We start from the raw sequence: 53,757 nt of genomic DNA, 5'->3' as shown, positions 1-53,757 counted from the left end.
AAAAAGGTTCTATAATAAATGTTGGGGTCCCCCTAGACTCCAACATTTATTTTTTGCCATAAAAAATGCACTTATCTCTTTTTTCCTTTACAATAAAGTTACCACAACAAAATGAAAGGGTGAGATAAGTGCAAAACTATACTAACACAAATCTATTGAATTTAAAAGGTGTCTCTATTGACGAGGTGGTCTCTTTTGATGATCACATTGATGTAAAACTCCATTCTTTATACAAGGAGGGACTTTGTCCTGTTTGTGGGCATAAGACCTCTCGCATCCATGATTATCGTCTGCAAAGGATCCAACATACGCCCATTGGCTTGCGGAAGGTCTTTCTTTTTCTTCGGAAGAAGCGCTTTGTTTGTCCTCATTGTCAGAAGCGTTTTTATGAGTCTTTGGATTTCTTAGCTCCTTATTCTAGACGGACTAAGGATCTCCACTTCTTTATCCAAGACCAATTAAAACAGGTCCGGTCTTTATCTTCTATTGCCAAGGACTTGGGTTTATCTTCCTCTTGTCTCACAAGCTATCTAAAGTTGGCTCCAAGGAGGCGGCCAAATCTTCCTCGGGTCTTAAGTATGGATGAGTTTAAGGGAAATGCTGGTGGGGATAAATACCAATGTATTTTAGTGGATCCAATCCATCACCAGGTACTGGATATTTTACCCTCTCGACGAAAGAAGGCTTTAATGGACTACTTTTCTTCTTTTCCCAAGGAAGAACGAAGAAGGGTGAAGTATGTGGTTATGGATATGAGTCATCTTTTCTACGCCGTCTTAAAGGAATTCTTCCCTCAGGCAACCTTCATTGCGGATAAGTTTCATTTTGCCAGACAAGTCTTTTGGGCCTTAGAGAATGTCCGCAAGACACGACAAAAGACAAGGGATGCAAAGTATCGTCTCTACTTTAAACGGTCCAAGTCCATCCTACGGAAAAAAGGCAGTCGGCTAAGCCCCGAAGAAAAAGAAAAGCTGGAACTAATGCTTTGGCAAGACAAGGAAATCAAAGAAGCTTATCTTTTAAAAGAACGCTTTTATGACGTCTTAGATGCCTCCAGCAAAGAAGAAGCAAGACAGGCCTTAGACAAGTGGCTGTGGGTTGCTAAAGAAAGTGGATTAAAGGAATTTAAAGCCAGTATTCGGGCCTATGAAAACTGGAAAGAAGAAATCCTAAACGCCTTTTCCACAGGCATCACCAATGGACAAACAGAAGGCTTTAACAACAAAATCAAAGTGATTAAACGGGTTTCCTATGGGTATCGGAATTTTGAGAACTTTAAGAGTCGCATTTTAATGGTCTTTCGGGCATAAAGAAGGGGCGAGAATAGATCTCACCCCAATATTTGACAAAGAACCAGGAAAAAGCCAGTCTAAGACTGGCTTTTTCTTATGCATAAGCATTTAAATAAATTTTAATTACATCTTCCATCTTGACTTTCACTGGGTTACCTGGTGTACAACCATCATTTAGGGCTGTCACAACTAGGCTGGAAAGTTGACTTCTAAAGGTTTCCTTGTCCACTCCGGCTTGGGAAATGGTCTTGGGAATGCCCATTTCTTCATTGTATTGTTCAATGGTGGAAATGAGGCCCCTAACCTTATCTTGGTCACTGCCGTCCATGTAGCCAAAGAGTTCTGCAATTTCTGCATACTTCCGAATAACCTCTGGATCTTCTGTTGCAAAGCCTGAGAATCCTGCATTGAATTTAACAATGTAGGGAAGGAGTATCGCATTGCAACGTCCATGGGCCAGGTGGAAGTGGGCTCCAAGTGAATGGGCCATTCCATGGTTGAGTCCCAAGGAGGACTTTTCAAAGGCCAGACCTCCCAGGCAAGATGCCAAATGCATCTTTTCCCTGTGCAAGTCTACGGACGCATCATGGAACATTTTTTTCAGATGGTCTCGCACCAAGATAATGGATTCTCGAGCCATAGCCCGGCTAAAGGCTGTTCCCTTGGGGGACACATAGGCTTCCATGGCATGGGTCAAGACGTCCATTCCTGAGTCTGCAATGACTTTTGGCGGAAGTGTCTTGGTAAAGCCCGCATCTAAAATTGCATAGTCCGGTACCATAATGGTGTCCATTAGGGGGATCTTACGGTTGTTTTTCCGGTCTGTAATAACGGAATAGCAAGTAACTTCAGACCCTGTTCCGGAGGTTGTTGGGATGGCGATGAGGGTCTTCTTTTGTAGGTTCCCATCTCCCAAAATTTTTGCTTGCATCTTTAAGTCAAAATAGACCATGGCTTTAGCGGAATCAATGGAGGAGCCCCCTCCTAGAGCAATCAGGGTGTCTGGCTTGTAGTCAATGACTTGGGCCATTCCTTCTAATACGATATCTAGGCTGGGATCCGGTAGGACCTTGTCAAAAATTTGAAAGGGAATCTTTCTTTTTTCCAAGGCCTTTTCAATTGGCCTGGTTAGGCCAAATTTTACCATGGACGCATCGGTAACCAGAATAACTTTTTTCATCCCAATGGTGTCTAATTGTTCAATGGCATCTTGGCCAAATAAAATTTTTGTTTCAATATCAAAAAGTTGATTCATATGCTCACCTTATTGCCAATCTGCTGGATAGGTTACATAGACAAAACGAACCTTTTCACCTTCCGGGCAATTAAAGACAATATTGGATCCCTTGGGAATAAACAAGGTGTCTCCTGCACTGCCTCGAACGGTCCCTTGGTCGGATTGAATTTCTAATGTCCCATCTAAAATAATGTCAAATTCATCATAGGAAAGGCTCCATTTGAAGGGTTTTCCATTGATGATTTCCATATATCCAGCACCCATATTTGGGCTTTCTTTTAAGTCTACAACGTCTTTTAAGTTGACTTGGTCTGTTGGGTTGCCGGTATCAAATTTTTCACATTTGACGCTTTTGCCCTTAACAGAAATCAAGCCATTGTTTAATTTAACCCGGTCCATTCCAGAAGAGCTGCCACCGGCTAATTCTTCTTCAATTAATTGGCGGATTAATTTTTCTAATTGATCTCTTTCTAGGCCCATAACGATTAACCCTCTACTTTTTCACGTTTCAAGATAAACATAGCCATTAAAATACCGGTAATACCACCAACTAATTTTCCTACAATCATGGGTGTAATCATGCTGGTTTCGTTAACACCGGCAACAAATCCTAAGTGGTCTCCGAAAACAAAGGCGGCACTTACACAGAAGGCTACGTTAATAACTTTTCCGCGAACGTCCATGTCTTTCATCATACCGAACATAGGAATGTTGTTGGCTAGGGTTGCAATTAAACCTGCTGCTGCCACTTCATTCATACCTAATTTTTCTCCAACCTTCATAAGAGGTTTGCTGAAGAATTTAGTAATGAAGAAGACCAGTACATAGGCTCCAGCCAATACAATAGCGATGTTTCCTACAGTTGAAAATCCTTCTTCTAAGGAACCCATACCCGGAATTAGCACAAGGCCAGTTAGGGTTTGAACGATTCCTGCAGCTAAACCAATGGTAATAACTGCTGTAACTAATTTTCCGAACCAGTCAAACAGCTTGATCATGGTTTCTGGAGCAAATAAAAGTCCCACTGCCAGGATAATGGAGAAGATGATGATTGGAATTAGGTTTCTGATAACCATCATGGGTTCAAAACCTGCAACAAGTCCACCAACTAAACATCCTACAGGAATGGTAACCATACCGGCTAGAATTCCCTTGGCCAGGTAAGGATGGTCTTCCTTGCTGATAATACCCAAGGCAACAGGGATGGAGAATACGATGGTTGGTCCCATCATAGATCCAATAATAACACCGGAAAATTGAGCTGCTTCCGGAGTTTCTGCCAATACTTTTGCCAATGGGTAACCACCCATGTCTAGGGCTAATAGGGATGTTGCAAACACAGATGGGTCTGCTCCCAAAGCCTTAAATACAGGTCCAACGATGGGTAGAAGTACATTGGCTAAAACGGGTGCCAAGGCAATAATCCCAACCATGGACAGGGCCAAAGACCCCATGGCAATAATTCCTTCTTCAAATTGTTCCCCAATTTTAAATTTGTTTCCAATGACACGGTCTAATGCTCCCAGTACCATGAAAAAAGTCATAATATAAATAATAATCTCATTTATACCCATATCTTCCTCCTAAGCCTTTTCTTCTAATATTCTTAAGACAACCCGGGCTATACTTTGAACTTGATCTTCTCGTACAACACCAAATTCCTTACGAATAAGTTGTTTTACTAAATGGTCTAATGGAAGACTTGAATCCACCTTTTGGTCTTGCTTGGGACTGGATTCTATGACTTGATTCTTACTTTCTTCCTTATTTTGACGATTAAAACTTGCATCTGTTGTGATTTGAATCCTATGTTTGCGACAATAGTCTTGTGCCAAGGGTGTAATAATCATGTCATTGGTTTGACATAAGACACAACCGCTGGCATCAAGGAAGTCTTTAATATTACTTACTGTCACGAGTGTTTTAGACAACAAGCTCACCTCCCCTTGATTTTCATTTATTCACTTTCTTCATAAATCTCAAGTGTATCTATGATGCCTACAACAGTGGCATCTGTTGGTGCATGTTGGTTAGCAGCAAACCTTGCCGTAGACCCACCAACGATTAAAACCATTTCTCCGGGACCTGCCCCTACAGCATCCACGGCCACAATGGTCTTATCATGTTCTTTTGTTCTTGGGTTGATTTGGTCAATCACAAGTAGTTTAAAGCCCTCTAGGCCCTCATCTTTCTTGGTTGCCCAAACATTCCCGATAACCTTACCTACTCGCATCCTCTGTCTCGCTTTCTCTTTTTATTTCAATCCTATTTTCCTTACAAAAGTCTACAGCCAGAGGTGTAATGGTGGCCTTTTTCGGTATCACCAGGGTGACACTTCTTCCCTTTAAGTGGGCAATTGCCCCTTGGCTAATAAGCTTTTTGTTGAGATAGACAAGTTGACTTGAGTCTTCTTGTTTAGTTGCCTTACCGGCAGGAATTGTTTCCGGGTTGAAAACAAATCCCATGGCTTGAAGGCGTTGACTATAGTCTTCCCACATGGAAGCCAGGGCTTCCGGAACTGGATGTTTGGATTGAAAGGTCTTGTGTTCACTGGAAAAGACCAAAACTTTTTTCCCTTTAGCGGCTTCTTGTACAAGATTGCCAACTGTTGAACGCAAGCCTAAAGCGCTTTGGGATAGATCTTGGATGGACAAACGTCCAATCCAAATTTCATCATAATCTTGACTCATTTGCAGGACAGAAGAAAAATGAAAGTCATAGTTTGGATACTTTTCTTCCACTTCTTTTTCCTGTTTTTGTGAGAAATTTAGGCATAGGATGGATTTTTCATAGAGTAAGCCTTGGTCTTTTAATTTTTGTAAAACTTTTTTTGTAATTCTATCAATGAATTCTTTATCCACGACTCTCACCTATATCACTTTTTGCAATTCCAATGGGTGTTACTAGGAGTGGATTGTCGGGCTTGACCACCTTGATCCCCAGTCTTTTTTCAAAGACATCTTCTACTCCGGGCATCATACAGGTCCCCCCTACTAAATAGACAATATCCACATCCCGGCCTTGAATTTCTTTTTCCACGATGGTTGCCATCTTGTCAAAAACAGGCCGAACAATTGGAAATAGTTCTTTTGCTTTCTTTGGATCCTTTTTGATCTGTTCAGCTTCTTCAAATGGAATCCCATAGTTGCCGGCTAAAACCAGGCTGAGATGGGTTCCTCCTGAAGGTTCATCCGCCACATGGACCACTTCCCCAGCTTTGAAAATAGATACGCCCGTTGTACCTCCTCCAATATCTACCACAGCCCCATCTTGAATTTGCAAGACTTCATTGGCTGCTGTCGGTTCATCTGAAATCGAGGTCACTTCCATATTGGCTCCCTCTATCACATAAGCATGGGTCATAGAATCGGCCTTAGAAGTCCCCGGAGGAACAGCAATGGCTGCATGAGTCAAGGAAGTATGCAGGGATTTTTCAGCTTTTTCTTTTAGCCGGGCAACAATTTCCTTGGCCCCTAAAAAATCCACCACCAAGCCATCTCGAATGACTTGGGCAAATTCCATCTTGCAGGCCAGGGGTCTAAAGTCCTCGCCTAAAACCGTTAAAACGGTATAGGCCGTTCCTAAATCCACCCCTACATGGAGCTTTTCATTGGCTCTAACTTTTCTCGTCCGCCGGATGGTCTTTTCTACTTCTGCAATTTCTTTATTGACTCGTTTAATATCCATTTCTCAGGGTCACTCTCCTTGCTCACTTAAATACATTAAATAGTGAACAGCACTACTTAAGCGATTTAAGGCTTTTAACAGGTCTGGTCTTTCCTGACCTGGAATACGACTAAAGGGGTCAACAGCAGAAACTTCTATTTCCCGAATCCTTGCCCTTAGACAATTCATCTTCAGAGTTTCTATTTTTTCATCCCCCTCTAGAATTAGGTGGCCTTGGTTAAAATACTTCTCTGGATGGCGGGTGATTTCTTTGATTTCATCCGAATCCTTACCTAGTAAAAAAAGGTCTTGAATTAAGTCTCCCGTTTCTTCTGATCTTAGAAGTTGCCGAGTATATTGGTAAATTTCTTTTAACCCCTGGATCACTTGTTCAGAGGCTGTTGTTTTCAATTCTCCTATGGTTAAAAGTAGCCTTGCCTCCAAGGAATCTATTTGTCCCCGAAAGCGAATTCTAGGATGGTCCTTGTCCACTAAATCTTGACCAAGCAAGATTGTCATGAACTCAGGTTTTTCTTTTAACCTGGCTTCTGTTCCATATAGCCGGTAGGGGTAGGATTCCACAACAGTTTGAACAGTCTTTTGATCTTGGATTTCTTTGGCTTGGGGTCCCATATCCTCTTCATCTTTTGGATCCAGACCTTCCTGGACCACAACTAGAGCTTGATCATTGATGTACTCTCTTGCAGATGGGGTTAGGACGGTTGCCGAATCAATATAGATCGTTTTCGATTTATTTTCACGAACAAGCTTTCTAAGCATTTGTTCTGTTAAAACTGCCATATCGTCACTTCCCTTCCAAGATTAGATAAATAATGGAGAAAGAGAAGTCTCTTTCTCCATTTTTATTTATCATTATTCAGCAGCGTTGATTGTGGGAAGAATACCTTCTACTTCTGCATGTGGTCTTGGAATTACATGAACACTTACAAGTTCGCCAACTTTTTCTGCAGCAGCGGCTCCGGCATCAGTAGCAGCTTTAACAGCTCCAACGTCTCCACGAACCATAACAGTTACAAGTCCGCCACCAACGTGTTCTTTACCAACTAATGTTACATTTGCAGCCTTTACCATAGCATCTGCTGCTTCAATAGAACCTACTAAACCTTTAGTTTCGATCATTCCTAATGCGTTTTGATTTGTCATTTTAAATTCCTCCTAAAAAATATACTTAAAAATTACTATTTGCGACTTCTTTTAAGATTTGACGCAATACTTTTTCAACAACTTCTTCTGTAGCACCATTGTCGCTGGAATTATCTTGTCCAGTGATATTATAGTTGCTATTTGTTTCAAAGGCAACTCTCTTGATGTTAATCAAGTTCATTGGAGTTACATTATCACTTGTTGCAGATCCACCCACAGCTCCGCATCCTAGGGTGAAGGCTGGTGCTAGATCTGTACTTAAACCAACTCCGCCTAGGGTTGTTGGTGTGTTGACTAACATTCTGGAAACGGGTTTCTTTAAGGCAAACTCACGGATGATGTTTTTATCTTTTGTGTGAATACCAATAGAGTGGCCAAGTCCGTCATAGTTTAAGATTTCTATACATTTTTCGCAACCTTCCTTCCAGTCTTCAACGACATAGAAGCCTAGGGTTGTGTTTAGCTTTTCTCTTGAGAATGGATGTTTTGGACCAACTTCTGTTTCGCAACCTAAAATAATCTTGGTTCCTTCAGGAATTTTTACCCCTGCAAGGTCTGCCAATTGTTGAGGTGTACGACCTACAGCCTTGGCATTAACAGCTCCTCGACTATTGGAAAGAATTGCGGCAATTTTGTCCTTGTCTTCCCCGGTTACAAAGTAGCAGTTGTTGCGTTCAAATTCAGCCTTTACTTCATCTGCGATGCAACGTTCTACAACGACAGATTCTTCTGAAGCACAAATTAATCCGTTATCGAACAACTTACCAATCATGATCTTGCGAACGGCATCCTTAATGTCTGCTGTTCTTTCAATGAAGACTGGTACGTTTCCAGGACCTACCCCAAGGGCTGGAGTTCCTGAACTGTAAGCTGCCTTAACCATGGCACTACCACCTGTTGCTAAAACAAGTTTAGTGTCTTTGTTTTTCATCAGCTCATCTGTTGCTTGCATAGTGACAATTGGCAATACAGATACTAGGTCAGGGCTGTATCCTTGGTCTGCGACAACTTCGCGAACCAGGTTAACAGTTTTTGTAATACATTTTGTACAGGTAGGATGTGGACTAAATACAATGGCATTTCCTGCTTTTAAAGCAATCATGGAATTGTAAATAACGGTTGAAGTTGGGTTGGTTGAAGGAACCAAACCAGCAATAACTCCTACAGGAGCAGCCACTTCAATCATGCGATCTGTTTCTTTAAGAATTCCGCGTGTTTTCATGTCCTTGATGTATTCATAGACATATCGACTGGCTAGAATATTCTTTGTATATTTGTCTTTTGCATTCCCGTAGCCAACTTCTTCTGCAGCCATGCGTCCTAATTCTTTAGCATGGGCTTCACCCATTTTGGCAATTGCCTTTGTCAGTTCATCAACTTGTTCTTGACTTGCATTCGCATAGTCTGCTTGGGCAATTTTTGCCTTATGGATTAAATCTCTGGCTTCTTGAATGGATTGTAAATCTTTATCCATTAATCTCCTCCTTGCTCTTTATAATATTCCAATAAAGCAGTAACTAATTCTTTTTTATTGGCAAATTTAATTTCCGAGCGTGAGATACTTGTTTCCACTTCTCTAGCTAAACTTCGGAGGTCAACAACTCTCATTTCTTTTAGTTCTTTTTCTTTTTCTTCTAAGAAAGTTAAATTTGTCTTGGCTTTTGTGTCTTCTGCTTCTTTATCTTTTTTAACTTTTCCTGTTTCAGGTTTTTTGTCTTCTTTGTTTTGTTTTTGCTTTTTATCTTTGTTTGGTAGAATCTTCCAAAGATCCTCAATGGGTCTTGGAATCACATGTGAACTCACTTGGATGTTCAACCTTTCTACAGCCGCCACTGCCGCATCCACAGATGCTCGAACAGCTCCAACTTCTCCAACCACGGTGATATTAACTAAACCACCCCGAACTTTTTCACAGCCTAAAAGTTCAACATTTGCAGCTTTTAGAGCTTGGTCAGCAGCTTCAATTGCGGCAAGTTCTCCATAAGTTTCAACAATGCCTAAAGCGCCTTTTTCCATTTTACCACCTCAAACTAAAAGTTCGTTGGTTGATCTGCTACTGAAATAACGGCATCTTCAAAAGCATCGCAAGCAGCCTTACAAGCTGATTGAGAACCTGTTAATAAACCACCGCCAAAGTTTGTTTCAGATGGAGGTCCATAGAATTGAACCAGTTGCACATCAGCAGCCTTTAAAGCAGCATCTAGGGCGTAAACAGATTCGATTGGAGGCGCGATACAATAAGCAAGAGCTGCCCCTTCTTGAATGTTACATTGTTCGGATAAATAGCTTCCTGTTCTGGAAATACAGTGAGCGTAGTAAACAATTGTGTCATCTTCATTTGCTGATTTAAAGCTTACACCGGATTCAATAAATTCAACCATTGCATTTAAACCACTGCGTACTTCTGCAGGACTTGGTCCTGAGATAATACCAATGACTTCTCCGGCAAGTTTTGTGTTGGCATTGTCTGCCCCACCGTAAAAGCTTGTTGCATAAACAACTTTTACTTCCGCTTTTTTTGTTGCTTCATCAAGAGCGGTATAGGTTACGTCATCACAATCTGTTGTAATCAAACCAATACTACGATGTCCTTGTGGTAAGTTTAATTCTTTTACCAAATCTTCATCGACGTTTGGAATCATCTTAACACTAAGAATGTTGACGCCCATGGAATCATATTTCATTGACTTCCTCCTTCAACTTAAAGTTTAAGATCAACACCAGATGCCTTGGCATCAAGGATTTTCTTAATAACTCCGGCAATATGAGCCCCTGCTTCTGCTGCAGGTGTCCCATTTTTGTGGATGTTGGATACAACAGTACGTTTTGCTTCTGGTGCTCCGGGATATCCCTTGTAAATCATATAAGCACTCATACTTTCTCCTGTTGCAAGACCTGGTCTTTCACCAATCAATACACAAGTAACTTCTGCATTTAAGTTTGCTGCAACAGCATCTTCTGCTGCTACACGACCGTATTTTACAAAAAATGGTGTACCAACCTTAACTCCTTCACTCTTTAAGCCATTGATAATGGCAGGTAGGGTGTCTCGGATGTTGGCTTCAATTGCTGTTGAGGAAAGTCCGTCGCTGACATAAACTTGAACAGTTGGATTATTTTCACAGTCTTTTTTCATTTCAGCCAAGGTTTCTTCGCTGAAGTTCCGTCCTAGGTCAGGACGAGTCAAAAAGACGTCCTTGTTGTCGCATAGAGTTTGGTAAGTTTTTAAATTCATTTCTTTTAAGAAATCTTCGCTTACGTCGCTAAATACAGCGTCCATGGCAACAGCATGGTCTGCCCTGTATCTTAAAAGTGGTTCGGTCTTCATACGAAGTCCGGCCCGGCCAATTCCTAAACGAGCAGGAGTTTTTGCCTTGTATTTTAAATATTCTTCCTTGTTAACACAGGTGTCCATGTCAAAATAGTCTTGCATTTTAATGGCTGTGATGTCTTTAAGTTGATCGTCAGGAAGATTGCTTACAGTGTCTGTGTTGTTTGCATTGTTTGTAGTTGATTGCTGGTTGCTAGCGGATGAAGAATTTTGATTTGTGCCCATTTCAGCAATGACTTTTTCGATAAGTCCCTTTAATTCGTTTTCAGAAATCATAATTCCCTCCTTTATTTACCGAAGAAAATAGAAGCATCACCAAAACGTTCGGTGTATTTTCCATTTTCAATAAGACCCATTTTTTCCATCCATTCTTCAAATTCTTTGATTGGATGACGGTTGAACAAGGACCTTAAGGTTGCATCATCTTGGTAGGATGGAGTTTGGTAGTTCAACATGATGTCGTCTCCACCCGGTACGCCAATGACGTAGTTTACTTCAGCAACTCCTAATAGGGTGGCCAAAATTTCAAGGTCGTTTGCATCGGTCTTCATATGGTTGGTATGGCAAATATCTACACCCATGGAAATACCTGTTAATTTACCCATGAAGTGGTCTTCAAGGCCGGCACGGATTACTTGTTTAGAGTTGTACAAGTATTCAGGTCCGATAAATCCTACTACTGTATTAACCAGGTAGGGGTTGTATTTCTTGGCATAGCCATAGCATCTAGCTTCCATAACCAATTGGTCAGCGCCGTGGTGAGCATCTGAAGATAATTCAGATCCTTGTCCTGTTTCAAAGTACATAACATTTGGTCCAAAGGCAGTACCTTCTTTTAAGGCAAGTTCATAAGCTTCTTCAATGATTTTGTCATTAAATCCAAAAGCTTCATTTCCCTTTTGGCTACCTGCAATACTTTGGAAAACAAGGTCAACGGGTACGCCGCGCTTGATACATTCCATAACGGTAGTAACGTGGGCCAATACACAAGTTTGTGTTGGAATTTCCCACTTATTTTTTACTTCATGGAACAAGTTGTAAATACGAGATACAGAGTCGATGGAGTCATCTACAGGGTTCAAACCTAAAACGGCATCTCCCATCCCATAGGCTAAACCTTCATAAAGGCTAAGCTCGATTCCTTCGATATCATCTGTTGTATGGTTTGGTTGTAAACGAGCAGCTAATGTACCCTTTTTACCAATAGTTGTGTTACATGTTGCTGTAATTTCCAATTTTTTTGCAGTGTAAATCAAGTCCATGTTACTCATTAACTTGGTTACACCGGCAATTACTTCTGAGGTTAGGCCACGAGAGATTCTCTTTAATTCAAGATCTCCTGTGTTTAAGCCAATAATATATTCACGAAGATCTGCTATGGTCCAATTTTTAATTTCGTTGTAAATTTTTTCATTAACAGCATCTTGAATAACTCTGGTTACTTCATCTTCGTCGTAGTCTACAACAGGATTGTTTCTTAAGTCAGCAATGGTCAGTTGTGACAAGACTTCTTTTGCGGCAATACGTTCTAGAGCATTTTCCGCTGCAATCCCTGCCAATTTGTCCCCTGATTTTTCTTCGTTCGCTTTCGCTAAAACTTCTTTTACAGAGCCAAATTGATAGACTTCACCGAAGAGTTTTGTCTTTAAATTCATATTTCACCCCTAATTTAATAATTCAGTACTAGTGTCTTGATTACTACAGGTAATACAGATCCATTTCCCAGTGGATGACCAATGTCAATATAGTCACCATTATGAACCTTGATGCTATCCAAGCAAATAACTGCACGATTCTTGTTGCTTAGTCTTGCTCGGATGCATTGACCCAAAACTTTACCCAGGTCTTCCTTTAAGATGACGATAACATCTTCATTGTTTTTGTAAACGGATTCCCAAGCTTCCACAATATTTCCCGCAAATTCATCCACTTCTAGATAAGACATGTTTTCTTTGCCTGGAAAATACATGGCTACTTGTTGGAGTCCATCTTCCATTTCAAACCACTTCAACTTATCCAAGATAAGATTTTTAAAGTTGCTTTGGTCTTGTTCGCTTTCTGTGAAAGCCAGGACCGGAAGATTCTTTTTAGGAAAGTCCATGGTTGTATAGGTTACTGTTGACCCACTGATATCCATTGTTTGCGTTCCCGCACCAACAACGGTGGCCATAATGGTTTCCGTTGGAACAACGATTTTATCCCAGTAGGGTTGAAAAGTTTCCCGAATAATTTGACCTAGAAGTGGTCCGATGTCGTTATAGATGAAGTAGTCTGTGTCTTTGCTTGGATTGTAAATATATTGACTGACTCCACCAGTAAAGGAAATTTTGTCAATTTTGTAGTCATTCCTTAGCTTTTTACCCTTGGGGCTAATGGCTAAGTCCAAGGACTTGTCTTCTTCTTTTAAATGAACAGAAGATAACAAGACATTGGCCATGACTTGGCAAATTGCCTTCAACTTATCCAAATCCGCTTTTTGGCCAACCTTTAAATCGATGCCGTGGTAGCTGCAAAGTTCTTGCACCTTTTCACTAATATAGGTGATGGTCTTGGACTCATCGATGATGATCAGGCGACCCCCTATATCAAAACAAGCAGTATCGATTGGTTCTCCAACGTGGAAAACTCCTGTGTTTGTTGTACCTCCACCTATATCAAGATTGGCAATGGTTATGTTTTCCTTATCACTAAGACTTGCTACTCCGCTTCCTCGCCCGGCGATAATTCCTTCCAGGTCCGGTCCGGCCGTAGCAACAACAAATTCTCCTGCCAAGCCCGATAAAGCACTCATCACAGATTGCGCGTTTTCCTTACGAGCTGTTTCACCTGTAATAATGACAGCACCTGAATCTACTTTTGATGGATCGATATTGGCGTTTTTGTATTCAGCTTGAATCATTCGTGTTAAAGCATCTTCATTGATGACTGTCGCACTGGTAAGTGGTGTCCGATGAATGTTACTTTTATAAATTATGTCTTTCCCTACGATACGAAATTCGGGAACCCTGGCCATAGAAGAAACATTTTCTACATAAATATTTGAAAATATAAGTTGTGTCGTAGAGGTCCCTACGTCAATACCAACACTTAAAAGAGTTTCTTTCATTCGATCAAGTACTCCATTTCAATAAAAAGGTTCTATAATAAATGTTGGGGTCCCCCTAGACTCCAACATTTATTTTTTGCCATAAAAAATGCACTTATCTCTTTTTTCCTTTACAATAAAGTTACCACAACAAAATGAAAGGGTGAGATAAGTGCAAAACTATACTAACACAAATCTATTGAATTTAAAAGGTGTCTCTATTGACGAGGTGGTCTCTTTTGATGATCACATTGATGTAAAACTCCATTCTTTATACAAGGAGGGACTTTGTCCTGTTTGTGGGCATAAGACCTCTCGCATCCATGATTATCGTCTGCAAAGGATCCAACATACGCCCATTGGCTTGCGGAAGGTCTTTCTTTTTCTTCGGAAGAAGCGCTTTGTTTGTCCTCATTGTCAGAAGCGTTTTTATGAGTCTTTGGATTTCTTAGCTCCCTATTCTAGACGGACTAAGGATCTCCACTTCTTTATCCAAGACCAATTAAAACAGGTCCGGTCTTTATCTTCTATTGCCAAGGACTTGGGTTTATCTTCCTCTTGTCTCACAAGCTATCTAAAGTTGGCTCCAAGGAGGCGGCCAAATCTTCCTCGGGTCTTAAGTATGGATGAGTTTAAGGGAAATGCTGGTGGGGATAAATACCAATGTATTTTAGTGGATCCAATCCATCACCAGGTACTGGATATTTTACCCTCTCGACGAAAGAAGGCTTTAATGGACTACTTTTCTTCTTTTCCCAAGGAAGAACGAAGAAGGGTGAAGTATGTGGTTATGGATATGAGTCATCTTTTCTACGCCGTCTTAAAGGAATTCTTCCCTCAGGCAACCTTCATTGCGGATAAGTTTCATTTTGCCAGACAAGTCTTTTGGGCCTTAGAGAATGTCCGCAAGACACGACAAAAGACAAGGGATGCAAAGTATCGTCTCTACTTTAAACGGTCCAAGTCCATCCTACGGAAAAAAGGCAGTCGGCTAAGCCCCGAAGAAAAAGAAAAATTGGAGCTAATGCTTTGGCAAGACAAGGAAATCAAAGAAGCTTATCTTTTAAAAGAACGCTTTTATGACGTCTTAGATGCCTCCAGCAAAGAAGAAGCAAGACAGGCCTTAGACAAGTGGCTGTGGGTTGCTAAAGAAAGTGGATTAAAGGAATTTAAAGCCAGTATTCGGGCCTATGAAAACTGGAAAGAAGAAATCCTAAACGCCTTTTCCACAGGCATCACCAATGGACAAACAGAAGGCTTTAACAACAAAATCAAAGTGATTAAACGGGTTTCCTATGGGTATCGGAATTTTGAGAACTTTAAGAGTCGCATTTTAATGGTCTTTCGAGCATAAGAAAGGGGCGAGAATGAATCTCACCCCAACATTTGACAAAGAGCCAATAAAAAAAGACCACAAAAGAATAGACTTCTAAAACTATAGAAGCATCCTTTGAGGCCACTTTGCCTGCTAGAACACACTCATTGTGCTCTCTATACAATTTGTTTTTCTTAACGTTAAGAGATTCAGTGTATTACGCCCTTGTAATAACATCTTAAGTATAGCAAAAGGAAAAAATGTTTTCAAGGGCTTTTTGTAATATTTTTTTAAATTTTTTCTCCGTGCTTTTTTTATGCTCTATTTATGAAGCTCAGCTTGATTTTTGTCCCTTTTTCAGAGGATGTGAAGTGGACGTCCCCCTGCAAAGCCTCTTGAACAAGGCCCCTTACAATATTTAGGCCGAAGGAGTTCCCATTTTCTTCCTCCGGGTCAAAGCCACACCCATTATCCTCTACAATAATATGGTTTTTAAAAATATCTCTTTTTACTTGGACCCGAATGGTGCCTTGGTCTCCAGGTTTAAAAGCATGCTCATAGGCGTTGCTTATCAGTTCGTTGATGACTAGAGCCAGGGTTGTCCCCTTGTTGGCATCAATATAAGTAGGATCTCCCTCGACCTGAACTTCTTTCACTCTACCCTCATTTTGCCCAGTGTAGATGGTGTTGCTTAAAACTTTTTTAATTAATTCTATGATTAAAATGTGGCCATCCAAGTCTTTGGCCAAAATTTCATGGGTTGTAGCAATACTTAAAATCCGGTTGATGCTTTCTTGGAAGGCAATGGTTAATTGGGGGTTTTTACTTCTCCGACTTTGCATTCTTAAAAGAGATGCAATGGTTTGAAGGTTGTTTTTTACCCGGTGGTGAATTTCCTGAATGGCCACAGATTTGGTAATGAGGGCCTTTTTTTGCCGCATCAATTGGGTTTGGTCCCGGATGATCATAATCAGTCGCTCATCCCCTTGGAAGAGGGAATACTTGATGTTGTAGCAATTCTCTCCTATATAGAGCTCCTTGGTTTCCAGGTACTTTTCTTGTAAAATTCTTTCAAAACTGGTGTTTTCTAAGGCCAGGTTTGTAAAATGCATCCCTTCCAAGTCTTCTTTATAACCTAAAAAACGATAAAAGGTCTTGGCTGAATTGTTGGCATATTGAAGGACCCCTTCTTTATTAAAAATCAAAAGAGAGTCCACAACATAATCACTGACAATAGGAATAAAAGAAGAAGTTTTGGGGTTTTCATACATTTGATTTTCCATTAACTTATTCTTTTCAATGAACTCTTCACTTACGTCATTTTCAATAATTAGAACCCCTATGACCTTGTCTTGGTTTTTAATGGCTGTGGTTGTTTGGAGAATGGGGTTGTTTTCTTGGCTGACTCCCGATAGGCGTAGGGTCCTTACCCCCGTGCTCAAGGTTCTTAGGGCCGCTGGCTCATTCTCCCGATAGGCAAGTTTTCCAACCACTGTCTCCTTATAGGATGTCCCAGGTTTCAAGGCCTCTGCCACAACAATAGCTGCATTGCTATCCCAGGTTTTGCAGTCTATAAAAACATCTCCTCCATGAGTTTCAGAGAGGAGAGGTAAAAAGGTATTTAAATTTTCAAGTATTTCTATATCTTCTTTGGTCAAGTTTGTATATGCTTGACAAAGTTTTTTAATTTTCCTGTCCATACTAGTCCTTTATTGAATCAATGAGCAAGCGGCTGATTTCTGAAATAGACATCCTCTTGTCCATGGCGAGTTTTCTCAAGGTTTTATAGGCTTGATCTTCAGAAAAGTGGTGCTTTTTCATAAGGATTCCCTTGGCTCTTTCTACAAACTTGCGGTCATCCAATTTTTTAGAAATGACTTCCAATTCATCTTGGATTTTATCCATTTCCCTTTGCTTGGCCAGAGCCACTTTTATTGCAGGGATCAAGGTTGATTCGTCAAAGGGCTTCACCATGTAGGTCATGACGCCTAAGTCTCTTGCTTTTTCAATATATTCATTGTCACTAAAGGCTGTAAGAAGAACGATGCATCCGGCTATTTTTTCTTTTTGTATGATTTTAATGGCCTCTAGGCCATCCATAACAGGCATTTTAACATCCATAATGGCTAGGTTGGGTTTTTCTCTACGGCAAATTTCAATGGCATCCAGACCATCCTTGGCCATACCGACCACCTTATAGCCTGCTCCTTTTAAAATTTCCGCCAAATCCATCCGTGTAATTAATTCATCTTCAGCCACTACTACGGTTGTTTCCATATACAACCCCCTTCGAATTTATCTATTAAAAATATTTCGATTTATTCTATATCTTTTCCCATTAGATAGTCTTTTAAGGCTTGAACAGTCGAAGGATCCTCATAATTGATTGGAAAGACTTCTTTTACCCCCGCCTTAATGAGTTGGGTTTTGGCCTTTTCGTAGTCACCGCCTTGGTCCAATTTTGTTACAACTCCAATAACTTCTCGGTTAAAGGCTTGGGCAAAGTTTGGCGGAAAGACTGAGCTCTTTTCGTGACTGTCAATTAAAAACAAAATAATTGATGCCTCATAGCTGGTAATTAGCAGAGCATGGTACATGGTTGGCAGCTCAATATACTCTCCAGGTGTGTCAATGAAGTTGCCTAAAAACTCAATGGCCTGGGTTTTTTTATATTGTGCTTCCCCATATAGAAGATGTTGGATTAGGGTTGTTTTCCCAGTGAGGGTCTTCCCCACTAACATAATTTTTTTATCCATTATGACCTCGTTACTACCGTTGGGGTAAAGTGTAGGATAGATTCTAAAGTTGAAATAACATTTTGAAGAGACTCTTCAACAGAAGACACGTCCCCGGTAATTAAAAGAGCTCCTGAAAACCGGTCAATAAATTCTATATTTATTCCTGCACTTTTCGACGCAACATCTGCTGCTATAATAGTTCCTTCTCCTGGAGTAATGGTTAAAATTCCAATAGCCCCACTAGATTCTTCTGTTAGCCCAAGTTTGGTGTAAATTTCTCTTTTTGGGTTTGCAATTACATGGGCAATAGTTACCTGTTTACCTGGAACAAATTCTTGTATAATTCTTTGTTTTATTTCATCCATAATTGTACTCACTTTCTATGTTTAAATGGTCCTCTTTATTATAGCACAGAATCCCGTATTTTCAAGGAACAATCTGATCACAAAGCCTGTTTTTATAGATTCTCGACAAAAGATTTTAAAATGTTCCACGTGGAACATTTTTGTTTTCCTCTTAATTATTTTGCCTTCATTTCGTTTTTATCTTCTTGTTTGTTTTTAATGGGGTGGGTAAGATTTATTCACTAAACTATTTGCGTGCTCCAAAAATTTATTTGGTTTGTTCCTCTGGCCTGGGTCGACCTATTTTTTGCATAAGAAAAGGCAACCTTAAGGTTGCCTTTTTGTTCCACGTGGAACATTTTATTTTTCTTTTTCTTGTCTTAACTGTCTTCGGGTTTCTAATTTCTTTTCCTTGTAATCCTTATTGAGTTCAAAAAGGAAGTAAAGGAGACTTGTGAGCCCAAGTAAAAAAACAAGGACTCGTCCTACAAAGGGCAGGTTTGCAAATACTTCCGTACTGGCCAGGTAGCTTGTTGATAAAAGCAACAAGAAAGTCAATTGCCAAAATTTTTTACTCCTATAAAAGACATAGAGGGTTCCCAGCCCTAGGGTTAAATATATGAGCCAGATCATAGGCCGATAGGGTTTTTACGTGGTTTTCCTCCGGCCCTAGGGTATTTCTTAGGAGTGGTCTTTACTTTTTTTACTAGGATGAGAGTGTGCTCTATGTCTGGAGGAAGGTCTACCTTTCTGACTTCAACAAGTTCTCCTCCCAAAGTTTTAAGAGCAGTTTGACCTTCTTGTAGTTCTCCTTCAATGTCAGGGCCCTTCATAGCTACCATATAGCCCCCAACCTTTACAAAGGGGAGACAGTATTCATAAAGGGTGGCTAGGTTGGCCACCGCCCTGGAAGTCACCAGGTCAAAAGTCTCCCTATAGTCCTCCTTGCGAGAAAGTTCTTCTGCTCGGGCGTGGATCCCCTTGATACCTTCCAATCCCATGTCTTCTATGCTTTCATTTAAAAAATCAATTCTTTTTTTCAAGGAGTCCAGTAGGGTTACATCCAGGTCTCTTTTGGCTATTTTTAATGGGAATCCTGGGAATCCTGCTCCGGTTCCCAAGTCTAAAACTCTTTTAACTCCCTGGATCTGATCTAATTTTAAAAGAGAAAGGGAGTCCAAAAAATGTTTGATGTTAAATTCTTCATCCTCTGTAATGGCTGTCAGATTCATGACCTTGTTTTTTTCCAAAACCCGACTTTTGAAGTCTTCAAAGTCTCCATAGCAGGATTCCAGACCCATTTTTTCAATTTCTTCCTTAAACATGGCTTGACCTCTTTTTACTTTCTAGGTGAATCAACAAGACATTGATGTCAGCAGGGGAAACCCCTGTAATTCGGCTGGCTTGGCCTAGGGTTTCAGGTCTAACTTTTTCAAGCTTTTCCTTGGCTTCATTCCTTAATCCCTTGACCTCCTGGTAGTTGAAGTCCAAATCCAGGGGCTTGTTTTCCAGCTTTTTCACTTGTCTGATTTGTTGGGCTTGCTTTTCAATATATCCCTTGTACTTGATTTGAATCTCTACCTGCTTTTTGATGTCCGCTCTTAGGTCTGTCCTATCTGGATCAAAGGCCTTGGTCCTGTCATAGTCCAGCTCAGGCCTACGAATAATTTCTTCCAGGCTAAGTCCGTTTTTCAAGGGGGTGGACCCCAGGTCGGCCAGGAGCTTGTTGTTTTCCTGGGTTGGGTTGACCCGAATTTTACTTAACCGGTCCAGCTCTTTTTGAATTTGATCTTGCCGGTCCAGCATTCTTTCATAGCGGTCTTGGCTAGCCAGGCCAATCTCATGTCCTATTTCTGTTAATCGTAAGTCTGCATTATCCTGTCTTAGGGTCAACCGGTATTCTGCTCGGGAGGTCATCATCCGGTAGGGTTCCTTGGTCCCCTTGGTTACCAGGTCATCAATCAAGACCCCTATATAGGCTTGGGACCGATCCAAAACCAAGGCTTCTTTCCCTTGAACCTTTCTAGCTGCATTAATTCCTGCAATCAAACCTTGACAGGCTGCCTCTTCGTATCCAGAGCTTCCATTGATTTGGCCTGCAAAAAAGAGCCCTTGAATGTCCTTGTGCTCTAAGGAACGTTTTAAGACTGTTGCATCAATGGCATCATACTCAATGGCATAGGCATCCCGCATAAACTTCACATTTTCAAGGCCGATGATTTCCTTATAGAGTTGTTTTTGGACTTCTTCCGGCAGGGAAGAAGAAACCCCTTGGACATACATTTCTTTGGTAGTCAATCCCTCGGGTTCAATAAAAACCTGGTGGGCTGTCTTGTCGGCAAAGCGCACAACCTTGTCTTCGATAGAAGGGCAGTAGCGTGGCCCCGTTCCCTCAATATCTCCCAAATACATGGCTGCTCGGTTGATGTTTTCACGAATGATCTGGTGACACTTTTCTGTTGTATAGGTTAAATAGCAGGGGACTTGGTCCACGTCTAAGTCCTTGTCAATATTCATAAAGGAAAATGGCTCAAAATCCTTGTCTCCCTCTTGGATTTCCATCTTGGAAAAATCAATGGAATCCCTGTGAACCCGGGCTGGAGTTCCTGTTTTTAACCTCATAAGGGGAAGGCCAAGTTCCTTTAAGCAGGGAGTCAGTTCATAGGCCCCCTTCATACCTATTGGGCCTGATGGGTAATTTAATTCACCCATATAAATTCGCCCACCCAGATAGGTTCCTGTACACAAAATTACACAAGAAGTCCGATAAATAGCCCCAGTAGTGGTGACAACCCCTTGAACCTGCTGGTCTTCCACCAGGATTTCTGCCACATCTCCTTCTTCCAGGTCCAAGTTTTCTTGGTCCTCTACCGTTTTTTTCATTTCCTCATGGTATCTTCTCTTGTCCGCTTGAACCCTTAAACTATGGACAGCAGGCCCCTTGGATAGGTTGAGCATCCTACTTTGGATGAAGGTCTTGTCTATGTTAACAGCCATTTCACCCCCGAGAGCATCAATTTCCCTTACCAAGTGACCCTTGCCGGTTCCTCCAATATTGGGATTACAGCTCATGGCCACTAGAGAGTCCAGGTTTAGAGTGAGGATTAGGGTTTTTAACCCCATTCTAGCCCCAGCTAGGCCTGCCTCCGTTCCTGCATGGCCGGCACCAACCACCACTATATCATAGTTTCCCGCTTCAAATTGTCGTACTTTGCCCATCTATTTCCTACTTTCCTATGCAAAAATCATGGAAGATCCGGTCTAATATATCTTCCGTTACGGTTTGACCTGTTATTTCTCCAATAGAATTTAGAGCCTCTCTGACATCCACCTCGATGCAATCCATGGGAACGTCCATTTCAACTCCATCCTTAATGGCCTCAATACTCTTTTTGGTCCGTCTCAGGGCATCTAACTGTCTTAGGTTGGTTACAGCCAGACCCTGAACGTCCACCTGCCCATCATAATAGATGTTTTTTAAGGCCTCTTCCAGTTCCTGGATTCCCTCCTTATTTAAAACACTGATGGAAAAAGTCTCCTTGCCTTGGAAAAAATCCTTAAATTCTTGATCCCATTTACCTTTTTCATCACTTTTATTAAGGATGTAGAGGACCTTCCTATCCTTTAAAAGGTCCATTAAGTCTTGGTCCTCTTGGTCCAGGGGTCTGGATTGGTCAAATAGGGCCAGGATAATATCTGCTTGGTCCATAGCCGCCACAGATCTTTCCACACCAATCCTTTCAACCTTGTCCTCAGTTTGTCGAATACCTGCTGTATCAATAATGTGGAGGACCACATCATCTAGACTGATATACTCTTCAATGGAATCTCGAGTCGTTCCAGGAATATCTGTTACAATGGCCCGGTCTTCCTTTAATAAGACATTTAAAAGAGAAGACTTACCCACATTGGGTTTACCTACGATAACAGTCTTAATCCCGTCTTTGAGCATCTTGCCTCGGGAGGCAGACTGGATTAAGTGGTCAATCCTGGCTAAAAGGTCTTGAGCCAGCTCTTGAAATTTCTCCCGGTTTAAAAGTTCAATATCATCTTCCGGAAAATCAATATTTGCTACAATCAAGCCCGTCACTTCCATTAACTTGTCTTCAATTTCTCTAAATTCTTGACCCAGGGCCCCACTTAATTGAAGCAAACCTTGTTCATATGCTTGGTTGGACTTGGCTTCAATTAAGTCAATGACGGATTCTGCTTGGGATAGGTCCAGTCTTCCATTTAAAAAGGCTCTTTTGGTAAACTCTCCAGGCTCCGCCATCCGAGCTCCCAGGCGTAGAGCATAGTCTAAGACCTTACTTAAAGCAATCCGCCCTCCATGGCAATAAATTTCTACCATGTCCTCCCGGGTATAGGTTCCAGGCCCCTTCATTGATGCAGTCAAAACTTCATCAATGACTTGCTTGTTATCGACAATATGGCCGTATTGGAGGACCCTATTTTTATCTAAGTCCAGGGGATTTTGATCCATTGTTTGAAACATTTTTTGTCCAATTTCTAAGGCTTGATCTCCACTTAACCGGACAATCCCTATGCCGCCAGGCCCTGTTGCCGTGGATATTGCCGCAATTGTTTCACTCAATTTGATTTCCTTTCTATTTCAATTAAAATAAAGACCTTCAAAAGGAAGGTCTTTAATCATAGTCTCTTTGTTTTTGAATGGTTACCCGTCTATGAGGGTCTCGTCCCTCAGAATAAGTCATGATTCCTTCTTTATCCTGTAAGGCTGAATGGATAATCCTGCGTTCAGCTGCATTCATGGGTTCAAGACGGATATTTCGACCTGTTTTAAGAACCTTATTGGCCGTTTTTTTCTGCTAAAGATACTAAAGTTTTTTCGCGTTTTGCTCGATAATTGCTGGTATCTAAAAGCACTCTTGTGTATTCATCTTGGTCCTTATTTACCATTCTGGTCATCAGGTATTGGATGGCATCCAAGGTGGCTCCTCTTTTTCCAATGACAATACCTAACTTATTTTCGTCTCCCAAGATTTCTACTTCTAAGAAGTCTTCCTTTTCCTCAATTCGCGTGTTCATTTCCAGGTCAAAAACCTGACTTAATTTTTCTACAAAAAGACGGATTTTCTCTTCTTTTTCTTGACAAGTCATTTGGTTTGAAGCATTTTTTACTGAGTCTGTAGGAGCCTTGGGAGCTTCTTCACTTGATTTTTTGACCTCATAAACTTCTTGGTGGGAGTCTTGAGAATCCTCAACAAGTTCAATTTCATCCAGTTCTTCATCTTGTAAAATAGACCGGACCAGGTTTTTAGCATCCACAATCGTTGTTAATTTTACTGTTGCTTCCTTTGAGCCAATTAGGCCCAAGAAACCCTTGGAGGCTTCTTGCAAAACCTCAACTTCAACCTTGTCTCGAGTGGTATTTAACTTTTGAAGTCCATCTTCTATGGCTTTTTCAACTGAATCCGCACTGGTTATGACATAACTCATTTTAGTCACCTCATTATAGATCGTGGTTAAACTACCTTATTTATTCTTTCGATTCTCTTTCTTTTCCTTGGCCTCTTGTAAAGCCTCTTCTTCAGCATCATCAATACTTTTATAGCTGACAATTTGTTGAATCAAGGTAAAAGCATTGCTTACAGACCAGTAGAGGGCTATCCCTCCAGCAAGACGTTGTCCTGCAAATAAAATCATTACAGGTCCCATATAGAGCATCATCTTCATCATACCTTGTTGCTCAGCCATTTGCTTGGCTTGGGGATTAGTTTTGGCCTGGATCTTTTGCATCAATAAAGATGTTGCAAGAGTTAAACCTGCAGCGATAAAAGGCAAAACCATAGTCCGGTCTATATTTTCTAAGTTGGTCAAATAGAAAAAATTTTTGGCCATGCTTTGATACATACTAGGATCGGTAAAGGCGTACTTTTGAGGATCTCTAAATATGTAAAAGAATGAAATGATAATAGGAAACTGAATAAGTAGCGGCAAACAACCCATTAGGGGGTTGTGGTTGGCTTCCTTATAAAGTTGTTGAGTCTTTAAAGCAAGTGTTTGTTGGTCATTCTTATATTTTTGTTGCAATTTTTGAACTTCAGGTTGTAACTCGGCCATCTTTCTTTGATTTTTTGTTTGCGCAATATTTAAAGGCAATAGGGCAAGTTTGAAGATGATGGTTGTTACAATAACAGCCAAAGCGTAATAACTAATCAGCTTGGGTTCCTGAGGTATCGTCGTTTCAAGTAACCGGTAGATGTAAAAAAGCACCTTACCAAGTATTGTTGCTATGAAACTTATCAAATTAAAATCCTCCTTCTAGGGTAGAGGGTCGTACCCTCCCGGATGGAAGGGGTGACACTTTAGAATTCTTTTTATCGTCAATAGCAAAGCCTTGCCAAAAGAATATTTTTCAAAAGCCTGCCTTGCATATTCACTACAGGTTGGTTGAAACCTGCAGTGGGCTCCTGCAAAAATAGTAGGAGATAGGTATTTCTGGTAAAAACGAATTAATTTTAAACAAATATGGTTCATCTATCATCCTATTTTTAGTTTTGAAAGTCTTAATAGGTGGTCAAAAGAAGATTCCAATTGCTGGTAGGTCAATTGGTCCACTCCTTTTTTTACCACACAAACTAAGTCGTAGCCTGGTTTGATCTTGTTTAGCCTATGACGATAAATTTCTCTCAGCTGTCTTTTTATCCGATTTCGAACAACAGCACTTCCTACCTTTTTGCTAATTGAAAAGCCAATCCGGGTGAAGCCCAAGTTGTTTTTATTTTGGTAAAAAACAAAACTGCGGTTTCCTGATGTCTTTTTTTTTCTATAAACCCTGCTAAAGTCGCCATCCTTTTTCAAATAATTAGGACTTTTCATTAGGCGGATAGTCTTTTGCGACCTTTTCTACGGCGAGCCTTAAGAATAGCACGACCAGAACGAGTTCTCATTCTTCTTCTAAAGCCATGTTCTCTTTTATATTGTTTATTTTTAGGTTGGTAAGTTCTCTTCACTGTTGCACCTCCTAACACATACCTAGATTTAAATACACTATTAGAATTATATGGTCAGAAGGGCTAAATGTCAAGAAATTTTCTCTTTTTAGGCTTTTTTTTAAAAATTTTTTAATTATGTGTTTAAAAGAAAAGAGAGTGGGTAAAACTATAACACACAAATTATTGTATGTCATAATTTTGTGTGGTTATGTTTTCTGTTTATATAATTTTTAGGAGGTAAAAAAATGAAAACGATTAAAACAAGTCAAATTATCGATGAAATTAACAGTAATTTTGCAAAAACCTACAAGGGTGCAACTAATTTTGTTGATTCAGGAGAATTTTGGGATTTCTGCTTAGAAACTATTAAAGATCCCATCAGTTTAGGAAATATTGTTTTTGCAAATGATATGGGTGTTCCTCCGGTAAAATCTTTACTTACAATTTATGAAAGAAAATGTACGCCAGAAAGAGATTTTACAGCTACTGAAAGTCAATGTATGGGTGCCTTAATGGGTTTTGTTTTTAAGTTTGTTTTAGATTATAAAGATCAAAACGAAAGATGTTCTGTTGGCAAACTAGGGGTTATAACTGCAACAAAATTTTTAAATGGATCTATTTGGGCATTTGAAAAATAAGCTCCAATATTTACACTTCATTACAATTTGCTAAGAAGGCTAGTTCAGAAATTTTTGAAATAAATTTTCATTGCCATTCATATAAGTCTCTTTAAGGATTTTATTTGATTTGTTGATCAATGAATTAGAAGTTGACTTAATGATTTTATAAGGGTATCTAAAGCCTTTATATCGGGGAAACTTTGTTGATATCTATGTGGATATCTAGTATAATATAAACAAGTCTGTGGATAAAATAAAAAACTGTGTATATTTTTACTTATCCACAAAATGTGAATAAAATGTGCACAAGTTTCGTTTTTTTCTTAAATTTTTAAACAATATCTACAATTAAACCAAATAAATATCCACAATTTCTTCTTGTGTACATTGTGGATATTTATTTTTGACACAATTTAACCACAATTGTGTATAAGTTTATCTTCAATTTTTTATCCCCTTTATTTGTTGTGGATAATTTTTAGGAGGAATACCTTGGATCAAGATTTACTTCACTTGTGGGGAAATTTTCTCAGTGAACTTCAAAAAACTGAAATTTCACCCATAACCTATGATACTTTTTTTAAACAATTGTCTCCTATAAAGCTTGAAAATGACACTCTTTTCATCAATACCCCAACCTCTTTTATTGGAGAACATATTTGCAATAATGAATCCTACCACCGCTATATGGTAGATATTTTCAACCGCCTTACCGAAAAAAATTTGAACTTTAAATTCCTGGTTGGAGATGCCCCATACAATTCTTTTCAAACCAGCTCCCAAGATCAATTGTATGAAAGAAGCCGTTTGAATCCCAAATATACTTTTGATACCTTTGTTGTGGGCAAGTCTAATGAATTCGCCCACGCAGCCAGTGTGTCTGTAGCAGATAGTCTGAAAAAAGCCAATGCAAACCCGCTTTTTATCTATGGTGGAGTGGGACTTGGTAAAACCCACCTTATGCATGCCATTGGCCACTTTGTCCTGGACCGGGACCCTAAAAAAAAGGTCCTCTATGTAACCAGTGAGCAATTTACCAATGAATTTATCAATTCCATCCGAACCAATAAAAATGAACATTTTCGTCATAAATATCGAAGCATGGATCTTTTATTAATTGATGACATCCAGTTTATTGCCGATAAGGAAACCACTATGGAAGAATTTTTCCATACCTTCAACGAGCTCTATGCTGCTGACAAACAAATTGTCCTAACATCTGACAAGCCACCAAATACCATTCCTAAGCTGGAAAGTCGTCTTATCTCCAGGTTTGCCGGGGGCCTTGTAGTTGATATTGCTCCGCCAGATTTAGAAACTCGAATTGCCATTCTTAGGAAAAAATCCGATGCTGAAGGTTTTCAAGTTCCTGACGACGTCATTAACTTTATTGCCGAACAAGTCCAAAGTAATATTCGTGAATTGGAGGGGGCCCTATCTCGGGTTACAGCCTACAGCCGGTTAACTACAGGAACTATTAGTATAAAAACCGCCTCTTTGGCCCTAAAAGACCTTTACCGGGAACAAACAACGAAGCCCATTACTCCAGAGGCCATTAAAAAGGTTATTTCCAGACACTACAATGTAAGCTTGGAAGATTTAGATTCTAAAAAAAGAACCCGGTCTATTGCCTACCCAAGACAAATTGCCATGTATATGAGCCGGCAATATACAGATCTTTCCCTTTTAAAAATAGGGGAAACTTTTGGGGGAAGAGACCACTCCACTGTTATCCATGCCTATGAAAAAGTTTCTGAAGATGTGGAAAATAACCCCTCTTTAAATGCAAAAATCCATCAAATGATTCGGGAAGTAAAAGGAGAACTGTGAATAAGTTAGGGTTTATCCAAGACATATCCACAATTTGTAAACAAAAACAAATTCTCAAACCAGGCTTTATAAATCCACTTATCCACATATTCACACTCCCTACTACTAATACTATATCTTATCTATTATCTTATTAAGGAGAAAACCATGAAAGTAGAAATCCATAAACAAGACCTCATCGGTCCCATTAATACCGTTCAAAAAGCTATTTCCGGACGGACACCCCTTCCCATATTAGAGGGAATATACTTTAAAGCTGAAAACAATCAAATTACCCTTATGGGGACAGATGGAGAAATTTCCATCCAAACCAAGGTAGCAGCCAAGGTTTTAGAAGAAGGAGAAATAGTTTTAGGATCCAGATTATTTGGTGATATTATTCGAAAACTTCCTTCAGCAACAATCTACTTAACTCTGACAGAACATAATTTAAATATCCGTTGCCAACAATCTGAATTTAATATCATGGGCCAACCTACGCAAGAATTTCCACAAATGCCGGAAATCATCGACTCTGTAAAAATTCAATTATCCAGGGAAAGCTTGGTGGACTCCTTGAGGTCCACAAGCTTTGCTGTCAGCCTGGATGACTTAAGAATGGCCTTAACGGGTGTTTTATTTGATTGTAAGCCAGGAAAAATGAGCTTTGTAGCCCTGGACGGCTACCGGATGGCCTTAAATGAAATGGAAATCCAATCAGATGCAGAAATTCAAGCCATTGTTCCTGCCAGAGCCTGTACTGAAATTGTTCGACTCTTAGACGAATCTCTGGATAGCATCCTTATAGAGCTGGCAAGTAACTACATTAAAATAGACCTGGGATCTACTATCTTTGTTTCAAAACTCATCAATGGGGAATTTTTCCAATACCAAGGATTGGTTCGTAATGACCACAAGATTAATGTAAAATTAAAACGCCAAGACTTTGTTCAAGGCTTGGAAAGGGCCAACCTTCTGGCCAAGGAAGAAAGATCAAACTTGGTTAAATTGGACATCTCTGCCAACGAAATTCTAATAGAATCCCATTCAGATATAGGGGATGTCCACGAGTTAATTCCCTGTAGCACAGAAGGAGATGGGCTAAAAATAGCCTTTAATAGCAAGTATTTATTGGAAGGAGTCAAGGCCATCCAAGAAGAAGAAATTATCTGCCATTTTATCGATTCAGTAAATCCCTGTATTATTGAAAGCAGCGAAAAAAGTGGTTATATTTACCTAGTTCTTCCTGTTCGTTTGGCCGGTCAATAATGGAAAAGATCATTGAACTGAAAGATGAATTTATTCGCTTGGACCAGGCTTTAAAACGGGGAGACCTAGTCCAAAGCGGAGGCCATGCCAAATTACTGATCCAAGAGGGCCAGGTTTTGGTCAATGGGGAAGTTGAGTACCGCAGGGGGAAGAAATTACTGGCAGGAGACCGGGTTTCTTTAGATGGCCAAGAGCTTTTAATTAAGTAGGTGGATTATGTTTGTTAAGGATATTCAACTGGTTAATTTTCGAAACTATGAAAATATTTACTTCCAACCCAATCAACAAATGAATATCTTTTATGGACAAAATGCCCAGGGAAAGACAAACCTCCTGGAAGCCATTTACTTTTTACTTAGGGCCAAGAGTTTTCGGACCAATTCTGAAAAAGAAGCCATTCTTTTTAACAAGGACCAGTCCTTTATTCGAGGAAGAATTGAAGTTTTTGGATTTGACTACATTCAAGAAATTAAAATTTCTCAATACAATCCTAAAAAAATGAGAATCAACGAAGAAGCCATATCCAACATCAACCAATACAATGAAAAAAGTCCTTGTGTTTTGTTTCGCCCGGAAGATTTAAACATGGTTAAAGAGGGTCCCAACCTAAGACGGGACTTTATCGACAACCTAATTGACCAGGTAGACTCTTCCTATGAGACCCTATTGCGCCAATATAACCGAGTGATGTTTCAGAGAAATATCATATTAAAAAAAAATCCAGATCCCGGATTACTTAGGGTTTACCAGGACCAATTAGTGGACCTAGGGAGCCGAATTATAAAAAAACGCTATGAAAGCCTAGAAGCTTTTAAAAAATATGCAAAAAAATACCATTTTTTCATTAGCTATGAAAAAGAAAAAATTGACTTAACTTATGAAACAAAAATTTCCTACCAAACTTCTTTGGAAAGCATGAAAAAAGAATACCAAGAGGGATTTAACCGGTCCTTAGAGACGGATTTAAATTTAAGACGGACCAGTTTTGGTCCCCATAGAGATGACCTAAAAATCTACATCAACAAGATGGAGGCCAAAAGTTTTGCCAGTCAGGGCCAACAAAGAAGTGTTCTCTTATCTTTTAAATTAGCCGAAGTTGTGTATATTGAGAAAGAAACCGGACAAAAACCGGTTTTGTTACTGGATGATGTCTTTTCAGAACTAGACCAAAAAAGGAAAAAGCTCTTTCTAGATGCTATAGGCTCTTGTCAAACCTTTATTACGACAACAGACCAGGTGGTTCAAATTCAAAAGATTGTTCCGGATTCAAGTGTATATTCGATTAATCAAAATAGATTGTTTTCTTAAAAAGGAGGAATAGAGGCGGTTATGACCGAGAATAAAAGAAATTACTCAGCAAGTGATATTCAAGTATTGACGGGCCTAGAGCCTGTAAGAAAAAGACCGGGTATGTACATAGGCAGTACAGGACCCAAGGGACTCCACCACCTGGTTTATGAAGTTGTGGACAACTCCATTGATGAGGCCTTGGCGGGAATTTGTGATACCATTCAAATCCAGCTAGAAAAAGACAACTGGGTTTCCATTATTGATAACGGTTCAGGAATCCCGGTGGAAATCCACCCCCAAACAGGAAAATCAACAGTGGAAACTGTCCTAACCATCCTCCATGCAGGGGGAAAATTCAACAACGGAGCCTACAAGGTCAGTGGAGGTCTTCACGGGGTTGGGGTCAGTGTTGTCAATGCCTTGTCTAAACATCTCATTGCAACAGTTAAAAGAGATGGAAAGATTTATCAACAAGAATTTGCCAAGGGAGATACCCTGACAGAATTAAAAGAAATTGGAACTTGTGGAAAAGAAGAACATGGAACGAAAATTTCTTTTTGCCCTGATGAAGAAATCTTTACAGAAACCACAGAATTTTCCTATGAAGTGTTAGCTAAACGCTTCAGAGAAATGGCTTTTTTAAATAAGGGAGTCAAAATTGTCTTTGAAGACCAAAGGGAAACAAAAAAGGAAGAAACCTTCCACTATGAAGGTGGAATCAAAAGTTTTGTGGAATTTTTAAACAAGAAAAAAACTCCTGTCCACCAAGAAGTTATCTATATGGAGCAGGTCAAGGAGGGGATTTCTGTAGAGGTAGCCATCCAATATACGGACTCCTATTCAGAAAATATCCTGACCTTTGCCAACAACATACACACAGAAGAAGGGGGAACCCACTTATCAGGTTTTCGGTCTGCCTTGACCCGGTCCATTAATGAATATGGCCGCCAATACAATTTAATCAAGGAAAAGGAAGAAAACCTGTCAGGGGAAGATGTCAGAGAAGGCATTACAGGCATCATCAGTGTAAAACTTCCCCAACCTCAATTTGAAGGACAAACCAAGGCAAAACTTGGAAACAGTGAAGCTAGAACAATTGTAGATGCTGTAGTTACAGAAAATTTAGAAACCTTCTTGGAAGAAAATCCCAAGGTCAGTAGGGCAATCTTGCAAAAGGCCCTATCAGCCAGAAGGGCCAGAGAAGCTGCCAGAAAGGCAAGAGACCTAACCCGAAAACGGTCTATCTTGGACTCAACTGTCCTTCCAGGGAAATTGCAAGATTGCCAATTGGATGACAACAAGGTTACAGAAATCTTCCTAGTGGAAGGGGACTCAGCAGGAGGTTCCGCCAAGGGAGGCCGGGACCACATGACCCAGGCCATCCTCCCCCTAAGAGGGAAGATTATGAATGTTGAAAAGGCCAGGTTGGATAAAATTTTAAATTCAGATGAAATCAAGGCCATGATTACAGCCTTTGGCACCGGAGTCGGGTCTGAATTTAATATTGAAAAATTAAGATACGGAAAAATTATTATCATGACCGATGCTGACGTAGACGGGGCCCATATCCAAACCCTGCTCCTTACTTTCTTCTTTAGATACCTAAGACCTCTAATTGAGGAGGGACATGTCTATGTAGCCCAACCACCCCTTTACGGGATCAAAAAAGGGTCCAAGGTCATTCGCTATTGCTATAGCGACGATGAATTAAAGAGGGTTATGGATGATTTAGGTCGAGACAATAAATATAAAATCGGTCGCTACAAGGGGCTTGGTGAAATGAATGCAGACCAACTTTGGGAAACCACCATGAACCCTGAACATCGGATTCTTTTAAGGGTGGGAATTGAAGATGCCCAAGAGGCAGATGAAGTCTTTACCATGCTTATGGGAAGTGATGTTAAACCAAGACGTGAATTTATTCAAGAAAATGCAGTGTATGCAGAAAATATTGATGCATAGAAGGGAGGGACTTTGTGGAAGAATTTGAACACATGAATGAGACGATTAATAATGTAATCCTTGAAAAACAAATGCAAAGGGCTTATTTGGACTATTCCATGAGTGTTATTGTCAGTCGGGCCCTTCCGGATGTTAGGGATGGTTTAAAACCAGTCCACCGGAGAATCCTCTATGGGATGCACTTGGAAGGAATGACACCGGACAAGCCTACAGTGAAATCAGCCAACCTGGTTGGTTTTGTTATGGGTAAATTTCATCCCCATGGGGATACAGCTATCTATGATGCCGTAGTCCGTCTAGCCCAGCCCTTTAATACCCGCTATATGTTGGTTGAAGGCCAGGGAAACTTTGGATCCATTGACGGAGATAGCGCTGCAGCCATGCGGTATACAGAAGTTCGCATGACAGACTTGGCCCAAGAAATGTTGAGAGACATCAACAAGGATACGGTAGAATTCGGTTTAAACTATGATGAAAAGATGAAGGAACCAACTGTGTTACCTTCTCGTTTTCCCAACCTATTGGTGAATGGGTCTACAGGGATTGCTGTTGGGATGGCAACAAATATGGCCCCCCACAATCTAAATGAAGTGATTGACGGAGTTACAGCCTATTTGGATGACCCATCTATCTCCATTGCAGACCTGATGAAGTCCATCAAGGGACCAGATTTTCCAACGGGTGGACAAATCATGGGCAAGTCCGGAATCAAGGAAGCCTATGAAACTGGTCGAGGTCGGGTTATTATGCGGGCAGTGGCTGAAATAGAAAAGCTAAAAAACCGCCATGCCATTGTGATTACAGAACTTCCCTACCAGGTCAACAAGGCGGCCCTAGTCAAGAAAATTGCCGACCTTGTTAAGGACAAACAAATTGATGGAATTTCTTACATTGCTGACCAATCGGGTCGAGACGGGATTAGGATTGTCATTGAATGCAAAAGAGATGCCAACCCCCATGTCCTCTTAAACAACCTCTACAAACAAACCCAGTTGCAAAGTACCTTTGGTATTATCAACCTGGCCCTGGTTAACGGGGTTCCGAAAATTTTAAATTTAAAAGAACTCATTGGCCACTATGTGGACCACCAAAAAGATGTAGTAACTCGCAGGACACAATTTGACCTGGACCGGGCAGAAAAGAGAGCCCACATCTTAGAAGGCTTAAAGATAGCCATTGATAATATTGACCGGATTATTGAAATTGTTCGAGGATCTCAAAATGACCAAGAGGCCAAGGACAAGATGGAAGAGGAATTCCAGTTAACAGACGCCCAATCTCAAGCCATTTTGGACATGAGAATTCGTCGTTTAACTGGCCTATCCAGAGAAAATTTGGAAATTGAATATGCAGAACTCTTAAAAAATATTGCCTGGTACAAGGAAATCCTGGGCAGTGAAAAAATCCTTATTGGTATTATCAAGGAAGAATTGGAAGAAATTAAGACCAAGTATGGGGATGAAAGACGGACAGTCATTGAACACTTCCAAGGAGAATTGGAAGATGCGGACTTGATTGAAGAAGAAGATGTCGTCATTACCATGACAAATTTTGGTTACATTAAGCGGATGCCAGAGGGAACCTATAAACCGCAAAGACGGGGAGGACAGGGAATTTCTGCCCTGACTCGCCGGGATGAAGACTTTGTTTCCAACCTCTACATCACATCCACCCACGACACCATCCTATTCTTTACCAACAAGGGACGGGTTTATAGCCTAAAGGCCTACCAAGTACCCCAAGCCGGTCGTACAGCCAAGGGAACAGCTGTTGTAAACCTAATCAACCTCCAAAACGATGAAACGATTCAGGAAATGATGCCTGTAAAATCCTTTGGAGAAGAAGATTCTTTAGTCTTTGTTACCAAGGATGGTTTGATTAAAAAAACCCTGATTAGTGAATACTCAAATATCCGTAGCAATGGGCTCAATGCCATCCAGTTAAATGAAGGAGACGAGCTGGTTACTGTTCGCCAATCTTGTCCTGGAGATGAATACATTGTAGTTACCAAGGAAGGAATGGCCATCCGTTTTACAGAAGACCAGGTTAGAAATATTGGCCGGAATGGTCAAGGAGTCAAGGCAATTAGCCTGGATGACCAAGATCAAATTGTTTCTATGGATATTGTAAAAGAAGATAATTACCTTCTGGCCATTACAGAAAATGGTTTTGGAAAAATGACTGAATTGAATAAATACAAGGTCCAAAGAAGAGGCGGCAAGGGGCTAATTACCTACAAGATCAACAAAAAAACGGGTCCCTTGGTTTCTGGAAAAGTTGTCGATAAGAAAGATGAAATTATGATGATTTCTCAATCTGGAACCATTATCCGCTTGGAAACCAAGGATATCAGTGTTTTGGGAAGAAGCACCAGTGGCGTAAAACTAATGAACATCAAGGATTCCAATGTTGTTTCTGTGGCTAAATATCTAGGAGAATGATGAAGCTATAAGGTTCTTAAGTAGGATCTATTGAACTGAACAAGGAGGTCGCTATGTCTTTTCAAATCGCTCGTCAGTATGATGAGGATAAAAATTTATTAGTCTTAAAACCCAAGGGAGAATTGGATATTACCAGTACACCGGACTTTAAAAGGGTCGGTGAAAGGGAATATGAAAAGTATAAAACAGACATTTTAATTAATTCAGAAGACTTGATTTATATGGACTCCACAGGTCTAGGTGCTTTTATTTACCTGTTGAAACTCTGTAAAGACGACAATAAAAAGATAAAAATCATCAATATGAAAAAGTCCATTCGAAAATTATTTACCATTACCCAATTGGACAACCTATTTATTTTTGAAGGAGAAGAAAATGAGTGATTTTTTAAGCCTTTCTTTTCCAAGAAAAAAAGACTATATACCTGTAGCCCGCTTAACAACGTCTTACTTGGCCAGTCTAAAAAACCTGGACCTGGACACCATTGAAGATTTAAGGATGATTGTAACAGAGGCCTGTAACCTCTCCTACTTCCTCCAAGAAGACCAGGGGGATATTTCCTTAAAAATTTCCTTAGGAAAAGAGGAAATAACCTTTGCCATTTCCTGTCCCTATCCAGAAAAAATCAAAGAAGATGATGGGTCTCTCATGAGCGAATCCATTATTCGGTCCCTGGCAGATGACCTGGACTATAGGGATTCAACCATGCTTATTTTTAAGTCTATTTATACAGACCAATGATGGATAGACAAGCATACGATCAATTGGATCGTCAACTCACAAAAGAAGAAAGAAAAGAGATGTTTCAAGAGTATGCAAAAACCAAGGACCAGGAATTAAGAGATATATTGATTGAAGAACACCTCTATATTGCAGAAATTCTATCTAAAAAATATGCAAATCGAGGAATTGACTACGACGATATCTTTCAAGTGGCCTCCATTGGCTTAATCTATGGGGTGGAAAGGTACGACCCTTCCAAGGGGTATGAATTTTCTAGCTTTGCTACACCGACAATTATTGGGGAAATTAAAAAGTATTTTCGGGACAAGGGATGGACTATCCGGGTTCCCAGAAGGATTCAGGAGTTGTCGAAAAAAATCAACAACGCCAAGGTAACCCTGGCCCAAGAAAACCAAAAAACCCCCACCATAAAGGATATTGCCGACTATTTAAATGTCAGTCAAGAAGATATTTTGGAATCCATGGAGGCCTCCAAGGTCTATTCACCCACCTCTTTAGATTTGAAATTTGAAGGGTCTGGGGATGATAAGGAAGTAAACCTATCTGACCTAATTGGAGAAGATGAGCCTTATTTCAACCAAATTGAAGTCAACGACTTTATTGAAAAAGCCATGGAAAAACTCAATGATGTTGAAAAAACCATTTTGATTGACCGCTACTACAACAAAAAAACCCAGGTTGCCATTGCAGAAAAGTTAGACATCTCTCAAATGACCGTATCCCGGATCGAAAAAAAGGTCCTGGAAAAAATTAGAAAAGAAGCCTATAAAACAGCAAATGTGTAGGGGATTTTATGAATAAGAAGAAAAATTTATTATTTATAAGCAAGTTAATCTATGCCTTGGAAATTGTGATTAGTGCTACAGTCATCCTGGCCATCATTTTTTCCTTTCCGGACTTGTTTAAGTACATTATTAAAATTGTAAATAGTGAACCGGACCTATCTTTAAATCTTTTTCAAGAATTTTTAAAGCATAGCCTAATGCTGGTTATCGGCATGGAGTTTATCATCATGCTGACGGCCTATTCCGATAAAAATATTATCTATCTCATAACCTTTGTCATTGCGAGAAAATTATTGATCAAGTCCGACACCATGATGGACTTGTTAATTGGTGCCGTGGCCATTGCCATCCTCTTTTTTGTCAAAAACTTCATCATGAAGAAAAATATCAATGTGGATGTCAATGCAGGGATTTTTTCTGCAGCCACATCGGTGGAATCCATCAACCAACAATTTAACTACCATATAGATAGCCATGGATTCCAATCTATTGGGGGACTGGTCTATTATCTTTTACAACAAGCAGGTTCCGAAATTGCAAGTGGAGAGCTTATTTCAGACCAATACTATATTTATCAAATTGAAAAAGAAAGTAATGGGACTATTGAGCTCATTACTATCCAGCCAAAGTAACCCTCTTCTAGGAGAGGGAACTTTTCTTAAGGAGGTTGACTATGGATAAAAAAATAGCCATGGTGGGCGTTGGCAATATGGGGGGAGCCATTGCCATGGCCTTGGCCAAAAAGGGCTATTCCCTGATTTTGTCCAACAGAAGTTTGGAAAAACTAGAAAAATTTAAAAGCTTTGACCAGGTAGAAATCATCCGGGACAACCGGGAGGCCTGTGAAAAGGCAGATTACATCTTTATTGGGGTTAAACCCCAGCAGATGGAAGCCTTAGTGGAAGACTTGAAGGATTCCCTACAAAAACCCCTGGTTTCCATGGTCATGGGGAAAAGCCTAGGAGATATGGAAGCCCTCCTGGGTCATAAAAAATTGGTGCGGATTATGCCCAATACACCAGCCCAAGTGGGAGAGTCTATGACAGCAGCTGCCTTTGGTCAAGATTTGGACTCGGAAGAAAGACAAGACATCCAAGAGCTTTTGATGGCTTTTGGGGCCTATAAGGAAGTTCCAGAAGACCAATTTTCCGCCTTTTGTGCCCTGTGTGGATGTATGCCGGCCTTTATTGACCTCTTTATCGAAGGGGCTTCTGACGGGGCGGTTTATTGTGGCCTAAAAAGACAGGATAGTTATGAATTTTTGGCCCAAACCCTTAAGGGAGTTGCAAAATTGCTGGAAGAAAGCAAGAAGCACCCGGGGGTTTTAAAGGATGAGGTCACTTCACCGGCTGGGTCCACCATCAAGGGGGTCCATGAATTGGAAAAGGGATCTTTCCGCTACCTCATTAGCCAGGCGGTGATTACTGCAGCTAAAAACAGTTAATAGCAGGGCTTGAAAGGATAAGGGGAAGAAAATGGAAGAACTTATTTTTTTAATCAATGTCTATAGTGACTTGGAGAGGGGAATCGCCACAGTGGCCCTGGAGGATGCTGGAATTCCCTATTCCTTGAAAGACTATGAGTCAGGAAACTACATGCGACTTTTGACGGGATCTTCAATTTATGGTTGCGAAATTGATGTGGCTCCTGAGGATTATGACCGGGCAGTTGAGGTGGTTATGACGGTTTTGGGCCCAGGAATTTTTGAAAAACAAAACCAATAAGTTATTGAAAGGGGAAAATAAGGGTCTTATTTTCTCTTTTTTTGAATAAATAGTGGCCAAGTATTGAAAACTCTTGACGACTATGTAACAATATTGGTAATGAAAGGGGGGATGGAATGAAAGCTTTAATCGTTGGCATGGGAAAACTGGGCTACCAATTGGCCAAGGCCATGATTGATGAAAACATAGATGTAACGGTCATCGACAAAAATGAAAAGGTAGTGGATGATGTTACAAACTTATTAGATGTCATAAGTGTAAATGCCAATGCATTAGATTTCAAAGTCTTGAGGGAAATTAATATTGGCTCTTATGAGTTGATTTTTGCTGTGACAAAAAATGATGAGGCCAATGTTATCCTGTGTACCATGGCTAAAAAAATGGGTTGCCGCTATGCCGTTGCCCGGGTTCGGGATCCCGAATACTATAAGCACCTCCACTTTATTGCAGAGGAGTTGAATATAGATTTAATTATCAATCCTGACGCGGTAACAGCCCAATCTGTTGAAAAATACCTATTAAAAAAATACCTCCTGGTTAGTGATGAATTTGTTGGAGGAAAGGTCCGTTTGGTGGAATTTAACATCGGCAACGACGAGGCCTTTGTAGGGAAAAAACTCATGGACCTAGAGGGCTTTGACAACCTTCTGGTAACAGCCATTACCAGGGAGGGAGAGAGTATTATCCCCAATGGACATACAACCCTGGAAAGCAATGATGTTATCCTGGTGGGAGGGGAAGCCCACAAAATTGAAGAATTCGACAAAAACCATTCAGGGGTTACCAAGACCCGGATGGTTAATAAGGTTATGATTATTGGTGGGGGAAAATTAGGATATTACCTGGGACTTCTCCTGGAAAAAAGCCATGTGGACACGACAATTATTGAATTAAATGAGCAAAGGTGTCTTTTCTTAAAGGAAAACCTACCAAATGCCACCATTATCCATGGAGATGGAACCAGCATTAACCTTCTTGAGGAAGAAATGATCTCTACCTTTGACGCCGTAGTAACGGCAACGGGTTTTGATGAAACCAACCTCCTGATGGGCTTGTTAATGAAGCAATTGGGCATCTACAAGTCCGTGGCAAAAATTTCTCGAAACAACTACAATCGTATTTTGGAAAAAATGTCCATCGATGCCGTATTTAACACCAACTTTATGACAGCTAATAAGATTTTAAGAGTCTTAAGAGGGAAAAATTCCCTGTCTGTCAACTTGATGTTGGATGGGAAGGCAGAGTTTTCAGAGGTCATTTTAAAGCCGGAATTGACCATCTACCACAAATCCATTAAGGACTTAAACCTACCGGAAGGCCTTTTGATTGTGGCCCTGGTTAGGGGCAACCAAGTCTTTATTCCCAATGGGGATACCTATTTAAAACCCTATGACCATGTCGTTTTATTCTGTATCCATGACAAGTTAGGAGAAATGAAGGCCATCTTCCAAGTGGGTAATACGCGGAAAACTCTCCTGAACCAACTGTTATGGCGGAAAAAATAGGAGGCCTCCATGAATTATTCTATAGCAAGGCGGATGATTGGGGTCATTTTGGCCATAGAAGCCTTATTTTTACTACCCTCCCTATTTTTAAGCCTCTTTGACCAAGACGGCATTAGCAAATACTTTATTTTGACCATTGCTTTAATGGCCTTTTTTGGCTATATGTCTTATCGGAAAAAGACCACGGACCTAGTACTGGCTCCCAAGGATGGACTCTTTATTGTAAGTTCAGCCTGGCTGGTTGTTTCCTTGTTTGGAGCCCTACCCTTTTATTTCAGCCACTACTTAAGCTATGTTGATGCCTTTTTTGAAATCGTCTCTGGTTTTACCACAACAGGGGCTTCCATCATCCCCAACATTGAAGAATTTCCCAGGAGTTTGATCTTATGGAGGTCGGTAACTCACTGGATTGGCGGGATGGGGATCTTGGTTTTTACCATCAGTCTCTTACCCAGACTGGGGGTAGGGGGATTTCAAATTTTTAAGGCGGAAAGCCCCGGCCCCATAGCTGGAAAAATTGAACCCAGGATTGCCGATACAGCCAAAAGGCTCTATATCATCTATATTGGAATTACTGTAGTCCTATTCTTCCTCTTGGTTTTGGGAAGGATGACTCCTTTTGATGCCCTAATCCACACCCTAGGGGTGGCAGGAACAGGGGGTTTTTCCAGTAAGGCCAATTCTATTGGGGCCTATTCAGGCTACTACATCCCTGTTATCATGAGTATTTTCATGATTATTTATGGGACAAATTTTTCTATTTACTACCAGCTTTCCCAAAAGAAGTATAAGGAAATCTTAAAAAATGACGAAGTCCGCCTCTACTATATCATCATCCTGCTGGCTGTTTTGGGAGTTACTTACAACCTCTACAGCAACCACTATGGGTCCTTGGGTCAAGCGGCCAAGGACAGTTTTTTCCAAGTAACTAGCCTTATGTCTACATCGGGCTTTAGCAATACAGACTATGACCTCTGGCCTTCTTTTTCAAAATTCATCCTCTATGCCCTGATGTTTATCGGGTCTTGTGCAGGATCCACTGCTGGAGGGATGAAGGTGGTTCGGATATCCATAGTCTTTAAGCTCATTGCCAGAGAAATTGGAAAAGTTGTCCACCCCAATGCAGTGATTCCCATTACCCTAGAGGGAAAGGCCTTAAAAGATGAGGTAGTTATGGGGGTTTCTGCCTTTATTAGCGTCTATTTGATGATTTTTGTCTTTTCATCGGCCCTGGTAACCATGTCGGGCCTGGATATTTTATCCTCCTGTTCAGCAGTAACCACCATGTTAAGTAATGTAGGGCCCGGTTTTAATAAGGTTGGACCCAGCTTGAACTTTTCAGAATTTTCGTATTTTTATAAACTCTACTTTTCCTTCTTAATGCTCCTGGGTCGTCTGGAATTTTTTACCATTTTAGGAATTTTAGTCCCCAGAAGGCAAAGGAAGAAAATACAAATATAGAAAGGAATTTCATGAAGACAATTGGAATTCTCGGTGGAATGGGCCCCTTGGCCACAGTAGACCTCTTTGAAAAAATTGTCCTGGCCACCAAGGCTGAAAAAGACCAAGACCACATTCCCATCCTTATTGACAACAAACCACAAATTGCAGACCGGACCCAGGCCATCCTAGACCAGGGTCCCTCTCCCTATCCGGATCTTTTGGCCGGAGCCAAGGCCTTGGAAAAAATGGGGGCAGGACTTTTAGTCATTGCCTGCAATACCAGCCACTACTACTACCAGGACCTAACCAGGGAGGTGGGCATCCCCATCCTCCATATGCAAAAAATTGCGGCAAAAAAAATAGCCCAAGGACCCTATAAGAAACCGGCTATCCTGGCTACCAAGGGAGCCTTGGAGGTAGGTCTTTACCAAAAGGCCCTGGACCAAGAGGGCCTGGACTATCTCCTTCCCAATCCGGACCAAGAAAATATTATCCAGGACCTGATTTACCGGGCCATTAAGAGCAAGGACTTTAGCTACCCCCAAGAGGGAATCCAGGGAGTCTTTCAGGCCTTAAAAGACCAGGGAGCGGATTCTTTTATCCTGGGTTGTACAGAACTTCCCCTTGCAAAAAAAATCTTTCATTGGCAGGAAACTTGCATTGATCCAAGCTTAGAACTTGCCAAAGAAGCCATTATCCAAGCAGGAGGGCAACTGGATGGAAATGTGGAAACTCTATGATGGAGAAAACAAGGCCCTGGGAAAAACCGTCCCCAGGGGCAGTCAATTAGAAGAGGGGCAATACTACAGGGTTGTAGCGGCGATTATTATCAATCAAAAGGGAAAAATCCTCATTACCCGCCGGAGTAAAAATAAGGCCAACTACCCCAACTACTTAGAATGCACCTGTGGGACCCTTGGTGTAGATGAAGACCCTAAAGCGGGGGTCCAAAGAGAAATCCAGGAAGAAGTGGGCTTAAATCCAAGCCTGGAGGACCTGGAATTTCTTGGAATCTTAAAGCAAAAGAATAAATTTTCCTATATCTATCTGCTGGAAACACAGGCTCAAGACCAAGACCTAGTCCTCCAGGAGGAAGAGGTTGCTGGCGGAGCCTTTTATTCCAAGGAAGATTTTTTGAAAAAACTCCAGGGGCAAGACTATGCAGAGCCCATGAAGGAAAGGTTGGTCTGGGCCTATGATTTCTATATTGGTCGCTTAAGCTGAGAGGAAGATATGGACGAATACTATATGAAAAAAGCCATTGAATTGGCAAAAAAAGCCAGCTTCAGTGGGGATGTTCCCATTGGGGCCCTGGTGGTCTACCAAGACTTAATTATCGGCCAAGGCTATAACCAAAAAGAGGTCAAAAACAATGCCCTCTACCATGCAGAGTTGCAAGCCTTAAACCAGGCAGCGGACTATCTAAAATCCTGGTGGTTGGAGGACTGCTGCCTCTATGTTACCCTGGAACCATGTAGCATGTGTGCCGGGGCCCTAATCAACACCCGGATTTCTCGACTGGTCTATGGGGCAAAAAATAAACGCTTCGGTGCAGTAGAGTCCAGTATCCAACTCTTAACTGGCCCTGCTTCCAACCATACCTTGGCCGTCCGGTCAGGAGTCTTGGAAGAGGAATGTAGCAGCCTACTAACTGATTTTTTTAAAAAATTAAGAAAGTGAAGTTCGGTTCCTGTAAGGCAGACCGAACTTTTTTAATTTAATTAAGGCAAATTCATCTAAAATTCGTGATTTTTCCACCTATCATGGGAAATTCATGATATAATAAACAAATATTCTATTTTCGGGGAGGCAGGTATGAAAAAAAACAAACAGATTATTATTTCAGGTTTTGCTTTATTTTCTATGTTTTTTGGATCAGGAAATTTAATCTTTCCACCAACTTTAGGAATTCAAGCAGGAACAGAATGGTGGATTTCCGCCTTGGGATTCCTACTAACAGGCGTAGGTTTTGTTATGCTAGGAGTCTTGGCCACAACAAAGGTGGGAGGAGAGATATCAGGAATTGGCCAAAGGGTTGGAAATAATTTTTCTAAACTCTTTAGTTTACTGATTATCCTATGTATTGGACCAGGTCTAGCCATACCAAGAACAGCAGCCACTACCTCGGAGGTTTTACAAGCCAGCCTAGCCCCTTCTGTACCCAGTATTTTAGTCAATGGAATTTTCTTTTTATTGGTGATTTACTTTTGCCTATCGGAAAGCAAGGTCATTGATATTTTAGGAAAATACTTGACTCCAGCCCTTTTAGTGACCCTAACTATTATTATCCTGCGGGCTGTACTTTTTCCCCTGGGCCATCCTGTGGACCTCCACGCCCATGGGGTTTTCGGATTTTCTTTTAAACAGGGCTACCAAACCATGGACTGCCTGGCAGCCTTGATGTTTACCTTTATTGTCATCCAGGGCTTTCGGGACCTGGGCTATGAAGGCCAGGCCCTGATGACCTTTACCAAAAAGGCAGCAGCCATTGCCGGAATAGGCCTGTCCTTTATTTATGGGGGTTTTATCTACCTGGGGTCTACCATTTCCAGCTTCGGTTGGGAAGGCCTATCCAGGGTAGAACTTTTAGTTAAGTCAACCGATGCCATGTTGGGGATTGTGGGTATGATTCTCTTGTCTCTGGCCATGACCCTGGCTTGCTTGACAACGGCCATTGGCCTGACGGTAACCTGTGCAGAATACTTTCAAAAAATCAGCAGGAATAAACTTTCTTATCGGTTTTTAGTCTATTTGGTAAGCCTGGTTTCCTTCTTTTTATCCCTAGGAGGAGTAGAGTACATCATTAAGGTGTCCGGCCCTATTTTGGAAGGCATCTATCCTGTGGCCATTATTTTGATCCTGGCCATCCTATTTGACCGCTTTATCAAGAAAAGATCCACCTATATCGGCTTGGTCTTTGGAGCTCTGGTACCGGTTCTATCAAAGCTTTTAGCCCTTTTCATCCACATAGACTACTATGCTCAGCTACAAAAAACCATGCCGGAAAACCAAGGAACCTTCCTATGGTTGGCCTTTTCCTTGGTCTTTGGTCTCATCTTTACCTTTTTGCCAATCAAAGAAGTTGATTCCCTTGAAGAATGAAAAATTAGATTTAAATAAAGCAAAAGACCAGGAAATAAGATCCTGGTCTTTTTGTATTGCCATGAATCCGGAAGATCTTTCGGACTCACATTTTTAATTTACCAATGTTTCTCAAATAAGCGGAGATTCTTTCAAAAGCAGTTAGGGTTTTTTCATAGACTAAACCACTTTCTGGATTACAGATTCCATCCTTCATCCGGTCTAGGTGGAGGTCTCGATATTTTTCAATATTGCTGGAAATACTTAGGTCAAAATCCCTGGCCTTGGACCGGCGAATAAACCGGTCTTCTTCCTTGGTTACAAGGTCATAGAAGGAGAGGAGGGACTTATTTAAGACATCCAACTCTTCATAGCATTGGTCGGAAAAAGTCAGCTTTCTTTCTTCGTTGATTTCGGCAAATTCAGCGATGTTTTTAATGTGGTCGCCAATCCGCTCGATATCCCGAACAATCCGCATATAACCTGTAAAGTAGGATGCCACTTGGTCATCCATGGCCTCACTTAAAAGGTCAATAATATACTTGGTAATATGGGAGTTTAAATAGTTAATGACTTCTTCGTTGTGGAGAATTTCCCTGTGCTTGTTGTCATCATAATAGTAAAAACACTCAATAGCCAAATAGTAGTTCTTTAAGGAAATATTCAACATTCGGTCAGCTTCCGCCCGGACATCGGTTAAAACCAGGTTGGCATCATGGACATTTTTGGGCTTGATATAGCGAAGGCTCATAGAGTCCATGGGTGCATCCTTCATGGGCAGCAGGCGGGTAGCCAAACTAGCCAGTTGCTTAGAAAAAGGAAATAATAGCAGGGTGGTAACCACGTTAAACATGGTATGAAGATTGGCCAACTGGGCTGCCGGTAGGTCCTTGGAAATGGACAGGATAAAGCGTTCAATCGGGAACACTTGGACCAGGAAGATAAAAAGAAACGTTCCAATAAGGTTGAACAAGACGTGGACCAAGGCGGTTCTTTTGGCATTGACACTAGACCCCATGGAAGAGAGGAGACTGGTGATACAGGTTCCAATATTAAAACCGCAGATGATGTAGATGGACCCTGACAGGCCAATTAAATTCTTATTGGCCAAGGCTTGTAAAATCCCCATGGAGGCACTGGACGATTGAATCAAGGCTGTCACAAGACAACCAACCATAACTCCTAGAATGGGGTTGGAAAATTTCAACATAAGACTTGTAAAAACAGGACTGTCTTGTAGTGGGCTCATGGATGAAGACATGATCTCCATTCCCATAAACAAGAGCCCCAGCCCCATAATAACTGAACCCAGGCTGGAAATGGTCTTTTTGTTGACAAATTTATAGACCACAAAACCTCCAAAGGCCAGTAAAGGTGCTGAGTCCGTAATATTTAAGGCAACCAATTGACCGGTGACTGTGGTCCCGATGTTGGCCCCCATAATAATTCCTACGGACTGGCGGATGGTCATAAGGCCTGCGTTTACAAACCCTACAGTCATAACGGTGGTGGCAGAAGAACTTTGAATAATGGCTGTTACAATAATACCTACCAGTAGACCCTTAGACGTAGAGGATGTTAATTTTTCTATAATAGAATGGAGCTTGTTGCCGGCTGTAGTTTCCAGGCCCTCGCTCATTAAATCCATCCCATATAGAAATAAGGCCAAGCCACCCAACATGGCAAAAACCGTATAAATGGACATAATTCCCCCCTAAATATTCTCTATTTAATCATAACCCATCTAGGCCATGATTTCAAAGGAATATTAAAGAAAAATAAATATTTTGTTAACCCTACTTTGGGAAGATTTTGCCCCAAACATGGTATAATGGAAAAGAGGTGACTATGAAAATTTTAGATCGGATCAATGCCCTGGCTCGCCTGGAAAAAACCAGAGACCTTACGGCTGAAGAAAAAGAAGAACAAGCAAGATTGAGAAAAGAATACCTGGAAGACTTTCGAAAAAACCTTAGGGCCACCTTATTAAAGACCAAGGTGGTGGACGAAAAGGGCCAAGATGTTACGCCTGAAAAATTGAAAAAGGAAAAAGAAAAGGAAAGGGAAAAATGATTCAATGGGTGCTAAAAAAGGGCCGGTTGGGGGAAAAAGATGAAAACCGCACGAAAATATCCCTCTTAGCCGGCCTGGTGGGCCTGGTGTCCAATGGACTTTTAACCATCGTTAAGTTGTCCATAGGGCTTTTTTCGGGCTCTGTGTCTGTTCTGGCCGATGCCATGAACAATTTAATGGACTCCACATCCTCCGTCATTACCATTGCTGGAGCCCACTTTGCAGACAAACCCCCGGATGAGGACCACCCCCAGGGCCATGGCCGGGTTGAATATGTAACGGGTTTGATTATTTCCTGTTTTGTCATTGTGGTGGGCCTGCAATTTTCTAAAACCAGTATTGAGCGGATTATCAATCCGGAAAAAACCCACTTTACCCTTCTGGCCTTTATTCTTTTGGTCCTGTCCATAGGAGTTAAATTTTGGCAGGCCCACTTTAACAAGAAGGTAGGAGAGGCCATTGATTCCACGCCCTTAAAGGCCACAGCGGCAGACTCCTTGGGAGACTGCCTGGTTACCGGTGTGGTCTTGGCCTCCATGCTTTTGGATACCCTAACAGACCTGGCCATTGATGGCCTGGTGGGCCTGGTGGTTTCGATTTTAATCATCAAAAGTGGCTGGGAGCTCATCTCAGAAACCATGAGTATCTTAATTGGCCAGGGGCCCAGCCGGGGGACCTACCAGGAGCTAAAGCAGAGGATGATGACCTATGACCATGTCCAAGGGGTCCACGATATTATCTTTAATAGCTTTGGACCGGAAAAAACCATTGTGGTTTTGGATGCGGAATTTCCAAGTACCATGTCCCTCTTGGAGGTCCATAAAATCGTAGATCGGGCCGAGCGAGAAATTTCTGCAGCCATGGACATCCACCTGATCATCCATGTAGACCCCGTAGGAGAAACAAGCCCCTTTGAAAGGGAAATCATGGCCCTGGTTGACGGCTTTATCCAAGAAAAAGAAGGAGTCGATAGCTACCATGACCTTACCCTGGTTGCTGATGAAAAAGCCATCTACCTGGACCTAACGGTTCTTGGCAGTCACTATCCGGACCAAGAATCCAGGGACCGGGTCAGGGAGGACCTGGTTCAAGAATTAGAGGAAAAATACCCGGGCTACAAGGCTCTTGTAAATATTGATTTAAAATACTAGGTGGTTAGAATGAAATTTTGTGTAATTGGAGACAACCTCATTGCCCTGGACTTGGTGGAAAGACTTTTGACTCAAGAAATTGAAGTTTACTGGCTCTGCCAAAACAAGTCTTGGGATTATCCGAAAAATAAAAACTTAAGAGTAGAAGAATTTTCCTATCAAAATTTAAACCATTTTGGGGACATGGACTATACCCTGATTTTGGGAGACAATGATGAAGAAAATATCCTCCAGGCCTATTTTTGCAAGAAGCAAATGGATACTTATACCATTGTCCTGGTTCAAAACCACAGTTTAACCAAGACAAATATCCTGGAAACCTTTGATTTTGTAGATGAATACCTCTATCCCTCGGAAAATATGGCAGACTATATCATCCACTTTTCCATAGAAGACCAGGGGCTACCCCGGAGAAAGTACCTCCACCCCCACTTGAATATTTGGGCCTACACCCTGGAAGACCGCCATCCCAAGATAGGCCAAAAGGTCAAGGACCTCTTTTTAGATGGGACCTTAATTGTGGCCATCTACCGCAAGGGGGACTTTTTAATTCCCCAAGGGGAAACAGTCCTGAGAAAGGGCGACCGGCTCTTTTTACTAGGGAATGGGTCTTTGGAGGCCTTTCGTCGCCAGGATGCCTTGGACCAAGATAATTCCACCGGCAAGGCCTTTTGGATCCTGGGAGACTCTATCTATGCCAAGGAACTGGCCCTTTGCCTGGAAGATGAGGGCTATGAATGCATTGTCACCATTCCCCGGGACCAATCCCTCAAGGCTTGGCGCAGGGCCCTTCCCAAGGCCCTGGTCAACCAGGCTAAGCTCACCAGCCTGGAGACCTTCAACCAAATGGACACAAAAAAAATCCTGGGGGTTATTTGCGCCAGCCAAGATGACAACGAAAATGTGGTTATGAGTCTTTTGGCCCGGGAGGTGGGTCTTTTAAAGACCATCTGCCTCTTAAACTACAAGGACTATGCCAAGGCCACAGAAAAGGTAGTCCATGGGGTCCAAATGATTCCAAGAATTGCCATCGCCAGTCAGGTCTTCAGCATGGTCCACCTGCCGGGGAAAATCCACATTACCCCCCTGCCGGGAGGCACCTGCGAACTCTTGGAATTGGAACTTTTAAAAGATGCCCCCATTATTGACAAGGCCCTCAAGGACATGGTCCTGCCCGATGGGGTGATTATTGGCGCCGTCTTAAGGCACAAGCAGTTGATTATCCCCAGTGGCCAGCTGACTTTCAAAAAGGATGACCGCCTGATTATTCTTGAAAAAACCAGCCTTCGGGAAGACCTCCTGAATAAAATCTACCGTAAGGACCAACAGTCTATGTTGAAGAAGTGGATTGGAGGAAGTCGATGAAAGAAATCTTCCACAACGATTGGCAGGACCTTTTGGCTCCAGAAATGGACAAGCCCTACTACCAGGAATTGCGCCGGCTCCTATGGGAAGAATACCAAAATTATCCCATCTACCCGCCTATGGAAGACATTTTTAATGCCCTGCAAACCACCAGCTACCAGGATGTCAAGGTGGTGATCCTGGGCCAAGACCCCTACCACGGCAAGGGACAGGCCCACGGCATGGCCTTTAGTGTCCAAAGGGGGGTTCCCATTCCTCCAAGCCTACAAAATATCTACAAGGAACTGGAGTCTGACCTGGGTATTCCTGTGGCCCATACTGGCTATCTCATGTCTTGGGCCCAGCAGGGAGTTCTACTCTTAAACACCACCCTGACGGTCCGCCAGGGCAGTCCCACTAGCCACAAGGACATTGGCTGGGAAATTTTTACCGACGCCATCCTGTCTCTTTTAAACAAAAAAGACCAGGCCCTGGTTTACATCTTGTGGGGAGCCCATGCCCGGAGCAAGAAAAAGCTTTTAAATAATCCTAAGCACTTGATTTTGGAAGCCCCCCACCCATCTCCCTTGTCGGCCTACCGGGGATTTTTCGGGTCCAAACCCTTTTCTAAAAGCAATGAATTCTTAGAAGCCAACCAGCTAAGCCCCATTGATTGGGCCATTAAGGAGTGAAGACATGCTACCAGTACATGTTCAAATGGAAAAAATCACCATAGCCGGCCGGCCGGTGATCCACCTCTATGGAGATGAATCTCCCTATGGATCCATGGTCTACTACCATGGTTGGGGGTCCAGTGCAGAATCTTCCATCTTTCGAGGGGGAATTTTTGCTAGCTATGGTTTTGACACCTACTTGCCAGATGCTCCCTACCATGGACAAAGGCAGAGTCCGGACCTGGATATTGGAGAGGACATCCCCTGGAGAACCCTAATGGACCTGGTCCAAAGAAATAATGATGAGTTTCAAGACATCCAAGACTATCTAAAGACAGATGCAATTTATCTTTCTGGCCACTCCATGGGGGCCCTTACTGTGGGTATGGTTTTAAAAAACTATCCTGTCCAAGGAGGCCTGGCCATGAATGGGGCCTTTGACTTTGTAGCCCTGGGCCAACATTATGGTCTCAAACCCCAAGACCTAGAGGGGATCGACCTACCCATGGAGGACCTGGCATCCTATCGGGGCAAGGTCCTTTACATGGCCAATGGAGGTCAAGACCAGAGTATTCCGGCCCAAATCCAAGAATCTTTTTACCAAGCCCTGGTTGACTCTGGGGTGACCAATTGCCACTTTAGCTTGTTTGAAGATGTAGGCCATGTGGTGACCACCAATATGTTGGATGAGGGTCTAACCTACCTTTTAAAAGAAGACAAGTAAAGGAGAGCAAAATGATTCCCATGCGAAGAAAAGACAAGAGTCAAAGTCAAGAATGGTGTCAAGAACGGTTAAAAAAAGCCCCTTATGGGGTTTTATCAATCCTGGACAGCCAGGCTAGACCCTATGGAATTCCTCTCAATTACTACTACCAAGAGGGTAAAATCTACTTCCATGGAGCCAGGGAGGGAGAAAAGGTCCGGGCCATAGGGACCGGGACCCAGGCTTCCTTTAGCCTGGTCTATTGGCAAGAAGTGGTTCCGGACAAGTTTTCATCTAATTATGAGTCGGTGATTTGCTTTGGCCAAGTTAAAATCTTGGAAGATCCCCGGGAAAAGAGGCAAGCCCTGGAGGGTCTAATTAAAAAATATTCTAAGGAATATAAAAAAGAAGGCCTGGACTATATTGACCGGGCCTTGGCCCATACCCAGGTTTTTGTCATGACTATTGAAGAAACCAGTGGCAAGAAAAATCAAGAGGAAAGTTCTTGAAAATAGCCCAGACCCCGGTAGAGGGAGGGTTCTTTTAAGTACTTATTAAGGGAATAAACCCGCCTTTGGCCCCAATTGGAGCAAATAATCTGGTATTGGCCATCTTCCCAGCTGAGTCCTGTAATGGTAAGCCAGTGGTTATGGAAGGCAGGGCTCTTGTGGTTAAAGGTTAAAAGTAAGAGAGGATGACCCCCTTCCAGGGCCTCTTGAATAAAGGCGACGACAAAATCCAGCTGGAGGGGCTTTTTAAAGGCCACCAGCTGGTATTTTTTTGGGCTCAGTCGGTTGAGAATAGCCAGGAGGCTTGAAAAACGGACAATCCCCCAGGGTCTAGGAAGGTAGGGTTTGGATAGTTGGTCCAAGTAAAAACCAGCTTCAGCAATGGAATGGACCTGGAGAATTTTTTCATAAATTAAGATGTTTAAGAGGGCTGCCAGGCCACAAGACCGGCGAATAAAATAAGCAGGGCGCTTCATCCAGCCCTGGTAAACGCCATAGTGGCCCTCTATATGAAAAAAATTAAGTTCTAAATGCTTGTTCATGGAAAGCTCCTTTGTGTTGGTGGATTGGGAAAAATGTGTTACAATAGGAAAACAATAAATTCAATTGGGGGAAAAGGAGGAAAATATGTCTTGGGAATGGACCGTACTCTATGGCTTACAAAGAATTCACCAGCCTTGGCTTGACCGGCTGATGGTCTTCATCACACATTTTGCCACAGGGGGAGCCTTTTGGATCTGCCTGGGCCTTCTTTTTTTATTCTGGAAGAAAAGCCGGAAGATGGGTCTTTGTATCCTCCTGGCCCTGGCCATGACCTACCTCTTTGGTAACCTAATCTTAAAAAATCTCTTCCAAAGGATGCGGCCCTACTGGATAGATCCCTCGGTCCAAATTCTGGTGGCCCCCTTAAGGGACTATTCTTTTCCCAGTGGCCACACCATGGCGAGTTTTGCTTCGGCCCAGGCTCTTTACTTAAACAAGCCCTATTGGGGCCTAGGAGCCTTTGTCTTGGCGGGGCTCATTGCCTTTTCAAGGCTCTACCTCTTTGTCCACTTTCCCACAGATGTTCTGGGGGGGATCTTGGTGGGCCTGGCCTGTGGCTATATGGCTAAAAAACTCCTAGATAAGATAAGTCAGAAGAAAAAGGACCAAGGATTTTTTTCTTCATTATAGCATAGAGTGAAAAATAGGGGATATGTATGATTACAAGAAAAATCATTGGCAGTTTTTTAAGGACGCCAAAAATTGACCAACCATTAGAGGAAAAAATTCAAATTTGTGAGGACCTAATCCGGGAAAATATCCAACTTAGGACTGTTCGAAAAAAGGTGGACCGGGTGGATTTTTTTGGCCCATCAAAAACCCTGATGGGCCTACAAGAAGGCGCCAACTATATGATCTTTATTGGGGCCACCCTGGGCAAGGAGGCCGACGTCCTCCTGCAAAGGACCAACCTGGAGGACACCTCCCTGGCCTTTGTCTTGGACGGGGTCCTATCAGCCTATCTTGAAGATTCTTTGGACAGGATCCAAAGAGAGGACCAGGAAAAGACAGACCTCTATATTACAGACCGCTTTAGCCCGGGTTATGGGGACATCCCCCATGATATGCAAAGAAACTTTGCCGACCTTTTAGAAATCTATAAGAGGTTGGGGGTTGGGCTAACCAAGGAAAATATTATAATACCCAGAAAAACAGTCCTAGCCGTTTATGGGGCCAGTGAAAAAAAGCCCACTTACCGCAGCGGCTGTACCTTCTGTTCACGTCAAACTTGTAGAGAAAAAGGAAAGGCAAGGTGTAGTGTTTTTGACAAATAAAATCATCCTTTTAGATGGGGCCATGGGGACACAAATCCAAAAACGAGGCATCCATCAAAGACCGGAAAGTATCAATATTAGCCGTGGAGAAGTCATTGAAGACATCCAAAGAGCCTATGTCCAAGCAGGGTCAGACATTATCTACTCCAACACCTTTGGGGCCCACGGTAGGAATTATCCCGACCCGGAAGAATTGAGAAAGACCATCCATGCAGGCTTACAAATAGCCAAAAGGGCGGCTGGGACCAAGGCCAAGGTGGCCTTTGATATGGGCCCCCTGGGCGAACTTTTAGAACCCATGGGGACCATGTCCTTCCAAAGGGCCTATGAGCTCTTTGAACAAAACATCCAAATAGCCCTGGAAGAAGGATTTGACCTGGTAGTAATTGAAACCATGAGTTCCTTATTGGAATTAAGGGCGGCGATTTTGGCTGTCAAGGCCCACTATGACGGCCCCCTCTTTACTACCATGACCTTTGAAAAAGATGGCCGGACCTTTTCCGGAGTTTCTCCCCAAGCCTTTGCCATTATGGCAGACAAGTTGGGGGTATATGCTCTGGGAGTTAACTGTTCCCTAGGCCCCTTTGAAATCCAGGATATTTTAAAGTCCATAAGCCAAGTCACCAACAAGCCCTTGATTGTCAAGGCCAATGCAGGTCTTCCAGATGAAGAAGGAAACTACCACATGGAAGATGACCTCTTTATTGAGGGGATCCAAGGCATGCTGGACCTGGGGGTCCAATATATTGGGGGCTGTTGTGGAACCACGGAAAAAACCATTCAGAGCCTGGCCCAGCATTTTAAAGGCAAGGAAGCCCGGCTGGAAACCAAGGAAATCAAGCAATACCTGGCTTCCTCTAGCCGAGTCGTGGCCCTGGACCAAACCCGCTATGTAGGGGAAGTCATCAATCCTACAGGCAAGGCCAGGTTAAAGGAAAGCCTGGAAAAGAAAAACATGGAAGAAGTGTTAAGGCTGGGGGTCCTACAGGACCAAAAGGGGGCTGACCTCTTAGATGTCAATGTCAGCCTACCTGGAACAGATGAGGTCTACCTTTTAAGAAAGGCGGCCCTCCACCTCCAAGCCCTGGTAGACCTACCCCTGCAATTGGACTCTTCCAATGCCCAGGCCCTAGAAGCGGCCTTGATGGTGACTCCAGGCCGGCCTGTAATCAACTCTGTCAATGGGACCCAGGAATCTCTAAAGACCATCCTTCCTCTGGCCAAAAAATATGGGGCCATGGTGGTGGGGCTGGCCCTGGATGAGGGCGGGATTCCCAAGACTTCGGAAAAACGTCTGGAAATTGCAGAAAAAATTGTCCAGGCAGCAGAATCCTATGGCCTGGAAAAGAGGGACGTCTTAATTGACCCCTTGGTCTTAACCATTGCCTCCAACAAGGATTCAGCCAAGCTTGCCCTGGAAACCATTGAGAAGTTGACAAAAAAAGGCTACCTAACCACCATGGGAACCTCCAACATCAGCTTCGGCCTACCCAAGAGGTCCCTGGTTAGTGCCAGCTTCTTGCAAGTGGCCCTAGCCCTGGGCTGCAGCATGCCCATTGTCAACCCCCTGGACCCAAGAGTCCAAGAAGTCATCCACACCCATAGGCTCTTAATGGGCCAAGATGAAAAGGCCATGGGCTATATTGCCTTTATGGAAGATAAAAAGGAAGTGGAACCCAGTC

At 41.8% G+C, this 53,757-nt stretch carries 61 protein-coding genes (1 of these 61 cut by a window edge); 30 read left to right on the top strand and 31 right to left on the bottom strand.

Annotation, left to right across the window (positions count from 1 at the left end):
* Window positions 1-155 precede the first annotated feature (155 nt).
* Entirely contained in the window at window positions 156-1,310 is a 1,155-nt protein-coding gene (locus BQ7400_RS08350; RefSeq protein ID WP_165478613.1) for an ISL3 family transposase, read from the top strand.
* Between the two features lie 76 nt (window positions 1,311-1,386).
* Here BQ7400_RS08350 and BQ7400_RS08345 read toward each other — a convergent pair whose 3' ends face one another.
* From BQ7400_RS08345 to eutA, 15 genes are all read right to left on the bottom strand, one after another.
* Window positions 1,387-2,547 carry a 1-propanol dehydrogenase PduQ gene (locus tag BQ7400_RS08345; RefSeq protein WP_034438201.1) on the bottom strand — a complete coding sequence of 387 codons (1,161 nt, stop codon included), beginning with the start codon at window positions 2,545-2,547 and terminating at the stop codon, window positions 1,387-1,389.
* A 9-nt stretch (window positions 2,548-2,556) separates the two neighbouring features.
* Entirely contained in the window at window positions 2,557-3,009 is a 453-nt protein-coding gene (locus BQ7400_RS08340; RefSeq protein ID WP_034438199.1) for a cupin domain-containing protein, read from the bottom strand.
* 5 nt (window positions 3,010-3,014) lie between these two features.
* Window positions 3,015-4,103 carry an ethanolamine utilization protein EutH gene (eutH, locus tag BQ7400_RS08335; RefSeq protein WP_072470132.1) on the bottom strand — a complete coding sequence of 363 codons (1,089 nt, stop codon included), beginning with the start codon at window positions 4,101-4,103 and terminating at the stop codon, window positions 3,015-3,017.
* Window positions 4,104-4,112: 9 nt separating this feature from the next.
* Window positions 4,113-4,463, bottom strand: a complete 351-nt coding sequence (locus BQ7400_RS08330; protein ID WP_072470131.1) for a hypothetical protein — start codon at window positions 4,461-4,463, stop codon at window positions 4,113-4,115.
* A 23-nt stretch (window positions 4,464-4,486) separates the two neighbouring features.
* Window positions 4,487-4,762: a EutN/CcmL family microcompartment protein gene (locus BQ7400_RS08325; protein ID WP_034438194.1), complete on the bottom strand. Its 276-nt coding sequence runs from the start codon at window positions 4,760-4,762 to the stop codon at window positions 4,487-4,489.
* A complete protein-coding gene (locus tag BQ7400_RS08320; RefSeq protein ID WP_072470130.1) occupies window positions 4,749-5,390 on the bottom strand; it encodes a hypothetical protein in 642 nt (213 codons plus the stop codon). The genes BQ7400_RS08325 and BQ7400_RS08320 overlap by 14 nt, the downstream gene beginning before the upstream one ends.
* Complete coding sequence (gene eutJ, locus BQ7400_RS08315) at window positions 5,383-6,216, bottom strand: ethanolamine utilization protein EutJ (RefSeq protein WP_072470129.1); 834 nt, start codon at window positions 6,214-6,216, stop codon at window positions 5,383-5,385. Before eutJ ends, BQ7400_RS08320 begins: the two co-directional genes overlap by 8 nt.
* A gap of 9 nt (window positions 6,217-6,225) precedes the next feature.
* Window positions 6,226-6,996, bottom strand: coding sequence for a hypothetical protein (locus BQ7400_RS08310; RefSeq protein ID WP_072470128.1), 771 nt, complete (start codon window positions 6,994-6,996; stop codon window positions 6,226-6,228).
* A gap of 72 nt (window positions 6,997-7,068) precedes the next feature.
* Complete coding sequence (locus BQ7400_RS08305) at window positions 7,069-7,359, bottom strand: BMC domain-containing protein (RefSeq protein ID WP_009431059.1); 291 nt, start codon at window positions 7,357-7,359, stop codon at window positions 7,069-7,071.
* Window positions 7,360-7,384: 25 nt separating this feature from the next.
* The gene (locus BQ7400_RS08300) at window positions 7,385-8,833 is read right to left on the bottom strand and encodes an acetaldehyde dehydrogenase (acetylating) (RefSeq protein WP_034438184.1); all 1,449 of its coding nucleotides are present in this window, start codon (window positions 8,831-8,833) and stop codon (window positions 7,385-7,387) included.
* Window positions 8,833-9,375, bottom strand: a complete 543-nt coding sequence (locus BQ7400_RS11030; protein WP_034438181.1) for a BMC domain-containing protein — start codon at window positions 9,373-9,375, stop codon at window positions 8,833-8,835. The genes BQ7400_RS08300 and BQ7400_RS11030 overlap by 1 nt, the downstream gene beginning before the upstream one ends.
* Before the next feature lie 14 nt (window positions 9,376-9,389).
* Entirely contained in the window at window positions 9,390-10,043 is a 654-nt protein-coding gene (eutL, locus tag BQ7400_RS08290; protein WP_034438178.1) for an ethanolamine utilization microcompartment protein EutL, read from the bottom strand.
* A 17-nt stretch (window positions 10,044-10,060) separates the two neighbouring features.
* Window positions 10,061-10,966 (bottom strand): ethanolamine ammonia-lyase subunit EutC, encoded by a 906-nt coding sequence (eutC, locus tag BQ7400_RS08285; RefSeq protein WP_072470127.1) that lies wholly within the window; start codon window positions 10,964-10,966, stop codon window positions 10,061-10,063.
* 11 nt (window positions 10,967-10,977) lie between these two features.
* The gene (locus BQ7400_RS08280; RefSeq protein ID WP_072470126.1) at window positions 10,978-12,345 is read right to left on the bottom strand and encodes an ethanolamine ammonia-lyase subunit EutB; all 1,368 of its coding nucleotides are present in this window, start codon (window positions 12,343-12,345) and stop codon (window positions 10,978-10,980) included.
* Window positions 12,346-12,359: 14 nt separating this feature from the next.
* Window positions 12,360-13,796, bottom strand: coding sequence for an ethanolamine ammonia-lyase reactivating factor EutA (gene eutA, locus BQ7400_RS08275; RefSeq protein WP_072470125.1), 1,437 nt, complete (start codon window positions 13,794-13,796; stop codon window positions 12,360-12,362).
* Window positions 13,797-13,974: 178 nt separating this feature from the next.
* On the opposite strand from eutA, the gene BQ7400_RS08270 reads away from it, so the two are divergent.
* Complete coding sequence (locus BQ7400_RS08270) at window positions 13,975-15,129, top strand: ISL3 family transposase (RefSeq protein WP_165478613.1); 1,155 nt, start codon at window positions 13,975-13,977, stop codon at window positions 15,127-15,129.
* A 275-nt stretch (window positions 15,130-15,404) separates the two neighbouring features.
* Here the strand turns inward: BQ7400_RS08270 and BQ7400_RS08265 are convergent, their stop codons facing one another.
* The 14 genes from BQ7400_RS08265 to rpmH all read right to left on the bottom strand — a co-directional run bounded on the left by BQ7400_RS08265 (window position 15,405) and on the right by rpmH (window position 25,149).
* Window positions 15,405-16,790 (bottom strand): sensor histidine kinase, encoded by a 1,386-nt coding sequence (locus BQ7400_RS08265; RefSeq protein WP_072470124.1) that lies wholly within the window; start codon window positions 16,788-16,790, stop codon window positions 15,405-15,407.
* Between the two features lies 1 nt (window position 16,791).
* Window positions 16,792-17,367 (bottom strand): ANTAR domain-containing response regulator, encoded by a 576-nt coding sequence (locus BQ7400_RS08260; protein ID WP_072470123.1) that lies wholly within the window; start codon window positions 17,365-17,367, stop codon window positions 16,792-16,794.
* Window positions 17,368-17,408: 41 nt separating this feature from the next.
* Window positions 17,409-17,846 (bottom strand): EutP/PduV family microcompartment system protein, encoded by a 438-nt coding sequence (locus BQ7400_RS08255; protein WP_072470122.1) that lies wholly within the window; start codon window positions 17,844-17,846, stop codon window positions 17,409-17,411.
* On the bottom strand, window positions 17,846-18,193 hold the full coding sequence (eutS, locus tag BQ7400_RS08250) for an ethanolamine utilization microcompartment protein EutS (RefSeq protein ID WP_034438155.1): 348 nt from the start codon (window positions 18,191-18,193) through the stop codon (window positions 17,846-17,848). The genes BQ7400_RS08255 and eutS overlap by 1 nt, the downstream gene beginning before the upstream one ends.
* A 339-nt stretch (window positions 18,194-18,532) precedes the next feature.
* On the bottom strand, window positions 18,533-18,805 hold the full coding sequence (locus BQ7400_RS08245; protein WP_072470121.1) for a hypothetical protein: 273 nt from the start codon (window positions 18,803-18,805) through the stop codon (window positions 18,533-18,535).
* Window positions 18,802-19,497: a 16S rRNA (guanine(527)-N(7))-methyltransferase RsmG gene (rsmG, locus tag BQ7400_RS08240; protein WP_072470120.1), complete on the bottom strand. Its 696-nt coding sequence runs from the start codon at window positions 19,495-19,497 to the stop codon at window positions 18,802-18,804. Before rsmG ends, BQ7400_RS08245 begins: the two co-directional genes overlap by 4 nt.
* Window positions 19,490-21,391, bottom strand: coding sequence for a tRNA uridine-5-carboxymethylaminomethyl(34) synthesis enzyme MnmG (gene mnmG / locus BQ7400_RS08235; RefSeq protein ID WP_072470119.1), 1,902 nt, complete (start codon window positions 21,389-21,391; stop codon window positions 19,490-19,492). The genes rsmG and mnmG overlap by 8 nt, the downstream gene beginning before the upstream one ends.
* 7 nt (window positions 21,392-21,398) lie before the next feature.
* A complete protein-coding gene (mnmE, locus tag BQ7400_RS08230) occupies window positions 21,399-22,766 on the bottom strand; it encodes a tRNA uridine-5-carboxymethylaminomethyl(34) synthesis GTPase MnmE (protein ID WP_083553313.1) in 1,368 nt (455 codons plus the stop codon).
* Between the two features lie 52 nt (window positions 22,767-22,818).
* The gene (locus tag BQ7400_RS10855; RefSeq protein ID WP_245759427.1) at window positions 22,819-22,944 is read right to left on the bottom strand and encodes a R3H domain-containing nucleic acid-binding protein; all 126 of its coding nucleotides are present in this window, start codon (window positions 22,942-22,944) and stop codon (window positions 22,819-22,821) included.
* 37 nt (window positions 22,945-22,981) lie between these two features.
* Window positions 22,982-23,632, bottom strand: a complete 651-nt coding sequence (locus tag BQ7400_RS08225; RefSeq protein ID WP_245759426.1) for a Jag N-terminal domain-containing protein — start codon at window positions 23,630-23,632, stop codon at window positions 22,982-22,984.
* A 36-nt stretch (window positions 23,633-23,668) separates the two neighbouring features.
* A complete protein-coding gene (locus tag BQ7400_RS08220; RefSeq protein ID WP_034438142.1) occupies window positions 23,669-24,442 on the bottom strand; it encodes a YidC/Oxa1 family membrane protein insertase in 774 nt (257 codons plus the stop codon).
* A gap of 15 nt (window positions 24,443-24,457) precedes the next feature.
* Entirely contained in the window at window positions 24,458-24,673 is a 216-nt protein-coding gene (yidD, locus tag BQ7400_RS08215) for a membrane protein insertion efficiency factor YidD (protein WP_072470117.1), read from the bottom strand.
* Between the two features lie 3 nt (window positions 24,674-24,676).
* Entirely contained in the window at window positions 24,677-25,015 is a 339-nt protein-coding gene (gene rnpA, locus BQ7400_RS08210) for a ribonuclease P protein component (RefSeq protein ID WP_034438140.1), read from the bottom strand.
* The gene (rpmH, locus tag BQ7400_RS08205; RefSeq protein ID WP_009430491.1) at window positions 25,015-25,149 is read right to left on the bottom strand and encodes a 50S ribosomal protein L34; all 135 of its coding nucleotides are present in this window, start codon (window positions 25,147-25,149) and stop codon (window positions 25,015-25,017) included. Before rpmH ends, rnpA begins: the two co-directional genes overlap by 1 nt.
* Window positions 25,150-25,376: 227 nt before the next feature.
* On the opposite strand from rpmH, the gene BQ7400_RS08200 reads away from it, so the two are divergent.
* From BQ7400_RS08200 to brnQ, 19 genes are all read left to right on the top strand, one after another.
* Window positions 25,377-25,769 carry a hypothetical protein gene (locus tag BQ7400_RS08200; RefSeq protein WP_072470116.1) on the top strand — a complete coding sequence of 131 codons (393 nt, stop codon included), beginning with the start codon at window positions 25,377-25,379 and terminating at the stop codon, window positions 25,767-25,769.
* Between the two features lie 474 nt (window positions 25,770-26,243).
* Window positions 26,244-27,581 carry a chromosomal replication initiator protein DnaA gene (dnaA, locus tag BQ7400_RS08195; RefSeq protein ID WP_072470115.1) on the top strand — a complete coding sequence of 446 codons (1,338 nt, stop codon included), beginning with the start codon at window positions 26,244-26,246 and terminating at the stop codon, window positions 27,579-27,581.
* 147 nt (window positions 27,582-27,728) lie between these two features.
* Entirely contained in the window at window positions 27,729-28,829 is a 1,101-nt protein-coding gene (gene dnaN / locus BQ7400_RS08190; RefSeq protein ID WP_034438135.1) for a DNA polymerase III subunit beta, read from the top strand.
* On the top strand, window positions 28,829-29,038 hold the full coding sequence (locus BQ7400_RS08185) for an RNA-binding S4 domain-containing protein (protein ID WP_072470114.1): 210 nt from the start codon (window positions 28,829-28,831) through the stop codon (window positions 29,036-29,038). Before dnaN ends, BQ7400_RS08185 begins: the two co-directional genes overlap by 1 nt.
* Window positions 29,039-29,045: 7 nt before the next feature.
* Window positions 29,046-30,137: a DNA replication/repair protein RecF gene (gene recF, locus BQ7400_RS08180; RefSeq protein WP_072470113.1), complete on the top strand. Its 1,092-nt coding sequence runs from the start codon at window positions 29,046-29,048 to the stop codon at window positions 30,135-30,137.
* Between the two features lie 21 nt (window positions 30,138-30,158).
* Window positions 30,159-32,081: a DNA topoisomerase (ATP-hydrolyzing) subunit B gene (gene gyrB, locus BQ7400_RS08175; protein ID WP_072470112.1), complete on the top strand. Its 1,923-nt coding sequence runs from the start codon at window positions 30,159-30,161 to the stop codon at window positions 32,079-32,081.
* 14 nt (window positions 32,082-32,095) lie between these two features.
* On the top strand, window positions 32,096-34,522 hold the full coding sequence (gyrA, locus tag BQ7400_RS08170; protein WP_425445225.1) for a DNA gyrase subunit A: 2,427 nt from the start codon (window positions 32,096-32,098) through the stop codon (window positions 34,520-34,522).
* 53 nt (window positions 34,523-34,575) lie between these two features.
* Window positions 34,576-34,905 (top strand): STAS domain-containing protein, encoded by a 330-nt coding sequence (locus tag BQ7400_RS08165; protein ID WP_072470111.1) that lies wholly within the window; start codon window positions 34,576-34,578, stop codon window positions 34,903-34,905.
* Window positions 34,898-35,263 carry an ATP-binding protein gene (locus tag BQ7400_RS08160; RefSeq protein WP_072470110.1) on the top strand — a complete coding sequence of 122 codons (366 nt, stop codon included), beginning with the start codon at window positions 34,898-34,900 and terminating at the stop codon, window positions 35,261-35,263. Before BQ7400_RS08165 ends, BQ7400_RS08160 begins: the two co-directional genes overlap by 8 nt.
* Window positions 35,263-36,051, top strand: a complete 789-nt coding sequence (locus tag BQ7400_RS08155; protein ID WP_034438124.1) for a SigB/SigF/SigG family RNA polymerase sigma factor — start codon at window positions 35,263-35,265, stop codon at window positions 36,049-36,051. The genes BQ7400_RS08160 and BQ7400_RS08155 overlap by 1 nt, the downstream gene beginning before the upstream one ends.
* Before the next feature lie 8 nt (window positions 36,052-36,059).
* A complete protein-coding gene (locus BQ7400_RS08150; protein ID WP_072470109.1) occupies window positions 36,060-36,683 on the top strand; it encodes a phosphate-starvation-inducible PsiE family protein in 624 nt (207 codons plus the stop codon).
* A 41-nt stretch (window positions 36,684-36,724) separates the two neighbouring features.
* Window positions 36,725-37,495 (top strand): pyrroline-5-carboxylate reductase, encoded by a 771-nt coding sequence (gene proC, locus BQ7400_RS08145; RefSeq protein ID WP_072470108.1) that lies wholly within the window; start codon window positions 36,725-36,727, stop codon window positions 37,493-37,495.
* Between the two features lie 31 nt (window positions 37,496-37,526).
* On the top strand, window positions 37,527-37,775 hold the full coding sequence (locus BQ7400_RS08140; protein ID WP_034438117.1) for a putative signal transducing protein: 249 nt from the start codon (window positions 37,527-37,529) through the stop codon (window positions 37,773-37,775).
* 116 nt (window positions 37,776-37,891) lie between these two features.
* Complete coding sequence (gene trkA / locus BQ7400_RS08135; RefSeq protein WP_072470107.1) at window positions 37,892-39,280, top strand: Trk system potassium transporter TrkA; 1,389 nt, start codon at window positions 37,892-37,894, stop codon at window positions 39,278-39,280.
* Between the two features lie 9 nt (window positions 39,281-39,289).
* Window positions 39,290-40,741 carry a TrkH family potassium uptake protein gene (locus BQ7400_RS08130; protein WP_072470106.1) on the top strand — a complete coding sequence of 484 codons (1,452 nt, stop codon included), beginning with the start codon at window positions 39,290-39,292 and terminating at the stop codon, window positions 40,739-40,741.
* An 11-nt stretch (window positions 40,742-40,752) separates the two neighbouring features.
* Window positions 40,753-41,463 (top strand): cysteate racemase, encoded by a 711-nt coding sequence (gene cuyB / locus BQ7400_RS08125; RefSeq protein WP_072470105.1) that lies wholly within the window; start codon window positions 40,753-40,755, stop codon window positions 41,461-41,463.
* Entirely contained in the window at window positions 41,441-41,947 is a 507-nt protein-coding gene (locus BQ7400_RS08120; RefSeq protein ID WP_072470104.1) for an NUDIX domain-containing protein, read from the top strand. Before cuyB ends, BQ7400_RS08120 begins: the two co-directional genes overlap by 23 nt.
* Window positions 41,948-41,956: 9 nt before the next feature.
* Window positions 41,957-42,403 (top strand): tRNA adenosine(34) deaminase TadA, encoded by a 447-nt coding sequence (gene tadA, locus BQ7400_RS08115; RefSeq protein WP_072470103.1) that lies wholly within the window; start codon window positions 41,957-41,959, stop codon window positions 42,401-42,403.
* A gap of 135 nt (window positions 42,404-42,538) precedes the next feature.
* Window positions 42,539-43,825, top strand: a complete 1,287-nt coding sequence (brnQ, locus tag BQ7400_RS08110; RefSeq protein ID WP_072470102.1) for a branched-chain amino acid transport system II carrier protein — start codon at window positions 42,539-42,541, stop codon at window positions 43,823-43,825.
* Between the two features lie 85 nt (window positions 43,826-43,910).
* On the opposite strand, the gene BQ7400_RS08105 is transcribed toward brnQ, so the two are convergent.
* The gene (locus tag BQ7400_RS08105; protein WP_072470101.1) at window positions 43,911-45,509 is read right to left on the bottom strand and encodes a Na/Pi cotransporter family protein; all 1,599 of its coding nucleotides are present in this window, start codon (window positions 45,507-45,509) and stop codon (window positions 43,911-43,913) included.
* Between the two features lie 143 nt (window positions 45,510-45,652).
* Here BQ7400_RS08105 and BQ7400_RS08100 point away from each other — a divergent pair, with 143 nt between their 5' ends.
* The 6 genes from BQ7400_RS08100 to BQ7400_RS08075 are packed head-to-tail and all read left to right on the top strand — an operon-like array spanning window position 45,653 to window position 50,258.
* The gene (locus BQ7400_RS08100; protein ID WP_034438096.1) at window positions 45,653-45,877 is read left to right on the top strand and encodes a DUF896 domain-containing protein; all 225 of its coding nucleotides are present in this window, start codon (window positions 45,653-45,655) and stop codon (window positions 45,875-45,877) included.
* Window positions 45,874-47,028, top strand: coding sequence for a cation diffusion facilitator family transporter (locus BQ7400_RS08095; protein ID WP_072470100.1), 1,155 nt, complete (start codon window positions 45,874-45,876; stop codon window positions 47,026-47,028). The genes BQ7400_RS08100 and BQ7400_RS08095 overlap by 4 nt, the downstream gene beginning before the upstream one ends.
* Before the next feature lie 9 nt (window positions 47,029-47,037).
* Window positions 47,038-48,393 (top strand): TrkA C-terminal domain-containing protein, encoded by a 1,356-nt coding sequence (locus BQ7400_RS08090; protein WP_072470099.1) that lies wholly within the window; start codon window positions 47,038-47,040, stop codon window positions 48,391-48,393.
* Window positions 48,390-49,064 (top strand): uracil-DNA glycosylase, encoded by a 675-nt coding sequence (locus BQ7400_RS08085; RefSeq protein ID WP_034438089.1) that lies wholly within the window; start codon window positions 48,390-48,392, stop codon window positions 49,062-49,064. Before BQ7400_RS08090 ends, BQ7400_RS08085 begins: the two co-directional genes overlap by 4 nt.
* A 4-nt stretch (window positions 49,065-49,068) precedes the next feature.
* Entirely contained in the window at window positions 49,069-49,770 is a 702-nt protein-coding gene (locus BQ7400_RS08080) for an alpha/beta fold hydrolase (protein ID WP_072470098.1), read from the top strand.
* Window positions 49,771-49,781: 11 nt separating this feature from the next.
* Window positions 49,782-50,258 carry a pyridoxamine 5'-phosphate oxidase family protein gene (locus BQ7400_RS08075; protein ID WP_083553312.1) on the top strand — a complete coding sequence of 159 codons (477 nt, stop codon included), beginning with the start codon at window positions 49,782-49,784 and terminating at the stop codon, window positions 50,256-50,258.
* Here BQ7400_RS08075 and BQ7400_RS08070 read toward each other — a convergent pair.
* On the bottom strand, window positions 50,240-50,800 hold the full coding sequence (locus tag BQ7400_RS08070; RefSeq protein ID WP_072470097.1) for a hypothetical protein: 561 nt from the start codon (window positions 50,798-50,800) through the stop codon (window positions 50,240-50,242). The genes BQ7400_RS08075 and BQ7400_RS08070 overlap by 19 nt on opposite strands.
* 85 nt (window positions 50,801-50,885) lie before the next feature.
* Here BQ7400_RS08070 and BQ7400_RS08065 point away from each other — a divergent pair, with 85 nt between their 5' ends.
* The 3 genes in view from BQ7400_RS08065 to BQ7400_RS08055 are tightly spaced (at most 26 nt apart) and all read left to right on the top strand, a layout consistent with a single transcriptional unit that may run on beyond the window.
* Entirely contained in the window at window positions 50,886-51,431 is a 546-nt protein-coding gene (locus tag BQ7400_RS08065) for a phosphatase PAP2 family protein (protein ID WP_072470096.1), read from the top strand.
* A gap of 26 nt (window positions 51,432-51,457) precedes the next feature.
* Window positions 51,458-52,075, top strand: a complete 618-nt coding sequence (locus tag BQ7400_RS08060; protein WP_052098937.1) for a vitamin B12 dependent-methionine synthase activation domain-containing protein — start codon at window positions 51,458-51,460, stop codon at window positions 52,073-52,075.
* Window positions 52,065-53,757: the 5' portion of a homocysteine S-methyltransferase family protein gene (locus BQ7400_RS08055; protein WP_072470095.1), read on the top strand. Its footprint extends 635 nt past the window's final position; 1,693 of the gene's 2,328 nt are visible here — the first part of the coding sequence; its start codon is at window positions 52,065-52,067; the stop codon falls past the right edge of the window. Before BQ7400_RS08060 ends, BQ7400_RS08055 begins: the two co-directional genes overlap by 11 nt.

The organism is Urinicoccus massiliensis (genome assembly GCF_900120405.1).
GTDB classification, from domain to species: domain Bacteria; phylum Bacillota; class Clostridia; order Tissierellales; family Peptoniphilaceae; genus Urinicoccus; species Urinicoccus massiliensis.
Note: the sequence above shows the minus strand (reverse complement) of the source record. Positions and strands in the feature narration are given on the sequence as shown.

Bases quoted from the DNA above. Each gene is read 5' to 3' on its own strand.
- BQ7400_RS08325 (WP_034438194.1), bottom strand. From the start codon at position 4,762: ATGCGAGTAGGTAAGGTTATCGGGAATGTTTGGGCAACCAAGAAAGAT.
- trkA (WP_072470107.1), top strand. From the start codon at position 37,892: ATGAAAGCTTTAATCGTTGGCATGGGAAAACTGGGCTACCAATTGGCC.
- eutL (WP_034438178.1), bottom strand. From the start codon at position 10,043: ATGAAATATGATTCCATGGGCGTCAACATTCTTAGTGTTAAGATGATT.
- rnpA (WP_034438140.1), bottom strand. From the start codon at position 25,015: ATGAAAAGTCCTAATTATTTGAAAAAGGATGGCGACTTTAGCAGGGTT.
- eutC (WP_072470127.1), bottom strand. From the start codon at position 10,966: ATGATTTCTGAAAACGAATTAAAGGGACTTATCGAAAAAGTCATTGCT.
- BQ7400_RS08065 (WP_072470096.1), top strand. From the start codon at position 50,886: ATGTCTTGGGAATGGACCGTACTCTATGGCTTACAAAGAATTCACCAG.
- BQ7400_RS08245 (WP_072470121.1), bottom strand. From the start codon at position 18,805: ATGATCTGGCTCATATATTTAACCCTAGGGCTGGGAACCCTCTATGTC.
- BQ7400_RS08105 (WP_072470101.1), bottom strand. From the start codon at position 45,509: ATGTCCATTTATACGGTTTTTGCCATGTTGGGTGGCTTGGCCTTATTT.
- BQ7400_RS08225 (WP_245759426.1), bottom strand. From the start codon at position 23,632: ATGAGTTATGTCATAACCAGTGCGGATTCAGTTGAAAAAGCCATAGAA.
- rsmG (WP_072470120.1), bottom strand. From the start codon at position 19,497: ATGTTTAAGGAAGAAATTGAAAAAATGGGTCTGGAATCCTGCTATGGA.
- cuyB (WP_072470105.1), top strand. From the start codon at position 40,753: ATGAAGACAATTGGAATTCTCGGTGGAATGGGCCCCTTGGCCACAGTA.
- BQ7400_RS08200 (WP_072470116.1), top strand. From the start codon at position 25,377: ATGAAAACGATTAAAACAAGTCAAATTATCGATGAAATTAACAGTAAT.
- BQ7400_RS08075 (WP_083553312.1), top strand. From the start codon at position 49,782: ATGATTCCCATGCGAAGAAAAGACAAGAGTCAAAGTCAAGAATGGTGT.
- mnmG (WP_072470119.1), bottom strand. From the start codon at position 21,391: ATGGGCAAAGTACGACAATTTGAAGCGGGAAACTATGATATAGTGGTG.
- BQ7400_RS08130 (WP_072470106.1), top strand. From the start codon at position 39,290: ATGAATTATTCTATAGCAAGGCGGATGATTGGGGTCATTTTGGCCATA.
- BQ7400_RS10855 (WP_245759427.1), bottom strand. From the start codon at position 22,944: ATGAATGCAGCTGAACGCAGGATTATCCATTCAGCCTTACAGGATAAA.
- BQ7400_RS08155 (WP_034438124.1), top strand. From the start codon at position 35,263: ATGGATAGACAAGCATACGATCAATTGGATCGTCAACTCACAAAAGAA.
- recF (WP_072470113.1), top strand. From the start codon at position 29,046: ATGTTTGTTAAGGATATTCAACTGGTTAATTTTCGAAACTATGAAAAT.
- dnaN (WP_034438135.1), top strand. From the start codon at position 27,729: ATGAAAGTAGAAATCCATAAACAAGACCTCATCGGTCCCATTAATACC.
- eutJ (WP_072470129.1), bottom strand. From the start codon at position 6,216: ATGGATATTAAACGAGTCAATAAAGAAATTGCAGAAGTAGAAAAGACC.
- BQ7400_RS08080 (WP_072470098.1), top strand. From the start codon at position 49,069: ATGCTACCAGTACATGTTCAAATGGAAAAAATCACCATAGCCGGCCGG.
- BQ7400_RS11030 (WP_034438181.1), bottom strand. From the start codon at position 9,375: ATGGAAAAAGGCGCTTTAGGCATTGTTGAAACTTATGGAGAACTTGCC.
- BQ7400_RS08160 (WP_072470110.1), top strand. From the start codon at position 34,898: ATGAGTGATTTTTTAAGCCTTTCTTTTCCAAGAAAAAAAGACTATATA.
- BQ7400_RS08255 (WP_072470122.1), bottom strand. From the start codon at position 17,846: ATGGATAAAAAAATTATGTTAGTGGGGAAGACCCTCACTGGGAAAACA.
- BQ7400_RS08280 (WP_072470126.1), bottom strand. From the start codon at position 12,345: ATGAATTTAAAGACAAAACTCTTCGGTGAAGTCTATCAATTTGGCTCT.
- BQ7400_RS08260 (WP_072470123.1), bottom strand. From the start codon at position 17,367: ATGGAAACAACCGTAGTAGTGGCTGAAGATGAATTAATTACACGGATG.
- eutA (WP_072470125.1), bottom strand. From the start codon at position 13,796: ATGAAAGAAACTCTTTTAAGTGTTGGTATTGACGTAGGGACCTCTACG.
- BQ7400_RS08185 (WP_072470114.1), top strand. From the start codon at position 28,829: ATGGAAAAGATCATTGAACTGAAAGATGAATTTATTCGCTTGGACCAG.
- BQ7400_RS08345 (WP_034438201.1), bottom strand. From the start codon at position 2,547: ATGAATCAACTTTTTGATATTGAAACAAAAATTTTATTTGGCCAAGAT.
- yidD (WP_072470117.1), bottom strand. From the start codon at position 24,673: ATGAACCATATTTGTTTAAAATTAATTCGTTTTTACCAGAAATACCTA.
- tadA (WP_072470103.1), top strand. From the start codon at position 41,957: ATGGACGAATACTATATGAAAAAAGCCATTGAATTGGCAAAAAAAGCC.
- BQ7400_RS08150 (WP_072470109.1), top strand. From the start codon at position 36,060: ATGAATAAGAAGAAAAATTTATTATTTATAAGCAAGTTAATCTATGCC.
- BQ7400_RS08070 (WP_072470097.1), bottom strand. From the start codon at position 50,800: ATGAACAAGCATTTAGAACTTAATTTTTTTCATATAGAGGGCCACTAT.
- BQ7400_RS08340 (WP_034438199.1), bottom strand. From the start codon at position 3,009: ATGGGCCTAGAAAGAGATCAATTAGAAAAATTAATCCGCCAATTAATT.
- proC (WP_072470108.1), top strand. From the start codon at position 36,725: ATGGATAAAAAAATAGCCATGGTGGGCGTTGGCAATATGGGGGGAGCC.
- BQ7400_RS08265 (WP_072470124.1), bottom strand. From the start codon at position 16,790: ATGGACAGGAAAATTAAAAAACTTTGTCAAGCATATACAAACTTGACC.
- BQ7400_RS08300 (WP_034438184.1), bottom strand. From the start codon at position 8,833: ATGGATAAAGATTTACAATCCATTCAAGAAGCCAGAGATTTAATCCAT.
- BQ7400_RS08090 (WP_072470099.1), top strand. From the start codon at position 47,038: ATGAAATTTTGTGTAATTGGAGACAACCTCATTGCCCTGGACTTGGTG.
- BQ7400_RS08120 (WP_072470104.1), top strand. From the start codon at position 41,441: ATGGAAATGTGGAAACTCTATGATGGAGAAAACAAGGCCCTGGGAAAA.
- BQ7400_RS08095 (WP_072470100.1), top strand. From the start codon at position 45,874: ATGATTCAATGGGTGCTAAAAAAGGGCCGGTTGGGGGAAAAAGATGAA.
- brnQ (WP_072470102.1), top strand. From the start codon at position 42,539: ATGAAAAAAAACAAACAGATTATTATTTCAGGTTTTGCTTTATTTTCT.
- BQ7400_RS08310 (WP_072470128.1), bottom strand. From the start codon at position 6,996: ATGGCAGTTTTAACAGAACAAATGCTTAGAAAGCTTGTTCGTGAAAAT.
- eutS (WP_034438155.1), bottom strand. From the start codon at position 18,193: ATGGATGAAATAAAACAAAGAATTATACAAGAATTTGTTCCAGGTAAA.
- eutH (WP_072470132.1), bottom strand. From the start codon at position 4,103: ATGGGTATAAATGAGATTATTATTTATATTATGACTTTTTTCATGGTA.
- BQ7400_RS08165 (WP_072470111.1), top strand. From the start codon at position 34,576: ATGTCTTTTCAAATCGCTCGTCAGTATGATGAGGATAAAAATTTATTA.
- BQ7400_RS08085 (WP_034438089.1), top strand. From the start codon at position 48,390: ATGAAAGAAATCTTCCACAACGATTGGCAGGACCTTTTGGCTCCAGAA.
- BQ7400_RS08060 (WP_052098937.1), top strand. From the start codon at position 51,458: ATGATTACAAGAAAAATCATTGGCAGTTTTTTAAGGACGCCAAAAATT.
- BQ7400_RS08100 (WP_034438096.1), top strand. From the start codon at position 45,653: ATGAAAATTTTAGATCGGATCAATGCCCTGGCTCGCCTGGAAAAAACC.
- gyrB (WP_072470112.1), top strand. From the start codon at position 30,159: ATGACCGAGAATAAAAGAAATTACTCAGCAAGTGATATTCAAGTATTG.
- BQ7400_RS08140 (WP_034438117.1), top strand. From the start codon at position 37,527: ATGGAAGAACTTATTTTTTTAATCAATGTCTATAGTGACTTGGAGAGG.
- BQ7400_RS08305 (WP_009431059.1), bottom strand. From the start codon at position 7,359: ATGACAAATCAAAACGCATTAGGAATGATCGAAACTAAAGGTTTAGTA.